This is a genomic window from Rhizobium leguminosarum bv. viciae, from assembly GCF_012276115.1.
Taxonomy (GTDB): domain Bacteria; phylum Pseudomonadota; class Alphaproteobacteria; order Rhizobiales; family Rhizobiaceae; genus Rhizobium; species Rhizobium leguminosarum_T.
Map to the genome: position 1 here is coordinate 283,452 of NZ_WIEU01000001.1, position 57,671 is coordinate 341,122.

The 57,671-nt window shown below is 60.6% G+C and carries 51 protein-coding genes and 2 pseudogenes (2 of these 53 cut by a window edge); 20 read left to right on the plus strand and 33 right to left on the minus strand.

The genetic code is table 11. The features are described from left to right. Positions 1-30: the 3' end of a DJ-1/PfpI family protein gene (locus tag GFM02_RS01330; RefSeq protein ID WP_168320527.1), read on the plus strand. The gene continues 564 nt to the left of window position 1, outside the view; the window shows 30 of its 594 coding nt (coding positions 565-594); the start codon falls outside the window, past its left edge; it ends in the stop codon at positions 28-30. A gap of 73 nt (positions 31-103) precedes the next feature. Here the strand turns inward: GFM02_RS01330 and GFM02_RS01335 are convergent, their stop codons facing one another. From GFM02_RS01335 to GFM02_RS01350, 4 genes are read right to left on the minus strand one after another with little or no spacing between them, the layout of a single operon-like run. After that, entirely contained in the window at positions 104-1,294 is a 1,191-nt protein-coding gene (locus tag GFM02_RS01335) for a M24 family metallopeptidase (protein ID WP_168320528.1), read from the minus strand. Between the two features lie 32 nt (positions 1,295-1,326). Beyond that, the gene (locus tag GFM02_RS01340; protein ID WP_025397095.1) at positions 1,327-1,740 is read right to left on the minus strand and encodes a cupin domain-containing protein; all 414 of its coding nucleotides are present in this window, start codon (positions 1,738-1,740) and stop codon (positions 1,327-1,329) included. Positions 1,741-1,765: 25 nt separating this feature from the next. Further along, the gene (locus GFM02_RS01345) at positions 1,766-2,608 is read right to left on the minus strand and encodes a phosphoenolpyruvate hydrolase family protein (RefSeq protein WP_025397094.1); all 843 of its coding nucleotides are present in this window, start codon (positions 2,606-2,608) and stop codon (positions 1,766-1,768) included. Positions 2,609-2,619: 11 nt separating this feature from the next. Then, positions 2,620-3,816 (minus strand): Tm-1-like ATP-binding domain-containing protein, encoded by a 1,197-nt coding sequence (locus GFM02_RS01350; RefSeq protein WP_168320529.1) that lies wholly within the window; start codon positions 3,814-3,816, stop codon positions 2,620-2,622. 100 nt (positions 3,817-3,916) lie between these two features. Here GFM02_RS01350 and GFM02_RS01355 point away from each other — a divergent pair, with 100 nt between their 5' ends. From GFM02_RS01355 to GFM02_RS01385, 7 genes are all read left to right on the plus strand, one after another. After that, positions 3,917-4,555 (plus strand): TetR/AcrR family transcriptional regulator, encoded by a 639-nt coding sequence (locus GFM02_RS01355; RefSeq protein WP_168320530.1) that lies wholly within the window; start codon positions 3,917-3,919, stop codon positions 4,553-4,555. Between the two features lie 355 nt (positions 4,556-4,910). Then, the gene (locus GFM02_RS01360) at positions 4,911-6,221 is read left to right on the plus strand and encodes an ABC transporter substrate-binding protein (protein WP_168320531.1); all 1,311 of its coding nucleotides are present in this window, start codon (positions 4,911-4,913) and stop codon (positions 6,219-6,221) included. Positions 6,222-6,377: 156 nt separating this feature from the next. After that, a complete protein-coding gene (locus GFM02_RS01365; RefSeq protein WP_027664632.1) occupies positions 6,378-7,283 on the plus strand; it encodes a carbohydrate ABC transporter permease in 906 nt (301 codons plus the stop codon). Position 7,284: 1 nt separating this feature from the next. Continuing rightward, complete coding sequence (locus tag GFM02_RS01370; RefSeq protein WP_017956808.1) at positions 7,285-8,244, plus strand: carbohydrate ABC transporter permease; 960 nt, start codon at positions 7,285-7,287, stop codon at positions 8,242-8,244. Beyond that, positions 8,241-8,444, plus strand: a complete 204-nt coding sequence (locus GFM02_RS01375) for a hypothetical protein (RefSeq protein ID WP_057470785.1) — start codon at positions 8,241-8,243, stop codon at positions 8,442-8,444. Before GFM02_RS01370 ends, GFM02_RS01375 begins: the two co-directional genes overlap by 4 nt. After that, entirely contained in the window at positions 8,441-9,550 is a 1,110-nt protein-coding gene (locus GFM02_RS01380) for an ABC transporter ATP-binding protein (protein ID WP_168320532.1), read from the plus strand. The genes GFM02_RS01375 and GFM02_RS01380 overlap by 4 nt, the downstream gene beginning before the upstream one ends. After that, positions 9,550-10,626 (plus strand): ABC transporter ATP-binding protein, encoded by a 1,077-nt coding sequence (locus tag GFM02_RS01385; RefSeq protein ID WP_168302755.1) that lies wholly within the window; start codon positions 9,550-9,552, stop codon positions 10,624-10,626. The genes GFM02_RS01380 and GFM02_RS01385 overlap by 1 nt, the downstream gene beginning before the upstream one ends. A gap of 79 nt (positions 10,627-10,705) precedes the next feature. Here GFM02_RS01385 and GFM02_RS01390 read toward each other — a convergent pair whose 3' ends face one another. From GFM02_RS01390 to GFM02_RS01405, 4 genes are read right to left on the minus strand one after another with little or no spacing between them, the layout of a single operon-like run. After that, entirely contained in the window at positions 10,706-11,680 is a 975-nt protein-coding gene (locus tag GFM02_RS01390) for a hydroxyacid dehydrogenase (protein WP_168320533.1), read from the minus strand. A gap of 21 nt (positions 11,681-11,701) precedes the next feature. After that, complete coding sequence (locus tag GFM02_RS01395) at positions 11,702-12,394, minus strand: FadR/GntR family transcriptional regulator (protein WP_026264551.1); 693 nt, start codon at positions 12,392-12,394, stop codon at positions 11,702-11,704. A 2-nt stretch (positions 12,395-12,396) separates the two neighbouring features. Then, positions 12,397-13,566 (minus strand): mandelate racemase/muconate lactonizing enzyme family protein, encoded by a 1,170-nt coding sequence (locus GFM02_RS01400; RefSeq protein ID WP_168320534.1) that lies wholly within the window; start codon positions 13,564-13,566, stop codon positions 12,397-12,399. A 59-nt stretch (positions 13,567-13,625) separates the two neighbouring features. Next, entirely contained in the window at positions 13,626-14,513 is an 888-nt protein-coding gene (locus GFM02_RS01405) for a sugar phosphate isomerase/epimerase family protein (protein ID WP_168320535.1), read from the minus strand. Positions 14,514-14,856: 343 nt separating this feature from the next. Here GFM02_RS01405 and GFM02_RS01410 point away from each other — a divergent pair, with 343 nt between their 5' ends. From GFM02_RS01410 to GFM02_RS01420, 3 genes are all read left to right on the plus strand, one after another. Beyond that, a complete protein-coding gene (locus GFM02_RS01410; protein WP_168320536.1) occupies positions 14,857-15,708 on the plus strand; it encodes a sugar phosphate isomerase/epimerase family protein in 852 nt (283 codons plus the stop codon). A gap of 596 nt (positions 15,709-16,304) precedes the next feature. Continuing rightward, positions 16,305-17,705 carry a selenium-binding protein SBP56-related protein gene (locus GFM02_RS01415; protein WP_163873069.1) on the plus strand — a complete coding sequence of 467 codons (1,401 nt, stop codon included), beginning with the start codon at positions 16,305-16,307 and terminating at the stop codon, positions 17,703-17,705. Positions 17,706-17,729: 24 nt separating this feature from the next. Further along, the gene (locus tag GFM02_RS01420; protein WP_168267021.1) at positions 17,730-18,398 is read left to right on the plus strand and encodes a hypothetical protein; all 669 of its coding nucleotides are present in this window, start codon (positions 17,730-17,732) and stop codon (positions 18,396-18,398) included. A gap of 492 nt (positions 18,399-18,890) precedes the next feature. On the opposite strand, the gene GFM02_RS01425 is transcribed toward GFM02_RS01420, so the two are convergent. From GFM02_RS01425 to GFM02_RS01460, 8 genes are all read right to left on the minus strand, one after another. Further along, positions 18,891-20,597, minus strand: coding sequence for an adenylate/guanylate cyclase domain-containing protein (locus tag GFM02_RS01425; protein WP_168273350.1), 1,707 nt, complete (start codon positions 20,595-20,597; stop codon positions 18,891-18,893). Positions 20,598-20,997: 400 nt separating this feature from the next. Beyond that, entirely contained in the window at positions 20,998-22,044 is a 1,047-nt protein-coding gene (locus tag GFM02_RS01430) for an ABC transporter ATP-binding protein (RefSeq protein ID WP_168273351.1), read from the minus strand. A gap of 13 nt (positions 22,045-22,057) precedes the next feature. Continuing rightward, positions 22,058-23,758 (minus strand): glycoside hydrolase family 32 protein, encoded by a 1,701-nt coding sequence (locus tag GFM02_RS01435; RefSeq protein ID WP_168273352.1) that lies wholly within the window; start codon positions 23,756-23,758, stop codon positions 22,058-22,060. A 2-nt stretch (positions 23,759-23,760) separates the two neighbouring features. Beyond that, on the minus strand, positions 23,761-24,654 hold the full coding sequence (locus tag GFM02_RS01440) for a carbohydrate ABC transporter permease (RefSeq protein WP_168273353.1): 894 nt from the start codon (positions 24,652-24,654) through the stop codon (positions 23,761-23,763). Next, on the minus strand, positions 24,647-25,579 hold the full coding sequence (locus tag GFM02_RS01445; protein ID WP_168273354.1) for a carbohydrate ABC transporter permease: 933 nt from the start codon (positions 25,577-25,579) through the stop codon (positions 24,647-24,649). Before GFM02_RS01445 ends, GFM02_RS01440 begins: the two co-directional genes overlap by 8 nt. Positions 25,580-25,651: 72 nt before the next feature. Further along, the gene (locus tag GFM02_RS01450; RefSeq protein ID WP_168273358.1) at positions 25,652-26,944 is read right to left on the minus strand and encodes an ABC transporter substrate-binding protein; all 1,293 of its coding nucleotides are present in this window, start codon (positions 26,942-26,944) and stop codon (positions 25,652-25,654) included. Positions 26,945-26,987: 43 nt separating this feature from the next. Then, complete coding sequence (locus GFM02_RS01455) at positions 26,988-27,998, minus strand: LacI family DNA-binding transcriptional regulator (protein ID WP_168273359.1); 1,011 nt, start codon at positions 27,996-27,998, stop codon at positions 26,988-26,990. 184 nt (positions 27,999-28,182) lie between these two features. After that, positions 28,183-28,356: a hypothetical protein gene (locus tag GFM02_RS01460; protein WP_168273355.1), complete on the minus strand. Its 174-nt coding sequence runs from the start codon at positions 28,354-28,356 to the stop codon at positions 28,183-28,185. 485 nt (positions 28,357-28,841) lie between these two features. Between GFM02_RS01460 and GFM02_RS01465 the strand changes: the two genes are divergently transcribed. Together GFM02_RS01465 and GFM02_RS01470 are read left to right on the plus strand one after the other, a co-directional pair. Further along, positions 28,842-29,675: a DUF5131 family protein gene (locus GFM02_RS01465; RefSeq protein ID WP_168273356.1), complete on the plus strand. Its 834-nt coding sequence runs from the start codon at positions 28,842-28,844 to the stop codon at positions 29,673-29,675. Between the two features lie 102 nt (positions 29,676-29,777). Continuing rightward, positions 29,778-30,986 (plus strand): three-Cys-motif partner protein TcmP, encoded by a 1,209-nt coding sequence (locus tag GFM02_RS01470; protein ID WP_168320537.1) that lies wholly within the window; start codon positions 29,778-29,780, stop codon positions 30,984-30,986. 273 nt (positions 30,987-31,259) lie between these two features. Here the strand turns inward: GFM02_RS01470 and GFM02_RS01475 are convergent, their stop codons facing one another. The 5 genes and pseudogenes from GFM02_RS01475 to GFM02_RS01490 form a co-directional block, all read right to left on the minus strand. Then, positions 31,260-33,518, minus strand: a complete 2,259-nt coding sequence (locus GFM02_RS01475) for an MFS transporter (protein ID WP_168272010.1) — start codon at positions 33,516-33,518, stop codon at positions 31,260-31,262. A gap of 114 nt (positions 33,519-33,632) precedes the next feature. After that, entirely contained in the window at positions 33,633-34,055 is a 423-nt protein-coding gene (locus GFM02_RS01480) for a hypothetical protein (protein WP_168272011.1), read from the minus strand. Positions 34,056-34,536: 481 nt separating this feature from the next. After that, a pseudogene (locus tag GFM02_RS35420) lies at positions 34,537-34,650 on the minus strand (RHE_PE00001 family protein); the annotation flags it as partial. A 369-nt stretch (positions 34,651-35,019) separates the two neighbouring features. Next, complete coding sequence (gene putA / locus GFM02_RS01485) at positions 35,020-38,727, minus strand: trifunctional transcriptional regulator/proline dehydrogenase/L-glutamate gamma-semialdehyde dehydrogenase (RefSeq protein ID WP_168272012.1); 3,708 nt, start codon at positions 38,725-38,727, stop codon at positions 35,020-35,022. 27 nt (positions 38,728-38,754) lie between these two features. Further along, positions 38,755-38,961, minus strand: a complete 207-nt coding sequence (locus tag GFM02_RS01490; RefSeq protein ID WP_168272013.1) for a hypothetical protein — start codon at positions 38,959-38,961, stop codon at positions 38,755-38,757. A 150-nt stretch (positions 38,962-39,111) separates the two neighbouring features. Between GFM02_RS01490 and GFM02_RS01495 the strand changes: the two genes are divergently transcribed. Then, positions 39,112-39,606: an Lrp/AsnC family transcriptional regulator gene (locus GFM02_RS01495; RefSeq protein ID WP_011649313.1), complete on the plus strand. Its 495-nt coding sequence runs from the start codon at positions 39,112-39,114 to the stop codon at positions 39,604-39,606. A 233-nt stretch (positions 39,607-39,839) separates the two neighbouring features. On the opposite strand, the gene GFM02_RS01500 is transcribed toward GFM02_RS01495, so the two are convergent. After that, positions 39,840-40,736: a LysR family transcriptional regulator gene (locus GFM02_RS01500; protein ID WP_168272014.1), complete on the minus strand. Its 897-nt coding sequence runs from the start codon at positions 40,734-40,736 to the stop codon at positions 39,840-39,842. 94 nt (positions 40,737-40,830) lie between these two features. On the opposite strand from GFM02_RS01500, the gene GFM02_RS01505 reads away from it, so the two are divergent. Genes GFM02_RS01505 through GFM02_RS01515 form a run of 3 tightly spaced genes read left to right on the plus strand, consistent with a single transcriptional unit; the run spans position 40,831 to position 43,280 of the window. Next, a complete protein-coding gene (locus tag GFM02_RS01505; RefSeq protein WP_168320538.1) occupies positions 40,831-42,018 on the plus strand; it encodes an MFS transporter in 1,188 nt (395 codons plus the stop codon). 31 nt (positions 42,019-42,049) lie between these two features. Further along, complete coding sequence (locus GFM02_RS01510; RefSeq protein WP_168320539.1) at positions 42,050-42,796, plus strand: SDR family oxidoreductase; 747 nt, start codon at positions 42,050-42,052, stop codon at positions 42,794-42,796. 13 nt (positions 42,797-42,809) lie between these two features. After that, complete coding sequence (locus GFM02_RS01515; RefSeq protein WP_168320540.1) at positions 42,810-43,280, plus strand: cyclophilin-like fold protein; 471 nt, start codon at positions 42,810-42,812, stop codon at positions 43,278-43,280. Between the two features lie 20 nt (positions 43,281-43,300). Here the strand turns inward: GFM02_RS01515 and GFM02_RS34910 are convergent. Next, positions 43,301-43,612 (minus strand): annotated as a pseudogene (locus GFM02_RS34910) (class I SAM-dependent methyltransferase); the annotation flags it as partial. A gap of 111 nt (positions 43,613-43,723) precedes the next feature. Here GFM02_RS34910 and GFM02_RS01525 point away from each other — a divergent pair. Next, entirely contained in the window at positions 43,724-45,376 is a 1,653-nt protein-coding gene (locus GFM02_RS01525; protein WP_168320541.1) for an acyltransferase, read from the plus strand. Positions 45,377-45,387: 11 nt separating this feature from the next. Here GFM02_RS01525 and GFM02_RS01530 read toward each other — a convergent pair whose 3' ends face one another. Further along, a complete protein-coding gene (locus tag GFM02_RS01530; protein WP_168320542.1) occupies positions 45,388-46,275 on the minus strand; it encodes a LysR substrate-binding domain-containing protein in 888 nt (295 codons plus the stop codon). A 110-nt stretch (positions 46,276-46,385) separates the two neighbouring features. Here GFM02_RS01530 and GFM02_RS01535 point away from each other — a divergent pair, with 110 nt between their 5' ends. Together GFM02_RS01535 and GFM02_RS01540 are read left to right on the plus strand one after the other, a co-directional pair. Next, on the plus strand, positions 46,386-47,639 hold the full coding sequence (locus GFM02_RS01535) for an aromatic ring-hydroxylating oxygenase subunit alpha (protein ID WP_168320543.1): 1,254 nt from the start codon (positions 46,386-46,388) through the stop codon (positions 47,637-47,639). Between the two features lie 10 nt (positions 47,640-47,649). Further along, on the plus strand, positions 47,650-48,720 hold the full coding sequence (locus GFM02_RS01540; RefSeq protein WP_205930126.1) for an FAD-binding oxidoreductase: 1,071 nt from the start codon (positions 47,650-47,652) through the stop codon (positions 48,718-48,720). 54 nt (positions 48,721-48,774) lie between these two features. Here the strand turns inward: GFM02_RS01540 and GFM02_RS01545 are convergent, their stop codons facing one another. The 9 genes from GFM02_RS01545 to GFM02_RS01585 all read right to left on the minus strand — a co-directional run. After that, a complete protein-coding gene (locus GFM02_RS01545) occupies positions 48,775-49,785 on the minus strand; it encodes a GlxA family transcriptional regulator (RefSeq protein ID WP_168320545.1) in 1,011 nt (336 codons plus the stop codon). A 25-nt stretch (positions 49,786-49,810) separates the two neighbouring features. Continuing rightward, positions 49,811-50,809, minus strand: a complete 999-nt coding sequence (locus GFM02_RS01550; RefSeq protein WP_168320546.1) for a 4-hydroxyproline epimerase — start codon at positions 50,807-50,809, stop codon at positions 49,811-49,813. A 16-nt stretch (positions 50,810-50,825) separates the two neighbouring features. Next, the gene (locus GFM02_RS01555; RefSeq protein WP_168320547.1) at positions 50,826-51,677 is read right to left on the minus strand and encodes an ABC transporter permease; all 852 of its coding nucleotides are present in this window, start codon (positions 51,675-51,677) and stop codon (positions 50,826-50,828) included. Beyond that, the gene (locus GFM02_RS01560) at positions 51,674-52,522 is read right to left on the minus strand and encodes an ABC transporter permease (protein ID WP_168320548.1); all 849 of its coding nucleotides are present in this window, start codon (positions 52,520-52,522) and stop codon (positions 51,674-51,676) included. Before GFM02_RS01560 ends, GFM02_RS01555 begins: the two co-directional genes overlap by 4 nt. Positions 52,523-52,543: 21 nt before the next feature. Further along, positions 52,544-53,635 carry a quaternary amine ABC transporter ATP-binding protein gene (locus GFM02_RS01565; protein ID WP_432444441.1) on the minus strand — a complete coding sequence of 364 codons (1,092 nt, stop codon included), beginning with the start codon at positions 53,633-53,635 and terminating at the stop codon, positions 52,544-52,546. 86 nt (positions 53,636-53,721) lie between these two features. After that, entirely contained in the window at positions 53,722-54,573 is an 852-nt protein-coding gene (locus GFM02_RS01570; RefSeq protein WP_168320550.1) for a glycine betaine ABC transporter substrate-binding protein, read from the minus strand. A 78-nt stretch (positions 54,574-54,651) separates the two neighbouring features. Continuing rightward, positions 54,652-55,998, minus strand: coding sequence for an NAD(P)/FAD-dependent oxidoreductase (locus GFM02_RS01575; protein ID WP_168320551.1), 1,347 nt, complete (start codon positions 55,996-55,998; stop codon positions 54,652-54,654). After that, positions 55,995-57,512, minus strand: a complete 1,518-nt coding sequence (locus GFM02_RS01580; protein ID WP_168320552.1) for an aldehyde dehydrogenase — start codon at positions 57,510-57,512, stop codon at positions 55,995-55,997. Before GFM02_RS01580 ends, GFM02_RS01575 begins: the two co-directional genes overlap by 4 nt. Further along, positions 57,505-57,671, minus strand: the 3' end of a protein-coding gene (locus GFM02_RS01585; RefSeq protein ID WP_168320553.1) for a dihydrodipicolinate synthase family protein. It continues 745 nt past the right edge of the window; 167 of the gene's 912 nt are visible here — the last part of the coding sequence; its start codon lies beyond the right edge, outside the window; it ends in the stop codon at positions 57,505-57,507. Before GFM02_RS01585 ends, GFM02_RS01580 begins: the two co-directional genes overlap by 8 nt.

The following is a 57,671-nucleotide window of genomic DNA, read 5'->3' on the forward strand; positions in this document are numbered from 1 at the left end:
GTGCTGGGAACAGAGATCCACCACAGCTGAGACGACGGCACCAAGCAACAAAAGGCCCGGCAGGTGATATCTGCCGGGCCTTTTTTTTGCAATGGGCCTGCAATCACGCTCCGCCGCGGTTCCAGCCGCGGCCACGGTCGCCGAACATTTCATAGCCGCCATCGGTGATGGCAAGCGTATCCTCCAGCTTGATGAATCCGCGCTTCGGGTGAAGCATCGTCGTCTCGACCGAGATCACACTCCCGGTTTCCAGCGGCTTGTCGGCATCGATGCCATCATAGGTGACAGGGTGGTTCGTCATGAGGAATGGCGCTTCGTGGGCGATGAGGCCCATGCCATGGCAGAAAAAGTCGGTGAAGGGCGCCGACGGCGAGGCCTTGAGCTCGGCTTCTGCCGCCACAATCATTTCACTGCCCGCAGCCCCTGCCCTGACCTTGGCGAAGGCCGCTTGCTGGATGCATTCGACTTCGGCCAGAAGGTCCTCCAGCTCCGCATCCGGCTCGCCGAGCACACCCATGCGGCAGAGGTCACCAATATATCCGTGATAGTTGCCGCCGGAATCGATCGACAGGATCTCGCCCTCGGCCCAGGCCTGCGTCGAGCCCGCGCGATTGTGGCTGGAGCCGAGCGTCAGCAGGCAATATTCGAAGTGCAGGCCGCGGTTCGTTTCCTCCCGGCGCAGTTGCTCGATGATCTCCAACTTCGTCGAGCCGGCGCGGGCCGCCGCGATCGTCGCCAGCATAGAGTCGGTGATCAGTTCGGAGGCGCGTCTCAGCTTTGCCAGTTCATCCGGCGTCTTGACGGCCCTCAGCCGCTCCAACACATGCGTGGCATCGACAAAACGAGCGCCATCCAGCCGAGAGCCAAGCAGGTCGCGGGCGTCGGATGGCAGAAAGGCCGGCTCGATGCCGATGCGCCCACCGGTCTTGCCGATTTTCTTCAGGTGTTCGACGGCGAGCCCGGCGGCATCCTGCGTGCCCCAGCTCGCCGTATGCACGGCGGGCGTCCAGAATGGATTGTTCTGGTGCTCCGCGCCCTCCATGCGGTTGCCCACATAGGCGGAGTGATCGGGCGCGCCTTTCTCATAAATCACCATCGGCAGGTAGCGGCTATGCCCGATCGCATCCATGGCGGCGAAGAAGATGAACTTATAGCCGCCCATGAGATATTGCGTGTTGTGTTTGGAGGTGGCAACGATGACGTCGATCCCGGCTTCCTCCATGAGACGGTCGAGCTTGGCCGTATCGAACGGCGTCACGGCGGTCTGCCTTGTTTGCCCTGCATTGTCGTTCATTGTCTTTCCTCCCAGAAAATGGATGCGCCGCCTCAGAAGCCCGGCGGCAGCAGGCGGAAGTCCGGCAAATCGCGTAGCGCAAGCTCCGGCCCGGCCGGTGAGTAGACCACGAAAAGGAGCATCTTCCCGCCGCCAGTGTTCTTCGTCGAATGAAAGCGACTTTCCGGAATATAGATCGTGCAGCCGGTGGCGACCTTCTGCGTGATCGGATTACCATTTTCGTCCTCGACCATCTGCTCGCCCTCGCCGGAAATCACAAAAATGATTTCCTCCGCGCCCGGGTGATTGTGGCGGGAATGGCCCTCGCCGCTTGGCAGCTCGACGACGCCGCCGGAAAAGCGGCTGGCACCGTTGATCTCGGGCGCCACAGTCAGCGACAGCTTGCCCCAGTCGAAACCGAAGGCGCTCACATCCTCAGGATAGATAAAGTACTTGTTCTTTACCATGAAACGGCCTCCTCCATGCCCTTCCTCAGACGACCGCGCCGATGGCGAGCGCCTTGAAATCTTCGGTCTGCTTGCGGATTGCCGCCTCTGCCGGCAGGCGCTCCATCGAGCTTGCGCCATAAAAGCCGTTGCAGCCAGGGCAACGCTCGAGAATGTAGCGCGCATCCGCCGGCATGGAGATCGGGCCGCCATGGCAGAGCACGATGACGTCGTCGCGCACGGAACGTGCCGCCTTGGCGATCGCGGCGATCTCCTCGACGCAGTCATCGAGGGACTTGCCGGATGTGGCGCCGATCGTGCCGCCGGTCGTCACCCCCATATGCGCCACGACGATGTCGGCGCCGGCGGTCGTCATGGCGATAGCCTCGCTCTCGTTGAAGACATAGGGCGTCGTCAGCAGGTCGAGCCCGTGGGCGGTGGCGATCATCTCGACCTCCAGATTGTAGCTCATGCCCGTTTCCTCGAAACTCTGCCGCATCCGCCCGTCGAAAAGGCCGATTGTGGGGAAGTTCTGTACGCCGGAAAAGCCCATCGCCTTGAGGTCGGCGAGGAAGCGCGGCATCAGCACGAAGGGGTCCGTGCCATTGACGCCGGCAAGAACCGGCGTCTTTTTCACGACCGGCAACACTTCAAGCGCCATGTCCTTGACGATCTCGTTGGCATTGCCATAGGCGAGCAGTCCGGCCGCCGAACCACGGCCCGCCATGCGGTAGCGCCCGGAATTGTAGATAATGATGAGGTCGATACCGCCCGCCTCCTCGGCCTTGGCGGAGATGCCGGTGCCGGCACCGCCGCCGACGATCGGCACGCCGGCTGCGATCATGCCGTGAAATTTTTCGAGGATGGTGCTGCGCGGTATGACTGGCATCGATTTGTCTCTCAGGGGTTGGCGATGTCACGATAGGCCGCGACGGCGGCCTCGGCGAAATCTGGATCGTTGATATGGAGCGGCAGGCGGATGATACGCCGTGACGCCGTCGGCTTCACCGTCGCCTCGAGCGCGGCAAAAAGCGCGGCGTCGGCTTGCGGATCGAAGAACGGACCGTCTTCGATGTCGAGGGCCGAAACGCCTTTTTCGGGAATGAGGAGGCGTACGGGGCCGTGGCAGAGATTGAGCTTGTCGCCGATCCAGCGGCCGATCTGCGCGCATTCGGCCGACGTCGTGCGCATCAAAGTGACGTTCCGGTTGTGCCGGTAAAACAGCCGGCCGGCATAGCGCTCCGGGACGGTCTCCGGCGCCCAGAAGTTCACCATATCGAGCGCACCGACCGAGCCGACATAGGGCAGGCCTTTGCGAGCAATGGCGCCGAAACGGTCCGAGGTGGCGGGCAAGACGCCGCCGAACAGCAGGTCGCAGACCTCGGTCGTCGTGATGTCGAGCACGCCAGAGATGAGCTCGCTGTCGGCAAGCTTCTCCATCGCACGCCCGCCCGTGCCTGTCGCGTGGAAGACCAGGCAGTCATAGTCCGCTCGGAGGCGCTCGACCATGGCGGATACGGCAGGTGTCGTAACGCCGAACATGGTAAGCCCGAGGGCTGGTTTGGATGCAGTCACCTCAGCCGGCCGGCGGGCCATGGCGGTGATCGCCTGGGCGGCGTTGTGAAGGATGACGCGGCTCAGCCGGTTCAGGCCCGCCATGTCCGTGACCGAGGGCATCATCAAGATGTCTGAAACATCGACAAAGGGAGCCACATCGCCGGATGCGAGCGTCGAGACCATGATCTTTGGCAGACCGAGCGGCAATTGGCGCATGCCTGCGGTAATGATCGAAGTGCCCCCGCCTCCACCGATACCGATGACGCCGGCGATGTCCTGGCGCTCCACGAGGAAGCGCGCGAAGGCAATGCCCATCGCCTCGACCGCCGTTCCGCGGTCGCCGCTGGCAAGAACGGCTCCAGCCCCGTCCGGATGGCACGCCGCCACTGCTTCGGCCCTCACATCGACGGAGGTTTGAGGCTCGCGGATGCCGACGTCGACACGGACGACAGCCCCGCCCGCCGCTTTGATGCAAGCGGCCAGATAAGCAAGCTCCTCGCCCTTCGTGTCAGCCGTGCCGACCACGTAGATCTGCTTCATTTCCCCTCCGAGACCGGTTGGGTTTCCTCCCGGCATATCCCACGTCCGGGGCAAAGCGACGGGCCCTTGCAAATTTGTGAGACGTGCGTATCATAAAGACATGGATGTCTCACGTCAACAGAACGAAACAGCCAGGACCGAGCGAGGCCCGCGTGCCCGAACGCGAAAACTGATGCTCGAAACGGCAACGCGGCTCATGCAGTCCGGCATTACTCCGTCGGTAAGTGAGGTCGCCGAGGCTGCCGAAGTCTCGCGCGCGACGGCCTACCGCTACTTTCCGAGCCAGGCCGCGCTCGTGCATGCCGTGGTGGATGAGGCTCTGGGGCCGATACTCAGCTGGTCGTCGGACAGTCCGGATGCACGCACCCGCGTTGCCGACCTCTTGGCGACCGCAATGCCCCGCATCGATGAGTTCGAAGCCACCTTCAAGGCGGCGCTGAAACTTTCGCTGGACCAGTGGGCGCAACGCCAGGCCGGCACGCTCGGCAACGAGCCGCTATTCACGCGCGGCCACCGGGTCGATCTGCTCAAGTGCGTGACGGCTCCCCTGCAGGGCACCGTGCCGCCCGAATCCCGGGAACGCCTTGCGCAGGCGCTTTCGCTTGTCTTCGGCGTCGAGGTGCTGATCGTGTTGAAGGATATCTGGGGCCTGACCGCCGAAAGCGCGCAGTCTGTTGCCGAATGGGCCGCCAGGGCGCTTGTTGATACAGCGTTACGGCAGGCGGAGAGCAAAGCATGACGTGGGGAACCTTCAAATTAATCCAACAATTGGTTGGACCAGATGAAGCAAATGTGGTCGGGATTGGCGAGCAGGAACGTGAGTTTGCCTGACAAGACCGCATGAGCGGAGCCGCAATTGTGGGAAGGTATCCAGAAGTCTGGAAGATGAACCTTTGCTAAATGCTCTCCGAGGCTCACTCTTGACGATAATGGCGTTTGGTACTACCAGATTAGGGAATAATATTCAGGCTTGAGATCTGAAACGCGCCAGGGTCGGGGAGGACCCCAGCACGAAAATCACCCAGGAGGATCGGGAAGCCGGATCGGGAGGCCCGCGATGACGCGGGAAGCGTGCATAAATGGGAGGAAATGTTATGCGCAAAACTATGGCCGGTCTCTTTGCCGGTGTCGGATTGATGTGGGCCTGCGGAACATCCGCACAGGCCCAGGAACTGACGATTTTCTGGGCCGAGTGGGACCCGGCAAATTACCTTCAGGAACTCGCCAACGAATATGAGGCTGAAACCGGCGTCAAGGTCACGGTCGAGACCACACCGTGGGCCGACTTCCAGACCAAGGCATTCACCGAGTTCAACGCCAAGGGTTCAGCCTATGACATGGTCGTCGGCGACAGTCAGTGGATCGGGGCGGCGTCAGAAGCCGGCCATTACGTCGATCTGACCGACTTCTTCACCAAGCACAATCTGACCCAGGTGATGGCTCCGGCAACGGTGAAATACTACGCCGAATATCCGTCGAACTCGAAAAAGTATTGGTCAGTTCCGGCCGAAGGCGACGCCGTCGGCTGGTCCTACCGCAAGGACTGGTTCGAAGATCCCAAGGAGATGGAGGCGTTCAAGGCCAAATACGGCTACGACCTCGCCCCGCCGAAGACATGGGCCGAGATGCGCGACATCGCCGAGTTCTTCCACCGTCCCGACCAGAAGCGCTACGGAATCGCCATCTACACCGACAATTCCTATGACGGTCTCGTCATGGGTGTCGAGAACGCGATCTTCTCCTTTGGAGGCGAACTCGGCGACTACCAGAGCTACAAGGTCGACGGCATCATCAACTCTGACAAGAACGTCAAGGCGCTCGAATTGTATCGCGAGCTCTACGGCTTTACGCCTCCGGGCTGGGCCAAGTCCTTCTTCGTCGAGAACAACCAGGCGATCACCGAGAACCTGGCGGCGATGAGCATGAACTACTTCGCCTTCTTCCCGGCCCTGGTGAACGAGGCGTCCAACCCGAACGCCAAGGTTACCGGCTTCTTTGCCAATCCGGCGGGGCCGAACGGCGAACAATTCGCAGCGCTCGGCGGCCAAGGCATATCGGTCGTCTCCTACTCAAAAAACCAGGAAGAGGCGATGAAATTCCTCGAATGGTTCATCAAGGACGAGACCCAGAAGCGCTGGGCCGAACTCGGCGGCTACACAGCAAGCGCCAAGGTGCTTGAATCGCCGGAATTTCAGAACGCGACACCCTATAACAAGGCCTTCTACGAGACCATGTTCAAGGTGAAGGACTTCTGGGCAACGCCTGAATATGCCGAACTGCTGATCCAGATGAACCAGCGCATCTACCCCTTCGTCACCGCCGGCCAAGGCACGGCGAAGGAAGTGCTCGACTCTCTGGCAGCGGACTGGAACGCGACGTTCAAGAAATACGGACGCAATAAATAGCAAACGCGATCAGCGGAGGGGCTCCGTCGCCCCTCCGTTGCATTCTGCATCTCGCGCCCAAAGGCGCGGTTCGAGAGGGCGCGGCGCCCGGAATTCACTTCGCGCATCGTGATGCCTTTTCCGGCATCCGGCGCCGACTCTCGGAGGAGGAGAGGATTGGCAACCGCAGTCATGACATCGCTGGACACGAAATCGCGTGCCGCATCCCGCGGCATGAGCGACATCCGCATTCGCAATCTCTTCATTATCCCGACGATCCTGTTTCTGATCATCTTCAACATCTTTCCGCTGATCTATTCGCTCGGCTATTCGTTCACGGATTTTCGCGCCTCGACGAACGCGCCGGCCAACTTTGTCGGCCTTCAGAACTACCGCGAATTGCTGAACGATCCTTTCATCTGGTCGAATTTCGCCATCACCGCGAAATATGTGATCGTCTCCGTGACGGGGCAGGTGATCGTCGGCTTCGGCACCGCGATGCTGCTCAACCGCGACATCCCGCTGAAGGGGCTTCTGACGACGCTGCTGCTGCTGCCGATGATGCTGTCGATGGCCGTGGTCGGCCTCTTCTGGAAGCTGCTCTACGACCCGTCCTTCGGCATCATCAACTACACGCTCGGCCTCGGCTCCTTCGAGTGGCTGTCGAATCCGGACATGGCGCTCTATGCGGTCGCAATCACGGACATCTGGATGTGGTCGCCCTTCGTGATGCTGCTGTCGCTTGCCGGCCTTTCGGCCGTGCCAAAACATCTCTACGAGGCAGCGGCGATCGACCGGGCGGGACCGTTCTATACCTTCTTCCGCATCACGCTGCCGCTGGTGGCGCCGATCCTGATGATCGCAATCATCTTCCGTACGATGGAGGCCTTCAAGACCTTCGACCTCGCCTACATCCTGACCAGCCAACCGACGACCGAGGTGATCTCCATCCGGCTCTACAAGATGGCCTTCCAGGAATGGCAGACGGGACGTTCCTGCGCACTCGCCTACATCGTGCTCATCATGGTTCTTGCGATCACCAACATCTACGTCAAGTACCTCAACAAAGTGAAGGAGCGCTGAGATGGCTGCCGTCCAAACCCGTTCCGAACGCGCGCTGAACCGGGTGGCGATCGCCGCCGTATTGATCATTACGCTGATCTTCCTGGCGCCGATCTACTGGATCACCTCGACGGCCTTCAAGCCGCGCAATCTCGCTACCACCATTCCGCCGACGGTGCTCTTCGAGCCGGAACTCTCGCCCTTCGTGAAGCTCTTCACCAAGCGCTCGCAACTGCGCGGGGCGCCGACCCCCGAAGAATATGCCGCCGCCCCCTGGTGGGAGCGGATGGTGTTCGACGGCGGCGAGAAGATCGTTCGCTCCGGCCGCGGCGAGGTACAGCCATCCGGCTATCCGAACCGCTTCATGAACTCGCTGATCGTCGCCATCACGTCCACGGTGCTGGCCGTCGGCATGGGAACCTTCACGGCCTACGGCTTCTCGCGCTTCAAAGTGAAGGGAGAGGCAGACCTTCTCTTCTTCATCCTGTCGACGCGCATGCTGCCGCCCGTCGTCGTGGCGATCCCGATGTTCCTCATGTACCGCGTCGTCGGCCTCAACGACACGCATTGGGGCCTGATCATCCTCTACACTGCCTTCAACCTTTCCTTCTCCGTTTGGCTGATGAAGGGCTTCATCGACGAGATCCCGAAGGAATACGAGGAGGCCGCACTCGTCGACGGCTACACGCGGATGGAGGCCTTTTTCAAGATCGTCATCCCGGAAGCGGCCACCGGCATCGCCGCGACTGCGGTCTTCTGCTTCATCACGGCCTGGAACGAATATGCCTTTGCGCTGATCATGACGAACCGGCGCGCGCAAACGGCTCCACCCTTCATTCCGAGCCAGGTCGGCTCAGGCCTGCCGGACTGGACGGTAATCGCCGCCGGCACGTTCCTGTTCCTGCTACCGGTCGCCATCTTCACCTTCCTGCTCAGGAACCATCTCCTGCGCGGCATGAGCTTCGGAGCGATCCGCAAATGACCTTCCGCGCCTTGAACCAGAAATATCTCGAACCCGGTTCGCAGTATCTGATGATCCTCGGCATCATCGCGCTCTGCCAGCCCTGGAACCTGTTTCTGCATCGCTATGGCATGACGATGACGCTCGTCGGACTGATCGCCTTCATGGTGACGACCAAAATCCCGCGGGACGCGCAACCAGACGAAGGCAGCCATTCATGACGCAGATCGAACTTCGCGGGATTCAGAAATATTTCGGTGCCGTCCAGGTCATCAAAGACCTTAATCTCGCCATCGCCGACAATGAATTCATCGTGCTGCTTGGACAATCGGGCTGCGGAAAGACGACGACATTGCGAGCCGTCGCGGGGCTGGAGACGATTGATGAAGGCGACATTCTGATCGACGGGCAGCCGGTGCAGCATATCAAGGCATCCGACAGGGATATCGCCATGGTATTCCAATCCTTCTCGCTCTATCCGCACATGACGGTCTACGAGAACATCGCCTTCCCGCTCCGCGCCACCCGGATGAGCCGTGCCGATGTCGATGCGTCGGTCCGCGAGATCGCCGCTGTGCTGCGCATCACCGGTTTGCTGGCCCGTAAGCCCTCGGCGCTGTCCGGCGGCGACATGCAGCGCGTCGCGATCGGCCGCGCGCTGGTGCGACGGCCAAAGGCCATGCTGATGGACGAACCGATCGGTGCGCTGGATGCGAAGCTGCGCGAGGAGATGCGGGCGGAAATCAAGCGTTTGCACATCAAGCAGGGTTCAACCACCATCTACGTGACGCATGACCAGGTGGAGGCCATGTCGCTCGCCGACCGCATCGTCATCATGCACGAGGGCATCCTCCAGCAGATCGGCACGCCGGAAGAGGTTTACGCGCAACCCGCCAACACGTTCGTCGCCCAGTTCGTCGGAAGCCCGGTCATGAACATGGCGCCGGCGATCGTCAGCGCGACGGGCAGCCATACCAGCGTGCAGGTCGGCGACGGGACGACGGGCTTCGAGTTCCCCGCCGTGCTGGCGAACCGCCTCTCCGACGCAAGGGCCGAAAACGGCAAACTGACACTCGGGGTCCGGCCTGAGGGCGTGCTTGTTTCACGGGAGGCCCGCGAGGGCTTCATGCCGGTCGAAGCGCATATCATCGAGCCTCTCGGTTCGCACGACATCGTGGACCTGAAGGTCGGTCACCAGATGATCAGGGCACGCACCAAGAGCGGTTTCGTGCCTGGTCCCGGCGAAGCCGTCTGGGCACGCATCGACCCCGCCCAGGCACATTTCTTCAACACCGCGACCGGCTCGTCGCTGGGGATCAGACTCTGATGGCGCATATCGAACTCAAGGGCATCACCAAGACCTTCGGCAGCCACACGGCGCTGAAAAACTTGAACATCGACATTGCTGACGGCGAGTTCTTCGTGCTGCTCGGGCAGACCGGCGCCGGCAAGACGACGACGCTGCGCCTGATCGCCGGTCTCGATAAGCCGACAGAAGGCCAGATCTTCATCGACGGGCGGGACGTCGCCGACTGGGGTGCCGCCGAGCGCGATGTGGCCCTGGTGCTCCAGCAATACTCGCTTTACCCGCGCTATACGGTGCGGGAGAACCTGGAATTTCCATTGAAATCCCGTATCCGTCGCGTTGAGCCCGGAGAAATCAAGGAGCGCGTCGACCGCGTTGCGAAGACCCTGCGCATCGAGCATCTGCTCGACCGCAAGACGGACCGGCTGTCGGGAGGCGAGATGCAGCGCGTATCGATCGGCCGGGCCATCGTGCGCAAGCCGCGGGTCTTCCTGATGGACGAACCGCTTTCGGCGCTCGACGCGAAGCTTCGCGAAGCACTTCGCACCGAGCTGAAAAACCTGCAGATGAACCTCGGCGCGACCTTCCTCTTCGTCACTCACGACCAGATAGAGGCCATGTCGATGGGCGACAAGATCGGCGTCCTGAACAATGGTCAACTGGTGCAGACGGGTACGCCGCAGGAGATCTACCAAAACCCGGTCAACACCTTCGTCGCGCGCGCGGTCGGCTCGCCGCCGATGAACCTGATTGCCGGCACGCTTGCCGGCGGCGAGGCAGTGGCCAGCGAGGGCTACCGGCTGCCCCTCGGCAACGGACACGGGATCGCGACAGACGGTCGCCCGCTCACCTTCGGCATCCGTCCCGAGGACATTTTTCTCGATAGTGGCGCGCCCGGCGAAGCACGGGTCCACGACGTGGAAAACCATGGTGTCGAAAAGATCGTGACGCTGCGCACCGGCGAGAAGTTCATCCACGCGACCGTGCCGACACAGACGGCGCTTCGGATCGAGGATGAGGTTCGCTTTTCGTGGAATCCGGAAAAGGTCGTGCTGTTTGACGCCGGAAGCGGTGTCAGCCTGCGGCACGCGGGCTGACCTCAACGGTCCGAAAGATGCCAGCGGTCTCGGCGGCACGACAGGGGCAGCGAGCGTTTCGAGTTGTCGCGACTTGGCGCTATGCGGGAAAACGCCGGCGGTAGTGTTCTACCACTTCGGGATTGCGCAAGTTGACGGGCAAGTCGCCCTTGATGACGCGCAGGGCTTCGCTCGCCGCGCCTGTTCCCATGCGCATCATGCTCTCTTCCGTCAGACCAGCCAGATGCGGCGTGACGATGACGTTGTCAAAGCCGAAATAGGGATGGTCGAGCGGCAGCGGCTGCGTTGCGAAGACGTCGAGCGCGGCTCCGCCGATGCGGCCGTCGCGCAGCGCCTCGATCAACGCCGCGTCATCGATCACCGGGCCGCGCGAGACGTTGACCAGAATGGCCGCGGGCTTCATACGCCCGATGCGCCCGGCATTGATCAGACCGGTCGTCTCCGGCGTCAGCGGGCAGCAGAGCACCACGATGTCGGCCGTGGCAACAAGCTCATCGATCGCCAGGAAACGCACGCCGTCCGGCACGTTTTCCGGCGACCGGCTCGTGGCGACCACCTCCAGACCGAAGCCGAACTTCGCGATCTTGAAAATCGCCTTGCCGACATTGCCCATACCAACGATGCCTATGGTGCGGCCGGCGAGGTCGACGGCCGTGTCCGATTGGGCGCGGCCCGCCACCCAGCCGCTCTGACGCAGTTCGCGGTCCATCAGCCGGAAGCGCCGAAGCAGGGCCAGTGTCACGAGGAAGACGTGCTCGGCGACAGTCGAGGCATTGGCGCCCGGGACGTTGGCGACAAGCACGCCGGCACGGGTCGCCGCATCCAACGGCACCATGTCGAGCCCGGCGCCGTGGCGGATCGCAGCGCGAAGCGCCGGCGCATCCTCGAAGAAGGCCGGCGGGATCGGCGCGCGTACGACGACGATGCCCGCGCCGCGGCCTTCTCGCAGCAACGTTTCGGGATCGGGCGCGGAAGCGACGCGCAGATCACCCGCAGCCTCAAGCATGGACTTGGCCGCGGGGTGCAGGGGATGTGTGGAAAAGATGAAGCTCATCGGCCCTCCCGCCGGTTGCGCCTATTCGGCTGCCGTCGCTGGACCACCGATGAGACCCTTCCAATAGCTTTCCGCACCTTGAAGATGCGCGCTCATCAGCGCCTGGGCGAGATTGCCGTCTCGGGCAAGCAGCGCCTCGTAGATGCGGATATGTTCTTCATGCGAGCGCCGGCTGCGGGCGGGATCGGCAAAATAGATCGGCAGGCGGTGCTCGCCCATGACGTAATAGACGCTGCACACCCGATGGAAGACGCTATTCTTGGTGGCCCGGACGATCTCCAAATGGAAATCCCGGTCCTCACGCGCCAGCCCCTCGCCCGCGGCAAGCTTCGCCTCCGACGCTGCGAGGATATCGCGCAAGTGCTGGTAATTCTCCTCCGTCGCCCGATCGCAGGCGAGCTCCGCGGCCTTGATCTCATGGATCTTGCGAAGCTCCACGGTCTCATAGATCAGGATGGGATCAAGCGGCACGCCGGCGCGGGCAAAAAGCGCCATTGCCTCCACGCTCGCCTCCGTGGTCGTCAGATAGATGCCCGACTTGGCCCGGCGCTCGACGATGCGCATTGCCTCCAGAATGGCCAGTGCCTCGCGAACCTGGCCCCGGCTGACGCCGAAATGCTCGGCAAGCTCTCGCTCCGAAGGCGTACGGCCGTTGCCGCTCGAGTTCGAGAAAAGATGGGCCGCGAGATCGGAGAGGAGGGAGTTTTCTTTCATCGTCACTGTCTTTGCGCGTGAGTCTCCAGGACCCGCTGATTGATCGTGAAGCCCAGGCCAGGCCGGTCCGGGATCTCTATCATACCGTCCTTCACCGACACAGTGTCCTCGACAAGATCATGGATCATCGGATTTGCGCCGAGGGAATATTCGATGATGAAGCTTGCCGGGGAAGCCGCGCACAAGTGCAGGCCGGAAAAGAAGCAGGGCGCACCGGCCCAAAGATGCGGCGCGAAACGGAGATTGAAGGCGCTGGCGAGCGAACTGATGCGCATCGCCTCCGTAATGCCGCCGCAGAAGGCGGGGTCCGGCTGGAATATGTCGGCGGCCCGAAGCATGGCAAGATCTCGGAAGGCAAAACGCGTCGCCTCGCTCTCGCCGGCAGCGATCGGCACGTTCCCAGCCGCGCGCACCTCCGCCATGCCAGGCTTGTCATCGGCTATCACCGGCTCCTCGAACCAGGCGAGGTCGCAATCGGCAACCATCTGGATGAAGCGCTTGGCATCGGCAACAGTATACGTCCCGTGCGCATCGACCATCAGGTCGACGTTGGGCCCGACCGCTTTGCGCGCCGCCCGCACGCGCGATGCCGAGACATGCGGCGCACGATCCATCGCGCCGACGCGCATCTTGACTGACTTGAAACCGCCGGCCGCGATATAGGACCGGAGTTGATCGCCGATCCGCTCCGCACTCTCCCAACCACCCGAGGCATAGGCGGGCAACCTGTCGGCCTTACGGCCACCCAGCAGCTTCCAGACGGGGACGCCGAGCGACTTGCCGAGAATGTCCCAGAGCGCTATGTCGACCGCGCTGATCGCCGCGACGGAAAGGCCGCGCCGCGCGATCTCGGGCATGGCGTGACCCGAACGCGCCGCCGTCTCGTGGCGTACGCCGTTGTAAAGCATCTCCCATATGGTGGATATGTCGGCAGGATCGCGGCCGATGAGCTGCGGCCCCACCTCGTGGTTGATCATGTGGACCAGCGTGCCGTAGGTGCCCGCACTGCCCGCGGCATTCTTACCCTCTCCCCAGCCCACGATGCCGTCGTCCGTTTCGATCCGCAGGATCGCGCTATCGAAGGTCGTCAGTCGGCCGAAGTCGCTGCGGTGCTGACGGCTTGCCTCGATGGGAATTTTAATCCACCAGGCCTCTACGGTCTTGATGCGCATGTCTCGGATCCCCTGCCCCTCACGGCCCGCGAGCCGCAGGGCATATGTCTTTCCGTTCGTTACTTGATCAGCGGCAGGATCGTCTCGGCAGTGATCCGCATCTGATCGTCGTAGAACTTCTCAGTGAGAAGGCTCGAGCCGTGATCCTGGATGAATTTCAGCTGCTCCGGGGGTATGTCGACAGGGTTTCTCTCGACCATGTCCGGATATTTGGCAGCCGGCGTCCGGTCGACCGGAGCGACGAATTCGTTGGTGACGGCGCCGTCGTAACCGATCTCCTTCAGCGTGCCGATGATCTTTGGCCAGTCGAGATGGCCGAGGCCGGCGGCAAAACGATTGTTATCGGCGACGTGGAAATCGAACAGGCGCTTTCCAGCGAGCCGGATCGCTTCATACATGTCCTCCTCCTCGATGTTCAGGTGGAAGGCATCCAGGCACACACCACATTCAGGGCTGACGGCATCGGCGAGCGCCAGCGCTTGGGCGGCACGGTTGAAGAAATAGGTCTCGAAACGGTTGAGCGGCTCGACGGCAATGCGCACACCCCTCTTCTGCGCATGGGCAAAACACTCCCTGGTGGCGTCCACCACCCATGTCCACTCTTCCTCCTCGGTCCCATCCGGCACCACCTTGCCGACGGTCGCCGGCACCAGGGTGACGATCTCGCCATCGAGTTCGCTGACCATGGTGATGACGCTCTTGACATAGTCCACCGACTTGGCGCGCTGGCCTTCATCCCTGGCGGCAAGATTTCGCTCGCCGAGCGTCAGCGTAACGGCGCCCCAGCAGCGGATGCCATGCTCCTTCAGCAGCACACGTGTCTCCTTGACGTCGTACTGTGCCGGTTCGCCGGATATCTCGATGCTCTCGTAGCCATATTTCTTGATGCGCTTCAGCGTGACGGCGAGCGGTTCCGCCCGCATCCAGTTGTGTGTGGAAAGATGCATGAGGTTCCTCCTAGGCTGTTGCGGCCACGCTCGACAGCCGCTTGGCATCGAAACGTCACCTTATCGCTGGCCAATCCCGTTGCTGCCGCAATCTGGTTTGGCCAATTCTTGTTGTCTGAAAGATCTAACCCAATTCCCGAGCCTCTGCAAGACGGCCTTGAAACACCGATACATCCGCCGCATTCGGTTGTTTATTGCGACATTTCACCGCTTATGCACGGAATCCTGGCTCCAAGCGGCGAGCACCGCAGCTTGACCTGATGCGCAAATTTGGTATGACCAGATCTGAGGATGTTGATCGGCTTAAGCCGCCGCACAGTGGCCGCAAGGCGAAGGGGGAGAGATGAAGATCGGGATGTGCATGTTCCTCTGGACGACAGCTGTCGGCAGCAAACACGAGGCATTGTTGCGCGATATCAAGGCCACGGGGTTTGACGGCGTCGAGATCCCGATCTTTTCGGGCGCACCCGACGACTACCGGCGGCTAGGGGCCTTGCTCGACCGGATCGGCCTGGGACGGACCGCCGTTTCCGCCATGGGCGACCCGCAGATGAATCTGATCGCCCCCGACGCCGCGACCCGCAAGCGCGGCATCGACTACGTGAAATGGGCAATCGACTGCAGCGATGCGCTTGGCGCGACGATGCTGAGCGGGCCGCTGCATTCGACGCTCGGCAAATTTTCCGGCAGCGGGCCGAGCGCGGCTGAACTCAAGCGCTCGGTTTCCTCGCAACGCGCGATCGGCGATCATGCAGCAAAGCACGGCGTAACGATCGGGCTTGAGGCGCTAAACCGCTTCGAATGTTACCTGTTCAACACGATGGACGACCTTAAGGCCCATATCGACGCGGTCGGACATCCGAATATCCGCGCCATGTACGACACCTTCCACAGCAATATTGAAGAGGCCGATCCCATCGGCGCCTTCACGCGAAACAGTGACCGCATCGTGCATGTCCACATTTCGGAGAACGACCGCGGCGTACCAGGGCGTGGCAACATTCCCTGGCCCGAGACGTTCAAGGCACTACGCGCGAGCGGCTACGACGGGTGGCTGACAATCGAGGCCTTCGGTCGGGCGCTCAAGGAGCTTGCCGCCGCGACAAAGGTCTGGCGCGACTTTTCCGAGACACCTGAAGCGGTCTATCGCGAAGGCTACCGCCATATCCGCGATGGATGGCACGCGGCGGCATGAATACCAACCGATTCTCGCCGCGGTCGATAGGGGAACCGTCGGCCTGAACGCTGCACTGGCAGGCCACGCCTTACGCCTGAGCAATCACTTCTGCCTGCTCTCATTGACCACCAGGTTCCCTTGCATATCGGAGGGATTTCCGAAGGCGTCCGCTCAGGAGACATCCCCTCAGGAGACCAGGGACATCGGCGGGCGAAGCGCCGCCGCCACATACCTCCGAGCGTCATTGACCGACAGGACCTAGCGGCCAGTCACCTCGATGATCTCGCCACCCTTTGCGCATGTTGGCAATGCTGAATTCGCCGGCCGCTCAATGTTGGGATAACAGTATCACGCGTAACGATGGCTTCGCACGGCCGCCGGGCATCGATTTTTTGAAGCCAACCAAGCTCCTCGTAGAATCTGTAGTCCATGTCATTGATTCCTCGTCCGGTGCAAATCGAGATTGTAGTTCTCTAGAATCCGTGAGATTCTTCAAAGTCGGATGAAAATAGCGTGCGAACAACAAAGCGTCTCGACGTTTTCGGCGGGCGTCCAAACGCAGGTCGTGCCCTGATTGTCTGACGGGCTGCTTAACCCGCCAAGGGAGGACGACGATGACTGTACGGCCAGACCGGACTTTCCACGCGACTGCCAAGCTCGCAATGCAGGCGCCAGTCGAAAATTTTGCGTACACTTTGATGTTGAGTCCCGACTTCTCTCGGCCTGATGGATTAGCAATAGTTGACGTAGACCCGAAGTCAAAGGACTACGGCAAGGTCATCCATAGCGTGATAATGCCAAACAAGGGCGACGAGTTCCACCACTTCGGCTGGAACGCGTGCTCTTCGGCCCTTTCGCCGCTGAACGGTCACCCGTTTCTCGAGCGCCGGTTTCTGATCATCCCCGGTATTCGATCTTCGCGCATCTACGTGATAGACACCAAGGGCGGACCGACCAAAGCCAAAATCCACAAGGTCATCGAGCCAGAAGAAGTGTTTGCCAAGACGGGCTATTCTAGGCCTCATACGATTCACTGCGGTCCGGAAGGTATTTATGTCTCGACGCTTGGGGGCGGTGGCCCTGAGGGCACCGACGGACCTCCCGGCATCTTTGTCATGGATTGCGAGACGTTCGATGTCATCGGGCGCTATGAGATCGATCGTGGGCCACAGGACAAGCAGTATGATTTCTGGTGGAACCTGCCACGCGACTACATGGTATCGAGCGAGTGGGCACTTCCGCCGCAGTTCGAGAAGGGCATCGTCCCGGAAGATCTCCTGTCGAACAAATATGGACACCGGGTGCATTTCTGGGATTTGCGCGAACGCAGGAACGTGCAGACCATTGATCTGGGAGCCAATCACCAGATGGCACTGGAAGTCCGCCCCGCCCATGACCCGGTAAAAGAATACGGTTTCCTTGGAGTGGTCGTTGACACGACAAACCTTGAGGGATCGATCTGGACATGGTGGCGCGAGGACGGCAAATTTCATTGCGAAAAGACGGCGACTATCCCGCCCGAGGCAGCCGCGAAAGATGACCTCCCCCCGCTTTTGCAGGGCTTCGAGGCGGTCCCGCCGCTGGTAACCGACATAGACCTATCGCTCGATGACCGCTTCCTCTACGTATCCTGCTGGGGGACCGGTGAGATGCGCCAATATGACGTCACCGATCCTATGAAGCCTAAGCTTGCAGGGTCCGTCCATATTGGCGGCATCACGCGCAAGACCAAGCATCCCGGCGGCGGCGACTACAGGGGCGGACCGCAGATGGTCGAGATCAGCCGCGACGGCAAACGCGTTTACTGGACCAACTCCCTGTATTCGACCTGGGATGACCAATTCTATCCCGATGGCATCCCGGCAGCCATGGTCAAGGCCAGTGTCGGCGAGAACGGTGGGATCACCCTGGACAAGGACTTTTTTGTCAAGTTCCCCGAGGGGTATCGCTCGCACCAGATTCGTTTGGAAGGCGGCGATTGCTCAACGGATTCATTTTGCTATCCATCGGTGTAACGGACTGCTCGGATCAATGAAGCGATGAGCGAGTGGACGACTGCCGGGTCTCTCTGGTTGGCCGTCATCGCCAGCGGCATTTATCATGGCGTCAACCCCGGCATGGGCTGGCCGTTGGCCGTCTCGGCCGGACTGTTGGACAGACGAGCCAGCGAATTGTTCCGGGCGCTCGGCCTTTTGGCAATGGGCCACTTTGTGGCGATGATTGGCATCCTGCTGCCCTTCGGCGCCATGCTGACGCTGATTGTCTGGGAACGACAGATCCGCATCGCAGCCGGGTTGATCGTGATCGCAGCCGGAATCTATCTCTTGATCAACCGGCGCCACCCGCGTGTTCTTGCCCGTATCCCGCCGGCGCAACTGGCGTTGTGGTCCTTCGCGGCTGCCACCGCGCATGGCGCCGGGCTGATGCTGGTGCCAATTTATCTAGGCCTGTGCTTGGCCGCGGAACCGGATGTCGGACACCGAGCGGCTGCCACGCTCATGACTGGTAATCTGATCACCGCGACCGCCGTCTCCGTGGTCCACGCGGCCGCTATGATTGTAAGTGGCGGCGTTATCGCCATTGCCGTCTATCGATGGCTCGGACCCAAGTTCATCTCACAAAGCTGGTTCAATCTCGATATCGTGTGGGCCGCGAGCCTGATCCTGGTGGGGGGAATAGGGATCGCGAGTCTCGGATTCGCTCAGTAGGCCTGGGGCCCCTCGATGGTAACGACAAGCGCATTGCTCCGCTTTTGATCGCGGTTGTCCTCGCCTTAAAAGGCGCTGATGCCAGCCCTCGTTTTCTTGGCGGCAGCTGCAGGATTAATCGTTATTTCTCGCCAGACTTATGGGGGACCGACCTTCCTTGCGGTCGCGCTCCGTATGCTGATCAATCTAGGCGAGGTGGTCTTTTCAAATGGCCAGATCACGATGATCACGGCAAAACGCAAAGCGTATGTTCAGCGGCTCCTGGACAAGAGGGCGGAGCAAACGTTTCACTGTTCGAGTTCTTTAGGCTCAGGACCTAATGATTAGCGGATGCAAGCGGTCCAGCGGAAAAGTCATGCGAGACTCGGGCTGGTTGACGCGTTTTGTGGAGCGTCTGACGAAGCTTGGCACTGCGATCCAGGCAGCCGTTCTCGCGCAGCGCATATCCGTTGATAAAGTCCTCGAACGCGTCGCGATTGTCCCCGCCCGCTGTCACATCTCCGGCAGGCCGGCCTTTCGAAAGCCGTCGACAAAGTGGTCTCGTACAGATGCATCGCGCAGCGGCTGGGAGCTGAGCCAATGGCCGATCGTGAAATGAGGGTGGGCGATCAGGAACAATTCTGCTTCTCGCCGCGCCTCCTCAAGGTGGCCCAACTGCGCAAGCGTAGCAGCCAGGAATTTGCGTGAGTTGGTACGATACGTGTCTTCCCTGCGGAGTGTCGCGGCTGCCGCCTCATAGTCACGCGCGGCGTACTGCGCCTGCCCAAGATGACAAAGATACCAGCAGGTTGGATGGGGATTGAGCCGCAGAGCTTTTTCGATTTGCGCTAGTCCGTCGGCAACCCTGCCGTCCAGCACGGACATGTCCGACATGGCGGCCCAGGTGTCGGCGTGGTTGGGGTCCAGCTCCAGGGCCTTGGCGAAGGCGGCCTCCGATTCCTCCCATCGCCGCTCATAAGCCAAAATGGTCCCCAGAACGTAACGGCAGCCAGCATCGTTGGGATCTAGGTCGACCGCCTTCTGCGCGAACGTCACCGCCATCCGACGGTTAGGATCTTCGGGCTCGCCGAAATGAGTCCAGGCAAGCCAACGGTTATAGGCGAGCAGACCGAGCGCCTCGGCATATGATGGCTCGAGCTTAACCGCGCGTTGGAGCAACATATAGGCCTCACGCTCAGTTTGCGGCGACTCTTCCGTCAGGAGGCGGGCGCGCACACACAGATCGTACGCCTCAAGGTTCTTCGGCCGATTGCGCTGCTTCGGGATGGTCAGCCGGCCGACGAGGGCTTCAACAATCTTGGCGTTAACTTCATCCTGTAATTCGAAAACATCTTCCACCGTCCTGTCAAACCGGTCGGCCCACAAGTGCTGGCCGCCAAGCGCGTCGATCAATTGGGCATTGATGCGGACACGGCCCATTGCGCGTCTGGCGCTCCCCTCCAGGACGTAGCGGACGCCGAGTTCCTGGGCGACCAGCCGCACGTCGACCGGCTTGCCCTTGTAGCAATACACGGAATTGCGCGCGATGACGAACAGGCCAGCCGTACGGGAAAGGTCGGTGATCAGGTCTTCGGTCAAGCCGTCGACGAAAGGCGCGTCCGCTTCATCCCCACTCATATTCGTGAACGGCAATACAGCGATCGAGGGACATTCGGGCAGCGGCAATGTGCTCTGCAGCGCATCCGGCCAATGCCACACGCGGACCGGGCGAGTCAGGTTCTTTAGGTAGCGTTCGCCTGCATCAAAGAACCGGTCGCCGATCTTGCCGACGATCTCGCCGTGAACTTTGGCTGAAATGCATATACCTCCCGGTGCGGCCTGCGTCTCGAGTCGCGCCGCGACATTGACGCCGTCGCCGAGGATGTCTGAACCGTCGTCAATGACATCTCCCAGATTAACGCCTATACGCAAAAGCAGGCGCCGGTCTCCGGAAGCCTCAACAGCAGTGGTGGCCCGTTGCATTTCCAACGCTGCTGCGACCGCGTCGACCGCGCTACCGAATTCGATTAAGAATCCGTCGCCCATGACCTTGAAGATGCGACCCTTGTGGCGCATCACAGCCGGCTCGATTACGCCAGAACGGAGTTCCCTGAGGTTCGCCAGCGTTGCGACTTCATCAGCCTCCATCAGGCGTGTATATCCCACCACATCGGCAACGACGATGGCGGCAAGGCGACGCTGAAGAGATTGATCCGTCATGTGAGGACAAGCCTGATGACCAAATTAGCAAGTTATTGTTCAACCGAAGGTGAGTCAACAAATCGCAAGAGGTAATGTCCACGCGATCTCCACCTCCATCGAGCCGTAATCCTTCTTTGTGACCGACGGCGTCGAGGTGGACGACACGGAAATGAGTATCCACGAAAAGCGGACGGTTCTTGAACGTCTGGTGATGGGCGGGACGGTCCGGTCGCTGCTGCCTGCACCGCCCTCGGAGCACGTTTGGCAGGCGCGTGGCAACAGGTCGCCGTGCAATTGGCTAATTCGATCAACTGAAGGGCCGAACACCCAAAACCAAGACGTCGCAAGGCTGGATGGCACCGGAACCGAACAACGCCCGTCAATTGAAGGACGCGGCTCAGCGGCAGGCGCCGGGGGATCAGTCTATCCGTCGGCCTTCGGCGGAGAAGAGGTGGATTTTCTCGGATTTGGGCGCGAGGTGGATTTGCTGCTCAGGTTTTAAATCCAGCCGCCGGTGCAGCACGATGGTTGCCGTCTGCGTGCCGATCCGCACCGAAAGATGGGTCTCCGCACCTGTCGGCTCGACAGTCAGCACGGTGGCCGGAATGCCCATCTCCGCAATGTCGAGGTCTTCCGGTCGGATGCCGTAGGTGCGCGCCGCGCTGTTGCTCAATTGCGGCGGAAGCGGCAGGGAAACACCGCCTTCGATACGGAAGCCGCCGTCGCTGACGCCACCCTCGAAGAGGTTCATCGACGGCGAGCCGATGAAGGCGGCAACGAAGGTGTTATCCGGGCGGTCGTAGAGATCGAGCGGCTTGCCGATCTGCTCGATGCGGCCGGCGCGCATGACGACGATCTTGTCGGCCATGGTCATCGCCTCGATCTGGTCATGGGTGACGTAAACGATGGTCGTGCCAAGGCGCTGATGCAGCTCCTTGATTTCACTGCGCATTGTCACCCGCAGCTTGGCGTCGAGGTTGGACAGCGGTTCGTCAAACAGGAACACTTTCGGATGGCGTACGATGGCGCGGCCCATGGCGACGCGCTGGCGCTGGCCGCCGGAAAGCTGTTTCGGCAGGCGCTCCAGCAGCGGTTCAAGTGCGAGAATACCGGCGGCTTCGCTCACCAGCTTGTTGATTGTCGCCTTATCGCGCCCCTGCAGCTTCAAGGCAAAGCCCATATTTTCGCGCACCGTCATGTGCGGATAGAGCGCGTAGGACTGGAACACCATGGCGATATCGCGCTCCTTCGGCGCGACGTCGTTCATGACGCGACCGTCGATGCGGATTTCACCGGCGCTGATATCCTCTAGCCCCGCCAGCATGCGCAGAAGCGTGGACTTGCCGCAGCCGGACGGACCGACGAGCGTGACGAACTCACCGTCCTCGATATCCGCGGAAACCCCGTGGATAACGGAGGCCGCGCCGTATTGCTTTATAACCCGGTCGATTGCTACCGATGCCATTGTCTGTCCTCCCTCAGAGTTTCAATTGCCAGACGCCGGCCTCGGTGACGGCGCCGATGAGCGTTGCCGAACGTGCGGCGGCAAAGCCCGGAATCCGTTTGGACCCCGTCCAGCGGCCGTTGTCGGCGAAGACCTCGATGGAGCCGGCATCGAGGAAGATGCGCAGGCTCGACGGTTTCGCGCCGGTGGCGACGTAACGTGGCGGCGTCATACCGGTGCGAGCGTCGAAGACAATCGCCAGACCATCGGCATCAAGTTTCACGCCTAGATCGACATCCGGATGATCGAAGGTGAGATCGAAGGCGGCGCCCGGCTCGGTGAGATCAAGTACGATCTCGACGGCGCCGGTGCCGAGCGGCACGGTCTTGCCGGCGGCAAGCGCGGTGTCGTCCAGCAACTGATGGCGCAGGCTTTCGACGGCTGCGACCGGCGGGGTCAGCACGGTGTTGCCAGCGAGGAGCATGCGGCGCGGCAGGGTCATGGCCGTCCGGAAATCGTCCTTCTTGGAAAAATCCGTCCAGTTGGCGAGCCAGGCGATGCCGACCGGCTCGTCGCCATCAACGAAGGCCTGGAAGGCATAGGCATCCGAACCGAAATCCAACTCCTGCTCGAACTCCGCCGTGAAGGTGCGGCCATCGAAACCGCCGACGGTGACGGAAGTGAGGTTGCGGCGGCCGGTGGCCGGGTCGCGGCTGGTGAGCAGACCGAAGATCAGCGCCCAGCGGGTTTCTGGGTTTTTGCCGGAAAGCGGCACCATGCAGGGGCATTCCGCCGCCGTCATGCCGAAACCGTCCTCGCGATGGAGGATGCCGAGGAAGGTCCAGCCATCGGCGCCTTGCGGGTCTCCGGTTTCATAGAGCAATACGACGCCGCCCTGCCTGTCGCGGCTGCCGAGCAGCATCTTCCAGCGGCCGTCCGGGCCTTTGAAGACATAGGGGTCGCGGAAATCGGTGGTGAGGTTCAAGCCTTCCGGGCGCAGCGGCATCACGATTTCCGATGGGCCGGCGACGATGCCGTCGCGGCTGACGGCGGAAAGCTGGATTTGCTCTTCCGGTTGCCGGTCACGAACATGCTCGGTGTAGAAGACGCGGATTTCCTCGCCTTCCGGGCCGGTGCCGGGGGTCGCCGAGCCGGAGAAGGCGCCACCGCGGCCATCGTCCTTTTCCGATAGATGCGCCGCCGGGAAGAGGAACATGGGCAGATGTGTCCAGCGGACGAAATCCTTCGAGACGGCATGGCCCCAGTGCATAGTGTTCCAGCGCGGCTCATGAGGATAATGCTGGTAGAAGAGGTGAACGTTTCCGCCGAACCGTCCAAAACCGTTCGGATCGTTCATCCAGCCGAAGGGCGGGCGGAAATGGTAGCTGTCGGGCACGTCGGGGGCGGCGGTGCGGGCATCGCTGTGCAGGACGCGGATGCCCTCCTTCATCACGGTTTCCGGCCGAAAGGCGTAAGCGACCGAGAGCGCTGTGGCTGTCGCATCATAGGACAGCGTGGCACGACCGCCCTTCGCGAGCGTCACAGCGAAGAACTCAAATTCCCCCGTGCGGCGGGTCGAGGGCTCGCCGATGTCGTTGCCATCAACGGCAACGAAGAGCTTCGCCTCGCCGCCGGCATGACGCGCCTTCAGCCAGAGATGCAGCACCGTGCCTTCGGGCAGTTCCGCTTCAATGGTTTCAGGTGCTGACGTTTCGGATTTTGCCTGCAGAGACATGATCAACCTTTCACGGCGGAGCCGACGAATGAACTGACGAACCAGCGCTGGAAAGCCAGATAGAGAATGAGGACGGGGATCATCATCAGTACCGAGGCGGCCATGGCGCGGTCCCAGTAGATGCTGTCTTGTCCGAAGAAGGTGGCGATTGCGACGGCAATCGGCCGGGCATAGTCGGTCTGGGTGACCAGCGTCGGCCAGAGATACTGGTTCCAGCTTTCGATGCCCATGAGGATCGAGACCGTGGCGAGCGCCGGCAGGCTGAGCGGCATGTAGATCGACCGGTAGATGCGGAAGGCCGATGCGCCGTCCATTTCCGCCGCTTCATAAAGTTCCTTCGGCAGCTGCGCGAAGAACTGGTAGAAGAGGAAGACATAGAGCGGGCTTGCCACCCAGGGCAGGATCTGCACCGCGAATGTATCCGTCAGCCCCGCCCGCGACATCATGACGACGAGCGGCATGATGATGCTTTCCTGCGGGATGACATAGAGGGCGACGACCAGCGCCAAGAGCGCCGCCTTGCCGCGCAGCGAGCCCCAGGCGAGAACGAAGCCCGCCATGGAATTGATGACCAGACCCGAGACGACTGTGGCGACGAGGATCACCAGCGAATTGAAGAGATATCGGCCATAGGCCAGCTCGCCGGAGAAATGGGCGATCTCCTTGTAGTTCGACAGCGTCGGGTCGCTGACCCAGAAGGCGCGGAAGCTGCCCATGTCGGCGAGGATGCGGAAGCGGTCGTCCTTCAGGCTGGCGATCAGCAGCATGAACAGCGGCGAGATTATCACCAGCGCGATGACCAGGATGCAGAGGCTCTGCACGATGCGCAGGCTTCTCTTGCCGTTGCCCCTTGCGATTGCCAGGGAGGCGGGCTGGGTCAAAGCGAGATCAGACATCGAAGCGCCTCAGGAGTTTGCGTTGTAGGAGCGCGATCAGAAGAACGATGACGAAGAGGATGACGGAAACGGCCGATGCGTAGCCGAGTTTCTGCTCCTCGAAGCCGGCGCGCACCATGTAGTGGACAACGGTTTCGGTGCTTTCGTTCGGGCCGCCCTGGGTGAGGATCGCCACCTGCGTATAAAGCTTGAAGGCCTGGATGGTCGTGATAACAAGCACGAAGACATGGGTCGGGCGAAGGCCGGGCATGGTGACGTGCCAGAAGCGGCGCAGCGCGCTTGCCCCGTCGATGCGGGCGGCATCGTATAGTTCTTCGGGAATGCCCTGCAGGCCGGCGAGATAGATGATCATCTGAAAGCCATAAGCCTGCCAGGCTGAAAGCAACACGATGGAAAACATCGCCCAGTTGGGGTCGCCGAGCCAGTCGATCGGCTGGATCGTGCCGCCGGAAACGAAACCGACGATCTGGTTGAGCGGGCCGCTCGGATACTGGAACAGCGTGCCCCAGATGACGCAGACCACCACCATGGAGGTGATCGCCGGCAGGAAGAACAGGCCGCGCAGCAGGTTTTGCATCGGCAGCTTCTGATGCAAGAGTAGCGCGGTCAGGAAGGCGAGGCCGCACTGCAGCGGCAGCACCCAGACGGTGAAGCGCGTGACGTTCCACAGCGAGGTCCAAAACAGCGGATCGGTGAAGACGCGCTCGAAATTCAGGAGGCCGACGAAGCGCACCGGCGTCGGGCGCGGCACGAGCGGCTGGTTGGTCATCGCCGTCCAGAAGGACAAGAGGAACGGCGTGATCAGGAATATCGCCAGAAGCAGAAAGGCAGGCGCGATCATCGCCATTTCCTGCCAGAACCGCTTGTTGTCGCGGCGTTTCGCCGGACGCCGCAGAGCGGGCGCGGAGGTCTGTTGCAAAGTCATTGTTTCCTCCTCATCGGTCGTCTCCCGTAATGGTCCAGGGCCGGCAGGACGCACCGGCCCCGTCGAAACCCCTTACTGCTGCTCGTCGAAGGGCGGGTAGCCGGCGTTGTCCTCGATATCCTCGTCGATCTTCTTGGCAGCGGCCGTCAGCGCTTCCTGCGCGTCACCACTGTTGAAGATCTTGTCGACCGCCTGCATGAAGGCCGAGGTGATCGTCGGATAGGCCGGGTGCGGCGGACGGGCGATCGCGGTCTTGGAAGCCTGCTCAAAGGCGACTGCGAGCGGACCGCCTTCCGCATAGAGCGGGGATTCGGCGGCGAAGCTCTTCAGGCCCGGATAGGCGGACTGGGTCTTGGCGTACTCCCGGTACTCCTTGTCCTTCAGCAGGAAGCTCAGGAACTTGCCGGCGATCTCAGGGTTTTCCGAGGTCGCGGAAACGCCCCAGATCCAGGTTCCGTTCGGGCTCACGCCCTTGTCGCCGATCTTCGGCAGCGGCATGACGACGATATTGTCCTTCATCGCTGCCGATGCCTCCGCGTAGAACCAGTGGCCACCCATGGCGAGCGCGGCCGGCTGTCCCTCGGCATAGAACTGGTTGGTGCCCGACGAAGTCGGCACGACCCAGCCCTTCTTCACCCAATCCTGCATCATCGTCAGCGCCTTGACGCAGGCCTCGCCATCGAGCGTGCCGCTGGCCTTCCAGGTCTTGCGGTCGATCAGGTCGCAGCCGGCGCTTTCGAGCAGGGGGCCGTAGGCATAGGTGATCCACTCGGTCTTGATGCCGTAACCTCGGAAGGTGTCGATCGGCCACTTCACGCCTTCGAGCTTGGAAAGCTTTTCGAGATAGCCTTCGAATTCCTCGCGGGTCCAGGCATCATCGACCGATTTCGGAATGCGGGCGCCAATCGCTTCAAGATATTTTTTGTTGCCGTAGAGCACGACCGAGGAGTCGGTGAGGCCGATCGCATAAAGGTCCTTGTCGATCGGATAGGTGCCCTGGGCGATATTCGAATCCGTCATGTCATCGAGCAGGTCCTTGTCAAGGAGCGGCTTGACGGGCTGCAGATAGCCGGACCAGACGTAATTGGCGAGGAACGGAGCATCGAGTTCCATGATATCGGGCAGCTGCTTGGCCATGACGGCAGCGCTGAACTTTTCGTTATAGGCATCGTGCGGCGCGTAGATCATCTCGATGTCGACATCGGGATTGGCGGCCTCAAAGCGGGCGGCAACGTCGCCATAGGCCTTCACCCAGCCGGGATCGCCCTGGTGCATGACGTGGATGACGGTCTTCGCCTCGGCGAGACCGGCGGTCGCGACCAGCGCGGCGGACGCTAGGAGTCCGAAAAGTAAACGATTACCCATTGACGTGCTCATGATATTCTCCTCCTGTTAGACACTCGATGTTTCAGACGGATGCCCGTTCGACCAGATGGAACGGCAGTTTCCGCAGACGCGGCGGTTCGGGCTGCTCGGCCAGGAGGATCTCCATGGCAAGGCGGCCCATGGCGCGGTGCGGCAGGGCCATCGTCGTCAATGGCGGGTCCAGCCGCGAGGCAATCTCGACCTGGTTGTCGAAGCTTGCCACCGCGATATCATCCGGAATGCGAAGGCCGGCGCGGGCAAGCGCCGCATAGACTTCCATCGCCACGCGGTCATTGCCGCAAAGGATGGCGTCCGGCCGTTGACCGGATTTCAGAAGCGCCTCCACATGAGAGGCAACAAGGCTTGGCGCGCGGTCGCTGTAGACGCTGCGGCGCACCGCCGGAAACACGCCGACGTGGTCGATGCCCGCCTCCTCAAGAGCCGCACGAAACCCCATCTCGCGTAGCATGCCGGCGAGAATGCCCGGCAGGTTGATGAAGGCGATGCGCCGCCGGCCGGCGACGAGGAGATAACGCACGATCTCCCGCGCGCCGCCCTCTTCATCCGGCACCAGCGCGGTGACGCGGCCGGCAGCCTCTCGGCAGTTGATCATGACGCCGACGGCGCCCGCCAACCTGTCCGGCAGGGCGACATCCTTGTGGTACATGGCGGCGTAAGCAACGGCGCGGGGCCGGAACTGCTGCACCTCGTCGAGCACCGAGCCGATAGACTGGCCGCTGCGGTGGTTGACAGCAAAGACCGCCATGCCGGCGCTGCGGGCCGCCCCGTCGAGGCCACGTACGATCTCGGTAGCGAAGGGCGAAGTGATGAGGCCGTCGGAGACGACGCCGACCAGCGGCAGCCAGCCCTGTCGCACGCCACGCGCCGCAAGGTTGGTCACGTAGCCGAGCTCTTCCGCAATGGCCTTGACCTTCTGGCGCGTATCGTCCGACATGCGGGCGGACCCGCCGTGCAATGCGCCGGAAACCGTCTTTACCGAGACTCCCGCACGTTCCGCGATGTCAGAAAGAGATACTGCCACGATCCGCACCATCCTCCTTGGGTGATCGATTACCCAATAGTCGCAGCAGACGCGTTTTGTCAAGCGGCTTTTACGCGCGCCGCACGCCGGAACACGCCTTTGCCCTATGAACATCCTTGGAATGGGCTTCTTATAGGCACATCGGCGCATGCAATATGCGGCCGAGGGCGCATTTTCTGCGCCCTCGTCTGGTCATTCAGCCGATGGCCATGAGGCTTGCATTGCCGCCAGCAGCCGCGGTGTTGATCGACGTCGACACCTCCTCCAGCAGCCAATTCAGGCAATAGGCTTCGGGATCGTTCGCCAATTCCTCGGTCGTCGCGGCCTGGACCAGCGGCAGCGGACCGGGCAGGTGAGCGATGAAGCTCAAACCCCTCCGCTCGGGACGCGAGCCCAAAAGTCTCTAAGACGTAGCATGAGCCTCCTCGAAATCCCTGGTCCGACCCAAAGATCTACATCCCAAGACCCAAGGTCCTGCCGCGCTTCAGTGAGCGCTTCAACTCCATCTGCTGCGTGTGTTCTGCACGATGACTGCGGTCGGCAAGGCGGACGACCTGGCGGATATGCTCGATGTCCCCAGCCTGATCGAGCCCATTCGCTTCGGGTCGCAGATGAGCGCATACAGCGGATGAATAGGCAGCGCTCAACACTCGACTTGAACATCGGCCATGCTGTTTGAGAATAGATGGCAGCATTTCCTCGTTTCACTGCTATGCGTTGCAAACTGTAGGGTCGCTGGTCAGGAAGGAAAATGAACCAACTCTTCATCAGCGAAAATTGTTGGTATTTTAATTGTTTGGTCACCATCGGAAACCAAGGTAGTTTCAACCGCCGCTTTGCATGAAGGGCCTCGCCATGGCGATGAATTCAACAATCGAATGGACTGATCACACCTTCAATCCATGGACCGGCTGCACGAATATCAGTCCGGGCTGCGATCATTGCTATGCCGAAGCGTGGTCGAAGCGGTCGGGCCAAGTCAAATGGGGCAACTCGCCGCGCAAACGAACGACCGATAGCTATTGGCGGTCGCCGCATATCTGGCAGCGCAAAGCGGCGGAGTTCACCGCCGCTCATGGTCGCAGGCAGAGAGTTTTCTGCGCATCGCTGGCAGATGTGTTCGATAATAAGGCTGATCCTGCTTGGCGTCTCGACCTCTTTAACGTCATTCGTGCCACACCCTCGCTTGATTGGCAGCTCCTGACAAAGCGTCCGCAGAATATCAAGAAAATGCTTCCGCCAGATTGGGGCACTACCGGGTATTCAAACGTCTGGCTCGGCTTTACGGCCGAAGATCAGGTTCGATTCGATCAGCGCAAACACGTCATCAACGAGGTCCCCGCCCAAGTCTGGTTTGTTTCTTATGAGCCCGCGATCGGTCCCCTTCGTATTTCAGAAGCAGATCCAAGGCCCGATTGGCTGATCAGCGGTGGCGAAAGCGGTCCTGGTGCGCGTCCAATGATGTGCAATTGGGTCAGGGACATTATCGCAGATTGCGATGCTCTCGGAATTGCTGCCTTTCACAAGCAGTGGGGCGCATCGGGCAACAATCCCCTCGTACAGGAGAAGGGCATTTTCGCCGCAGAGATCAAGGAACTTGATCCGTTCGGCAAGGGTGGTGGTCTCTTGGACGGGAGACTAATCAGACACTTTCCGGCTGGTGATAAGAAGAACGTAAACGCGGCCTGACCTTGACAGGGCTGTAACACAATCGCAACCTCCTGTTGATCGACAACAGGAGTCGCGACAATCGCTGAATTCGGCTGGAAGATAGGTTCAACGCCTCCTTCGTTGAGCGCCCACAGTGATGCAAAGCTTCGACTGATCGCGCGTTATCTGGAAAGTTACTTTCCCGCAATTCTTGTAAATCATGCCCAGGACCGACAGCGCATCACTCTCGTTGATGGCTTTTGCGGTGGCGGGAGGTTTACGGACGACGGTTCGATCGTAAACGGCACCCCATTTTTGTTTCTCGAGGCGGTCGCCAAAGCAGAACGGATAGCAAATGCCGGTCGAAACAAGCCTTTGACGATCGACGCGGAGTATCACTTCGTCGACAGCAAACGGGATCACATCGAATTTTTGCGGGCGGAGCTGATCAAAGCCGGTTACCTGGACCAGCTTGACCGATCGATCTTCCTTTACAACACCGACTTTGAAACCGTATTTCCGGATATTTGTCGTCGTATTGAAGGCCGGACCAAGCGCGGGGTTGGACGGTCGATCTTTCTGCTGGATCAGAAAGGCTACTCCGACGTTGCTTTCGAAACGGTTCGGAAGATTTTGCGCTTTAGCGCAGCAGAATGCATTCTCACCTTTGCAGTCGGTTGGCTGATCGACTACCTGACAGACAAGCCACAGACGCTGAAGCGCGTCTCGCCTATTGAAATATCGGAAGAGCAGCTTCGCGAATTTCTCCGCTTCAAGGACGAGCAAGGTGGACGATACGTCATTCAGCGTCTGCTGTTGCGGCACATCGCCGATGCTACCAAAGCCAAATTTCAAAGCCCGTTTTTTCTTCGCTCGAAGGAAGCCCGGAAGGACCTATGGCTGGTTCATCTGTCAAACCACCTCAAGGCGCGAAATGTGATGGTCGACAGCCACTGGCTGATCAATAATCAGTCCTTGCATCAAGGTCATGGCGGCTTGGAGATGTTGGGCTTCAACCCGAACATCGATCCGAACGGCGCTCCGGATTTTTGGTTCGGCGCCAAAGACGAGGAGGTTATGAAAGACCGGCTTGCTGATGACTTCATGCGCAGAATGCGGGCCGCCCATGGGAGCATTTCGGTTCCATACGGAAATTTCGTCACTTCCATCGCCAACGAAACACCTGCTCGCCTCGCCGACATCGACAAGGTGACGGCATTCCTCGTCGAGGAAAAGGAGCTAGACCTCCGAAACGAAGGCAATGGAACGAAACGTACGTCTGTGCCTGTGTATCGGGATACCATTGGTGTCGCCCAACAACCGAAGCTCTGGTCGCTCGGTAGCCGCTAGGCAGGCAGGGATGACGACGTCGCGGAAATCGTGCCTGCCGCTTTCGGCTTGGCTTGCGAATATCAGACCTCTAGGTCATCCAGTTTAGCCGCCACTAGCTTGCGGATTTTAGAGGTCAGGTTGTCGACGCTATATGGAAGCAATATCGCGTATCTGGCCGCTAACTAGGAAGCATATCGTAGGGCAATCTCATCAGTCACCGAGAATTCGTATTCGTGGCGGCCAACCCGACGTGCTTGAGGATCGAGGTAGACGATATCGGCTGAACTGAACCTAGGGGTGTCCCCACGCAGGGATCCCATAGTAGTCTTTCGTTCCGGCCGGATTAAACAGCCAAGCAAGCAACAGCATGTTGCATGCATTGCCTTCCACAGCTGTATCGACGAGCCCCGTCTCACTTTCCACGGAGCTTTCGCTGTCGCCTTTGTTTGCTTGACCGGCTTCATTCTGCTCGCCCGACCCTGTGGGCGGCGGAGACGGCGGCATCAGCTGACCGGCCGGGGCTTCGGGTTCATCAGAATCGACCTGAGCCGAACTCGCGGCTTGCTCAGCCATCAATTTATTCCACCATTTGTCGTCATCGGCTACATACATCGAATCCTCGAAAAATTCACCTCCTGGGAGAAACCCGCATTTCTCGGTTGGTGCGACTAGGTCGCGCATACGCGTCAAAGCGATCGATGAGAGCTTCCATCCGAGAGGCAGATTGAGTTCTTCGATTGGCATTGAATGCGGAAAATAGCCTCCGTGAACGTTGGTGCCCTGCACCATATCCGGATCATCCTTGATCAGAACTCTCCGCGCACGGGTCAACGCCAACTGCCCGCGCGTGGTCCTTGTCCACAACATCGTCGTCAGAGGATCTGAGAGATAGTTTTGATGCGGATTGAGTGTGGTCTCGTACGTGTATCCTGGGATGCCGTTTTCTTGGCCGATTATCGGCAGATAAGCGAAGTAGATATGCTTTTCACATCCGGTCCAACTCAGGTCTTTTACAAATGCCGTTTCAACTATGATCGGGCAGGTGCATTGCTCTTGGACCGGGCTCTGACCCCGATCCGCTGCCGTACAGGGCTTGGCAAAATTCTGGATTTCCTCGATGAGATCAATGACCGTTTCAGCACCGGAATTTTCGAAATAGCCTCCGTCGGCTAGCACCCTGTAGTCGCCTTCATGGGCAAGCAGCCTTGCCGTCGACGTGAGCCAAGGAAAGCGCGCACTGGCGACGGCGGCTTGGTTTGATGGGATGTCGTTTTCACTCAGATTACTTCCTAAAGGAAAGGTTTCTGCATTATGAGCGATGTCACCTCCAATCGCGGACATGATGAAACGGTTTCCGCGGTTCACGTCGGTCGTGACGAAAATCTCCGCCGGAAGCGAGGAGCGCGGAGACCAAGAGACACCGAGAGGCTGTGTGAGCTTGTCGCTATTCGGAAGATCAGCAGCGATGGTGTCCGCGAGAACCCTCCCTCCATCCGGCATAATCTGCACCCAAGGCACAAGAAAATCGGCAACCTGACCGACCAGCAGGTTTGCGAGCGTAGGAGACAGAAAATCCGAAGCCACCGGGGAAAGATCGATTTGTTTGGAGGGTTTGCGGCAGGCAATCAGACCTGAGGGTGCTTCGTCCTTTAAATTTGAACGAAAGATTAGATTGCCTATGCTTCCTCCGGATACACCAACGCTAGCAAAGAGATGGTGCGAAAATCCGGGGCAAATCTCCTGCAGCACGCTCAAAACCATATATGAGTGGGCAGCTGCATAAATCCCGCCGCCTTCTGCCGAACTGATGATGATCGGATAAGGCCGCTTCGCCTGCCTATAAGCCTCTAGGTCAGCCCGCGTGTTCAGCCACTCGTGTAAGCCCTCCTCCAACGGCGGCGCTTGGTTATCCGATGCCGGCACGAGCGGAATTGCTCGTTGTGGTGGCCCAAAAAGTGCCGTGATCAGACAGACCAAAAGATATGCGATGGCGACACGGGGCCAAACAAGCACTGTCGCGGCTGCGAGCCCGATCAGGCTGACGCCGATTGTGACGACGGTCAAACCCAACGCTGTGGGTAATTTGATCGGATAGAAGATTAAGACAGCGCTTGCGCTGATCCAAACCACTATCCCCAAAACTGCAATCGCGACTGCCCGATATCGTTTCGGGGAATCGGTCACGCGCCTCAGCGTCCACCAGTTTAGAGCGATCGCAAGAAGCAATGTCACGATGCTCAGATAAAGTGTCGAAGGAGAAGCACGCAACATCATCACGGAAAGGGCAGCAAGCGGAAGCGTCGCTAGGGTCAGGTCTGGCAGTGGCCTAATAACCGTCACTCCCGACAATAGTACAATGTTGGCCGCAGCCGCTAAAATCACTGGCAGGAAGAAACCTATGCGACTGAGGAAGCTACCCTCCCCCCATTCGTCGGAGATTATATTTTTGATCTGATCGGGTATCAGCACTGCAAGAAGGGCGAATACTAACGAGACAATGAGCAGCGGTGCCCTTGGCAGAAGATAATTGAAGGATCGTCTAGCCCACATTTATGCCCCCAGTGTGGTGTGCACAGGACCGTTTGCTTCGCCCCAATTATGGGGGCTTTAGGCAAATATCGTGGCGCGAATTCGAGGCCTACAAATCCTTCGTAAAGGGTGACCTCAAGCAAGGGGATCAAGTGGAAGTCCCAGAGCGTTCCAAATCTCCTCGAGCTGCTCCTTCGTTTCACGCACCCGGACGGTCGCTGCCTTCCTTCCTGCGCCGAAGCGAAGCACCGATCTTGTTCGTGGATCATCCAAAGCGCGGGAAGCATCGTCCCGGTCAGTAACGGCCTCAACATTTACGTGAAGAGGCATTTCGTTTGGTGCTGTCAATTCCGCAAACTTCACGCCATCCAGCTTTTCAAGAATCTGTGGGACCTCCAGGATAGGGTAGATTGCACCGCTCTTCGTGAAGATGATGCTTCGACTTGAAGTTTCAACGTCACCCCATTTCCGCTCAACAGCGGCGAGTTCTCGAACGACAAGCACATCGTCTCCGTTTATGTTGGCGTCGTCCCCGTTAGGCATGTCGATCTTGGCCATAGCCCTCTCCCCAAGGTAGTCCAAATGCACAAATAATGTCGCAGAAGTTGCTACATCAATAAAGCGATTATTTTCGACACAATATCCACCTTTAGGAGTATCAATGTCCGAGTTCTAAAATGACTGTTCGATACCGCCCGCACCCGCTGACCCTTCGAGTTACCGCAAACCACAACCGATCGTGGCGGCAATCAACGATTGGGAGGCTCCCATGCACCGCCGCAACAGCGCGCTCCCGCAGACCGACGCCCAATGGGCGAAAATGGAACACCATCTAACGGTATCGCGACTTGGTCAAAGCCGATGTTTTCACGAGGCTTTTTGAGGTCTGCTCAGATGAACCTGATATGGAATATGCCATGGTTGACGCCACCATCGTCAAGGTCCACCGCCACGGACAGGAGCTCAAAAAGGGGACTCAGAGCCAGGCTATAGGTCGTTCGAAGGGCGGCATGTCAGGTCAGAAGCCGCGACGCTTTTCACCAAGGCCAACCGTCGAGCGGGCGATGCGCTCGTCGAGACGCGTCAGCGCGCTGCCGGCGTCCGAGATCGGTCGCAGCAGGGCCTGGATGGGTATGGCGAGATCGTACGTCACCTGAAAGCATAAATGTGTCTTTAACTAGAAGTGATATCGCTAATGACTTCTGTCACGGCTGCGGGTTTCTACGCGGCTGCTCACCATCGATAAGTAATGCTTATCGATGGTGATTGATCTGAATACGAAAATCATCAGCCACCCCAGACCCGAGTTTGATGCCTAGATAACCCACAAATCTTCGCCAAGGCACAATCTTCGTTCCTTACGCCAGGACTACCGTGTCGCAATAAGATCGCCGCCGTCGGACGCCCTTATAGTCCAAGGCATCGAGATGGAATTGCCGGGCGAAGGCCCCATTTCCGTTTCGAGTCTCATCGGCGCATAGTGATGCCGACGAGAGCGCTTTTCTGCGCCCTCGTCTTCTACTCATCCAATGGCCATCAGGCTTGCATTGCCGCCGGCAGCCGCGGTGTTGATCGACGTCGACACCTCCTCCAGCAGCCAGTTCAGGCAATAGGCTTCGGGATCATTCGCCAATTCCTCGGTCGTCGCGGCCTGGACCAGCAGCAGCGGACCGGGCAGGTGAGCAATCTTCTGATTGACGGCGAGAACCCTGTCGCGATCCCCTTCGACGAGCGCGCCGGAGAACGGCCCGTCCTTTTCCCAATCCGAGGTCCAGGAGATCCGGCCGGCGACAGCCGCCGGAAGGTCTGCCAGGACTGACTTCGATAGGGAACCCGCGTCCACGACGATATGGTTGCCGGTCGACAGGGCCGCGGCGACCTGGCGATGAAGCCCGCCTTCCGTCTGCGGCACGACGAGAATACGGCCGCGGGGATGGAGCGCGTAGAGATTGAGTTCGCCCACCGGACCGGTGAGTTCGCGTTCGAGCCCGAGCGCCGAGCGGCTGGCATATCCACGCGCCACTTCGCCCTCGCCCGACAAGCCCTTCTTGTCGAGCCAGACGATGTAGTCACGAAGGGCAAGGTCCGTATGAACGGAATCCTGCTGCGGCGGCACGGGCGCACGCTGCACCAGCCGGCCGATATAGAGCGGACCGCCGGCCTTCGGACCCGTTCCCGACAAGCCGCGGCCGCCGAAAGGCTGCACGCCGACGACGGCACCGATGATGTTCCGGTTGACATAGAGGTTTCCGGCCTTGATGCGGCTGGTCACATGCGCGATCGTTTCGTCAAGCCGGGTGTGAAGCCCGAATGTGAGACCATAACCCGATGCGTTAATGTCGTCGATCAGACGGTCGAGCCCGTTTCGCTTGAAGCGGATGACGTGCAGGACAGGGCCGAAAATCTCCCTTGTCAGGTCTGCCAGGGATTTGATCTCAATGATCGTCGGGGGAACGAAGGTCCCCGCCGCGGCACTTTCGGGCAGCGGCAGCTGATCCACTTTGCGGCCTAAGCCGCGCATATGCTCGATATGCTGGTCGATCTCCGTCTTTGCGCTGTCGTTGATGACTGGGCCGACATCGATGTTCAGCCGATCGGTACGGCCGATCGTCAGCTCGCGGAAGGCGCCCTTCAGCATGGCGAGGGTCCTGTCGGCGACATCGTCCTGGAGGCAGAGAACCCTGAGCGCCGAGCAGCGCTGACCGGCGCTGTCGAAGGCAGAGGCAATGACGTCGGCCACGACCTGCTCGGCCAATGCCGAGGAATCGACGATCATGCCGTTCTGGCCGCCGGTTTCGGCAATCAGCGGAATCGGCTTGCCGGTCGCCGATAGCCGTTCGGCCAGCTGTGCCTGGATCATCCGGGCAACTTCGGTCGACCCGGTAAACATGACGCCCGCCGTCTCCTCCGCACCGACCATGCCGGCGCCGAGACGGCCGCTGCCGGGCACGAACTGCAGGGCACTGACAGGCACACCCGCCTCGTGAAGGATCTTGACACTCTCCGAAGCGATGATCGGCGTGACGCCGGCAGGTTTCGCAAGTACAGGATTGCCGGCCACCAAGGCTGCCGCGACCTGCCCGGTGAAAATCGCCAGCGGGAAATTCCACGGGCTGATGCAGACGATGGGGCCGAGGGGTGCATGCGACGGGCCGAGGGTCTTGCGCGCCTGCTCGGCGTAGTAGCGAAGGAAGTCGATCGCCTCACGCACTTCGCCGACGGCATTGGCCGCGGATTTGCCGGCCTCGCGCATGACGATTCCCATCAGCGCCTTGATGCGGGCCTGCATGATGTCGGCGGCCCGCTCCAGGCAGGCGGCACGCTCGGCCGGCGGTACGGCGGCCCATTGCGGCGCGTGCTCTGCCGCCATGCGAACGATGCGTGCGGCCTCCTCGACCTTCACTTCGGTTATGGTACCGACGACATCCCGGTGATCGGCAGGATTGAGAACATCGCGCGTCACCCCATCCGTAGAGCCGTCGGCAAGGAGGGGAAGCGCATGCCACGGGGCCGCAGCCGTTGAGGCGAGCGCCGCAGCCAAATCCGAAAGGGTGGCCTCGTTCGAGAGATCGAGACCATCGGAATTGGTCCGCGCGTTGCCGTAAAGAGCCTTCGGCGAGGCGATCTGCGTGTGGGGCGCGCCAACAACGGGCATGGCTGCAACGATTTCGGCGGGATCAGCGATCAGCGCCTCGACCGAGACATTCGGATCGGAAATGCGGTGCACGAAGGAGGAATTGGCGCCATTTTCCAGAAGGCGTCGAACCAGATAGGCGAGCAGCGTCTCATGTGTTCCCACAGGCGCATAAATGCGGCAGGGCCGGTCGAGTTTTTCCTTTCCGACGACCTCGTCGTAGAGCGGTTCGCCCATGCCATGCAGGCATTGGAACTCGTATTTGCCGACGGTGAAATCAGGACCCGCCAGTCGATAGATCGTGGCGAGCGTCTGGGCATTATGGGTGGCAAATTGCGGGAAGACCGCATCCGGAGCATCGAGCAGCTTGCGCGCGCAGGCGATGTAGGCGACGTCGGTATAGATCTTGCGGGTATAGACCGGATAGTCGGCGAGACCGTCCAGCTGGGCGCGCTTGATCTCGGCATCCCAGTAAGCGCCCTTGACGAGACGAACCATCATCCGGCGCCCGGAGCGGCGTGCGAGATCAATGATATAGTCGAGGACGAAGGGGCAGCGCTTGCCATAGGCCTGCACGACGAAGCCGAGCCCATTCCATCCGGCAAGCTCAGGGGCGAAGCAGAGTTCTTCAAGGAGATCGAGCGAAAGCTCCAGCCGATCGGCCTCCTCGGCGTCGATATTGAGGCCGATATCATAGGTCTTGGCGAGAACAGCCAGCGCCTTGACCTTCGGCAGCAGCTCGCTCATTACCCGTCCGGCCTGCGACCTCACGTAACGGGGATGCAGGGCCGAAAGCTTGATCGAAATGCCCGGGCCGTCATAGATGCCGCGCCCGTCCGACGCCTTGCCGATGGCGTGGATCGCCTTTTCATAGTCCTTGAAATAACGCTCGGCGTCGACCGCGGTCGACGCGGCCTCGCCCAGCATGTCGTAGGAATAACGGAAGCCACGTGCTTCCAGTGGCCGGGCGCGCTTCAGCGCCTCTGCGATCGTTTCGCCGGTGACGAACTGCTCGCCCATCATGCGCATCGCCATGTCGACGCCGCGACGGATGACCGGCTCACCGGCGCGCGCGATCAGCCGCGTCAGCGCTGCCGACAGGCTCCGGTCGTTGACCGTCGACGTCAGCTTGCCGGTGACGACGAGACCCCAGGTTGCGGCATTGACGAACATGGATTTTCCGCCGCCGATGTGGGAGGTCCAGTTCCCCTCGGCAATCTTGTCGCGGATCAGCGCGTCCCGGGTTTCGGTATCGGGAATGCGCAGCAGCGCTTCGGCGAGGCACATCAGCGCCACGCCTTCCTGGCTGGAAAGCGAATACTCCTGCACCAGCCCTTCGACACCGGTCCCCTTGTGCTTGGCGCGCAATGCTTCGATCAGGCTGCGGGCCGTGCTGCGAATGTCATAGCGTTTTGCCTCGGAGACGCGCGCTGCTGCAACGAGCGGCGGCAGGCATTCGGTTTCCGGCCGGCGATAGGCTGCCGTGATGGCCTGGCGAAGTTCAGATTGCGGTCGGATCGGTGGGGCAAAGGCCGAGAATGGCGCGCCGTCGGCCGGATCATTGGAGGGGGCGGGGTCGATCGCTGCGTTCAACATGAAAGTACCTATCAATCGGTGTCTGGTTTAACGGATGAACGAGATGCCGGGTTCGTCGTCCCACTGTGCATCGTCGGTGAAGGCGGGGCCGGAATATTCCGTCTCTCGCAGCGGGCGCGCTTCCGGCCTATCGCGCTTGAGGGTGAGCGCCGCAGCCACGGCCCTGATCGCCAGCGGCCGGTAGTGAGCGAGCAGGTCCCGCGTCCGATCGTCATCCGCTTCTTTGTTATGCATGTATGATCCCCGTGTTGAGCGCGGCGCCGATACCGATTTCAGCGCTCTTCTGCTCGGCAGATAATCTATCATATTCGCAAATCGCAATCTCACTTGATTTCAACAGTTTCCAGGCTGTATGAACTTATTAATCAGTCCGCGAGAGTTCAAATGGCTACTGAAACCGACATCTTTAGTGAATTGGACCAGTTCGACAGAAAGATCCTCACAGCACTCACCGAGGACGGAAGGCTGTCGATCACGGATCTCGCCGCGCGTGTCGGATTGTCGAAGACGCCGTGCCAGATCCGCTTCAAAAGGCTGATCAGCGAAGGATATATCGAAGGCTTCAAGGCCGTCCTCAATCCGTCGAAAATGCAGCTCGACCATATCGCTTTCGTCGAGGTGAAGCTTTCCGATACCCGCGAGGACGCGCTGAAAAGCTTCAACGATGCCATCAAGAAGATCAGCGAAGTCGAAGAGTGCCACATGATCGCCGGCAGGTTCGACTATCTCCTGAAGATCCGCACCCGCGATATCGGCCGCTACCGTCGCGTTCTCGGCGAGCGTATCTCGACACTGCCTCACGTTGCCAGCACATCGACGAATGTCGCGATGGAAACGGTCAAGGAAGGCTGGGACAAGTCCGGTTCGAGTTTTTCGTGAACTTGTTGTCGGCGATCGGCCCAAAGCAGCTGCCCACACCTCTCGACATCATGCTCTCGCTTTCCGGCCGCGTGCGTGCGGTTTCACCGGCACGCTTTTGCCGTACTCTTTCCACCACGCCGGCGGCGCAATCATCGACAGCGCGCGGTAAAGCACTCGGCAACCTTCGATGAGCAAGGAGCGCAGCGTGTTGCGCCCCGTTGTCCGGCAGAGCCTATCGACAAGAGTGTTGGTTACCGATGCCGGTAGCGAAAGGCTTCGACGAAGGCGGAGAAAGCAGGGGATGGATGGCGCCGGCTGGGGTAATAGAGATGATACCCTTGGAATGTTGGCGTCCAGTCGACCAGCACTTCGTCCAGTTGACCGCTGTCACAATATTGCCTGATCAGGTCCCTCGGCACATAAGACAGCCCCACCCCATCGAGAGCGGCATTGATAGCCGGCCCTATGTTGCTCATCACGAGCTGGCCTTCCACACGGACGCTGAACTCGCGGCCATCCTTTGCAAACTCCCAGGCATAGAGAGCGCCTGACGTCGGAAGACGCAGGTTGACGCAATTGTGGTCCGTCAAGTCATGCGGGGTCGAAGGCACAGTGCGGGCCGCAAAATATTCGGGTGATCCGACCACCGCGTAAGAGATATCGGGCCCAATGCGAACGGCCACCATGTCGCGCGCAATCGCTTCGCCGAGCCGCACGCCAGCATCGAATTGGCGCTCCACGATATTTGTGAAACCGTTGTCGACGATGAGTTCCACGGTGATATCGGGGTAATCCCGTAGAAATGCCGGCAGCCTCGAACGGAAAACCAGCTCCACGGCATCATCGGGACATACGAGGCGGACTTGGCCTGAGGGCTTGTCGCGCAGCGCGCCGAGAGCACTGATCCCGGCGGCGATGCTCTCGAAATGCGGCTGGATACTTTCCACGAGCCGGGCACCGGCCGCCGTGGGAGCCACGTCACGCGTCGTGCGGGAGAGAAGCCGGACGCCGAGCCGGGCTTCGAGCGCGCTGATCGTATGGCTCAGCGCCGAGCGCGTGACTCCCAGCTTTGATGCAGCGCGCGTGAAACTCCGCTCCTGAGCCACCTCGATAAACGCACGCATTTCCGTGAACTCGTCGCGCCGCATTGTTGAATCTCCTTCATCACGACGTTCATATTATAGCTTCTAGTCGCGCGAAACCAGTCCGGCTATCTATCCGGCAACGGACAGGAGAACGTGAATGACCGTCGAGTTGACATTGAATGAGACCTCACTGACGGACGACACGGCGACCTCATGGTCTGCTGTGACCTGTCTCTCGCTTCTCACTTTCCTTCTGGTGGGTTTGGAATTTCTCCCTGTGAGCCTTCTGACCCCGATCGCCAGGGACCTCTCGGTGTCAGAGGGGCAAGCCGGATTGGCGATCACCGTGTCGGGTGTCTTCGCGGTTATCACCAGTCTTTTCGGCAATGCATTCCTGGCGAGGATCGACCGGAAGTCTGTCGTCCTGCTTTATACGGCGGTTCTTGTTGCATCGAGCTTGGCAGTTGCCCTCGCACCCAACTTCCTTGTCTTTCTCGTCGGACGGTGCCTGGTCGGCGTTTCGATCGGCGGCTTCTGGTCGCTGTCGACGGCTATTCTGGCACGCTTGGCTTCGGACCGTGATCTGCCCAAGGCCATTGCGCTTCTACAAGGTGGCACCGCATTCGCGCTCGTCCTTGCCGCGCCACTCGGCAGTTTTCTTGGCGGTTTCATCGGATGGCGCGGAACCTTCTTCATTACCGTGCCGATCGGAATTGCCGCACTCGTTTGGCAACTGATCGTTCTGCCGAGGATGCCGGCGACATCAACCGTCTCGGTGGCTAGAATATTCGGGCTGCTGCGCAAGCGCACATTCGCGATTGGAATGGCGGCGACCTGTCTCGCCTTCATCGGCCAGAACGCATTGTCTATTTATCTTCGCCCGTTCCTCGAAGGTGTCACGGGACTGGATTTGAATGTCCTGTCGATGGTGCTTCTCGGCCTTGGCGTCGGCGGACTGGCTGGAACCTCCGTCATTGGCTTTGTCGCCCGGCGGCACCTCCGCCTCGTTCTCGTAGGCATGCCGGCTGCTCTTGCGCTCCTTGCCCTGCTGCTGATCGCTTTCGGGCCGTTCGCGGCGGTTACGGCATCCCTGCTCGTCATGTGGGGATTTTTCTCGACCCCGATTCCGGTCGCCTGGAACACCTGGATGGCCGCTATCGTCCCCGGCGAATTGGAAGCGGCAGGTGGACTGCAGGTGGCGCTGATCCAACTTGCCATTGCAGGCGGCGCTTTTGCTGGCGGCATGCTGTTCGACACCGCGGGATGGTGGAGCACCTTCCTTCTGGCCGCCTGCCTTCTCGCCGGTTCGGCTGTCCTCGCCGCGCTCGCCGGCCGCCGTTCCTGAACCTTCAGAAACCTCACAACAGGAGATCATCATGTCCCAAGGAATTGAAAACAAAGTGGTCGTCATTACCGGGGCAAGCAGCGGGCTTGGCGAAGCCACCGCCCGTCACCTTGCTGAGCGCGGCGCTTCCGTCGTCCTCGGCGCGCGGCGTAGCGACCGCATCGCTAAGCTGGCCGAGGAACTGGCCGCCAAGGGCTATGGAGCCAAGGCAGTCCAGACCGACGTCACGGATCAACATCAAGTCAAAAAGCTCGTCGACACGGCCGTCAACGCGTTCGGTCGCATCGACGTGATGCTGAACAATGCCGGCCTGATGCCACTTGCGCCCCTCGAACGGCTCAAAGTTGACGAGTGGGATCGCATGATCGACGTGAACATCAAAGGGGTGCTTCACGGCATCGCAGCAGCGCTTCCGCACATGAAAGCGCAGAAGTCGGGGCACATCATCAACGTGTCCTCCGTCTACGGTCATGTTGTCGATCCGGGTGCCACCGTCTACTGCGCCACGAAATTCGCCGTGCGCGCCCTCTCGGAAGGGCTGCGGAAGGAAGTGAAGCCATACAACATCCGCACCACGATCATTTCACCCGGCGCGGTGAGCACCGAACTGCTCGAGCACATCAGCGAAAAGGACATCCAGGCAGGCACCAAGGAGTTCGTCAACAAGATCGCCGTCAGCGCGGACACGTTCGCCCGAACGGTCGCCTTCGCGGTGAACGAGCCGGACGATGTCGACATCAACGAAATCCTGTTCCGGCCGACGGCTCAACCTGTCTGACGCGAGGCGCGCTATGTCGATGACATCCAAGTTCATGAGCCGTCGCGCGGTGCTGGGCGGAACCTTGGCCGCCGCCGCTCTCCCTCTCGTGGCGCACGGGCAGGACGAGCACAGCTCGAAGAGTCACGGGGCGACAGACCTCAGGATCAGGATTGGCTTCAACAATCTAACCCTGACCGCGACACTCTTCGACAATCCGACGGCGCGCGATCTCATTTCCATGCTGCCCCTGAACCTCAAGATCGAGGACTACGGCAGGAACGAAAAGATCGTCCATCTGCCGCGCAAGCTGACCGAAGAAGGCAGCGGCGCCTTCGGAAACGAACAGCCGGGCGACCTTTGCTACTTCAAACCCTGGGGTAACCTGGCCCTGTTCTACGGGGATTACCGCTGGGACGGTCTGATCCGTCTCGGCCGCTTCGACAATGGCTTCGAGCCGTTGCTGGTGCGCGGCGAGTATCCGGTCCGCATAGAACGTATCTGACAAGGGTTCCATCGGCCTACTGCGGCATAAACGAAATCGAACATTCCCAGCGCATACCTCCCGCCGAGCAGGGATTTGACCGACCCGTTCACCGCCTCGACGGACGTGCCGGCGGAATCGCGGGCGACAGTTCCAACGCTCATCGGGTCTTGATCCAAAGCTACGCAGCGTCTGATCGCGCCGGCGCTCAGAGCGCGCGACAACGGCCCCTCACAAAGATGCCCGGCGGCAATGGCGAGGACTTCGGTGGAACCAGGCCGGGCCGAAGCGATTTTGTCAACGCGGCGAGCCAGAATGTCTCGACGCTCCCTTACCGCGACGGATGACGAAGCACATTGTCGGAAGTCTTGCTTTTGGACGGATCAGGCCGTCTGATGCAGCGAGGCAACGGTTCGCTGAATCAGATGAATATTCGGCGGTTGAACCTGAGAATGAGGAGCAGGATGGATCACGCCAACAGCCAGCAAACACCGGCAAGCGAAGAGAAGGAAGCGCGCAGGATTCAATACCTGACCTGGGAACACATTGCGTCGGACCTTGATCATCCCGCTCACCTCGCCCGCAAGGCGGAACTCCGGCGATCATGCGGTGCGGAGCTGGCCGAGACGTCCTACATCGCCGAGGGCGCCGCAATCTTCACCGAAAACCTGACGATGGGCGAACGATCCTGGATCGCCGGGCACGCGCTCGTCCGCGGCGATATAATCCTCGGCGACGATTGCACCATCAATCCCTATGCCTGTGTTTCCGGCAAGGTGACGTGCGGCAATGGCGTGCGGATTGCTTCGCATGCCTCGATCGTCGGCTTCAATCATGGCTTCGACGATCCGACCATTCCTATACACCGCCAGGGTGTCGGCAGCATCGGCATCGTGATCGGCGACGATGTCTGGATCGGCGCCAATTGCGTAATCCTCGATGGCGCCACGATTGGAAATGGTGCGGTGATCGCCGCCGGAGCGGTGGTCACGGGGGACATTCCGGCCATGGCGGTTGCCGGTGGCGTGCCCGCCCGGGTGCTGCGGAGCCGAGGCTCGGCGCCCCGGAAAACCGGCACTGGCGACATCGAAGATCAATTGGCCAGGCTGGGTCAGAAAGCGCAAGACCAGTGGCCTGATATTCTTGCGCGCTGGAAACCGGACGGAGCCTATGAATCGCTGGAGGCCGACGGCGTCAGCAGACCGGCGATCCGGCATCTCTGCGATGCAATCGAGATCGCTGCCGGCTTCGGCCGGTTGCCGCCTGACCTCGATCCGGCGGAGACCGTCGAGCATCTCCAAGGTCTCCAGGACCAAAAGACCGGTCTTTTCCCGGAAGAGCATTCGCGGATGCACGGCAAGGTCCTCAGGGATGACTCAAAGGCGCTCTACAATGTCCTCGCGGTTGGCTATGCGCTTGAACTGCTTGGTTCCGGTCCACGCCAACCTGTTCATGCGGTCGAGTTCGGCGCCGGCGAGTTGGATGAATGGCTAAGCGCCCTGCCCTGGTCGACCCGGGCGTGGCACGCCGGAAGCGTGGTCGATGCGATCGGAACCGCCATGTACTTCAATGCGAAGTATTTTGGCATCAGGCATCCACGGCAGGCGCTTTTCGAATGGCTGGGCCGGAATGCCAACAGCGTTTCGGGACTATGGGGTGAACCGACCGCCGCGGAAGGATGGCTTCAACCGGTGAACGGCTTTTATCGCCTGACGCGCGGCACCTACGCCCAGTTCGGCGTGGCACTTCCCCACCCGCACGCCTCACTCGAAACGGTTCACCTCAACTATCGCAACCACAAGGGCTTCGTTGCTGCAAAATACAATGCGTGCAACCTGCTCGATACAATTCATCCGCTGTTGCTGATTGCCCGGCAGACCGACTACAGGCGGGCCGACGGCGAGGCGATCGCCCGCAAGGTCATATCGAGGGCGCTGGATAGATGGCGAGATGGCGAGGGATTCCCGTTTGCCGACGGTGATGAACCGAGCCTGCAGGGAACGGAAATGTGGCTTTCCGTCATTCACCTGACGGCCGATTTTCTGGGCCTGGCAGATCGCTTCGCATTCGTCCCGAAAGGCGTTCACCGGACTGCAGCCGTGGGGCTGGGTTTGTGACTACGCTTCGATCACCCGTGCAGTGATGCCGTCAGCCAGGCGGCGGCAAGGTCCCGCGCGTTGCTTCGCTTGGCTTTGACGGGCACGATCACGTTGTAACGATCTTCCGCCCCAAGCTCACCGCCGTCGACCTGCACCAGGGTTCCATCCTCCAGAAAGGTGCCCACCAGCATACGCCATCCCAAGGCAATCCCTTGGCCTGCGCGCGCGGCTGCGATGGTTTCGGTATAGTGGTTGAACCGAAGCGACGGCTTTACCTCGAGGTTGGCGCCGGTCAGCGAAAACCACTGCGCCCAGCTATACCAGGACCGATCGAGAACGTCCGTCTCGATGAATTCGTCGGCGGAGCCGAGCGGGCCATCTCCGCGACGCTTGAGATAGTCGGGAGAGCAGACGGGGCAGATGACGTCGCCATGTGAGGCGATGACGGTGCCATCGCTGAAGGGAGGCACACCATATCGAATTGCCACATCGACTTCTCCGTCATCGAGAGCGATCGGGCTGTCCTGGGATATCACCCGCACCAGGATGCCGGGGTTTGCACGGCGAAACTCGGCCAGACGCGGCAGCAGCCAGAAAGAGGAGAATGCAACGGTCGCCCCTATCGTCAACACGTCCTGGCTGCGCGACTGGAGCGCTTCCACGCTCTCGGCAATATCGGCAAAGCTCTTGGCCAGCGTTGCTCCGAGGTTGATGCATGCCGCCGTCGGCTCGATCGCCCGATGCTTGCGCACGAATAGAGGCTGGCCGAATTCCTCCTCCAGCAATGCAATCTGTCTGCTGACCGCCGCCTGGGTGACACCCAATTCGGTTGCAGCCGTGGTGAAGCTCTTCTTTCTGAGCACCGCCTCCAGGGTCACCAGTGCCGTCAGCGACGGGATCCGTCTTCTAAAGTGCATCACAGAACCCTCATCGCATGATAAAAACTTATGCGAACCTAATTTTTTATGCCGTTGAAACAACGGAACTGCAAGGGCAATCTGGGGAAACTCTCGCATAAGAGGTCCTGATGCTAAACAAGCTCCCATCGTCCATTTCCGCCCTTCTCGACGCTCGTGCCAACGGTCACTCTCTGCCGGCCGGCCTTTACGTCAGGGAAGATGTGTTCGAAGCAGACATCGACGTCTTCTTCCACAATCACTGGATCTGTGTCGGTCTCGATTGCGATGTTGCTGAACCCGGTGACGCCACGGTCATCGATATCGGCAAGACGAGCCTGATCCTTCTGCGTGACGACGACGGAGAAATTCGCGTCCTGCACAATGTCTGCCGCCATCGCGGCTCCCGCCTTCTCGATCCGGGCAAGACGATCGTTTCAAAGCTCGTCTGTCCCTACCACACCTGGACATACGAACTGACGGGTGAGCTCAGCTACGCGCCTCACATGGGCAAGGACTTCGACAAGGAGTGTCGGAACCTCAAGCCCGTCACTTTCAAGTCGATCGGCGGACTGATTTATGTCTGCCTCTCCGACAACCCACCCGAGGACATTGCTATCCTCGAACAGGCCATGACCGAGCGTCTCGCCCCCTACGACATCCGAAACGCAAAGGTTGCCTTCCAAACGGATGTCATCGAGGATGGCAACTGGAAGCTCACGATGGAAAACAATCGTGAATGCTACCATTGCTCCGCGAACCATCCGGAGCTCTGCGTCTCCTTCGTCGATCTCGACTTCGGCTTCGATCCCGAGACGCTGAGTCCGGAGGATCGCGAACAGGCCGAGGAGCATTTCAGGCTGTATGAAGAGCGGACGAAGGCGTGGGAGTCTGACGGCTTTCCCTCGGCCGCCCTCGAGCAGCTCGCCGACTGCGCCACCAACTTCCGCACCCAGAGGCTGATCATCGCAGGTGCCGGCGAATCCCAGACCCACGACGCCACCGCCGCATCCTCCAAGCTTCTTGGGCATATGACCCGCAAGGATCTCGGCGACACGCATCTTTGGGGCCACAACAGCTGGAACCACTTCATGGGCGACCATGCCGTAGTGGCAACCGTCATCCCGCTCTCGGCGGGCAAGACGCTGGTCAGAACCAAGTGGCTGGTCCACAAGGACGCCGTCGAAGGCGTGGATTACGATCTCGACAAGCTGACGGATGTCTGGGTCGCGACGACGGACCAGGACGCCGATCTCGTCGCGCGCTCCCATGCAGGCACTCTCGACCCGGCATATCAGCCTGGCCCCTACTCCCGGTTTTCCGAGACGAACCTCGACAAGTTCGCCAGCTGGTACATCGATCGGATGCGCGCCCATGGATACTAGGAGCCCGCATATGCCCGTAGCCAGGGCCGCCCTTCACGACGTCTGGAACCCGGAAGAAGACGACGCGCTCGTCTGCCTCGACGTCCAGCAGGAAACCCACGACGTCAAGACCTTCACCTTCGCGTCGCGCGAGGGCAAGCGGTTCGCGTTCAAGGCAGGGCAGTATTTTCTGTTCGACGTGGAACATAATGGAGACGCTGAAAACAGGTGCTACAGCATCTCCTCCTCGCCGCATCGGACGAACGCCTTCTCCGTGACGGTGAAGCGCGTCCCCGGTGGAAAGATCTCCAACTGGCTTCATGACACCCTGGTTCCCGGCACGACCGTCAAGGCGAATGGCCCGCTCGGCCACTTCGTCAGGCCCGAGACGTCGGGACGCAAGCTTCTGCTTTTGTCCGGCGGCTCCGGCATCACCCCCGTCATGTCCATTCTGCGCGAGATCGCCGACAGTTGCGAACCTGCCGACGTCGTCTTCATGCACGCAGGACGGACGCCGCAGGACCTGATCTTTCGCGACGAACTGGCCTGCATCGCCCGCAGGCTGAAAGGCCTTCGCCTGCAATTCCTCCCGGAGACCGTGGCCGGCGAGCCGTCCTGGCCCGGTCTGACCGGCCGTATTTCGAAAGACTACATGCGCCTTGCGGTTCCCGATATCGCCGAGCGAACCGTAATGTGCTGCGGCCCCGCCCCGTTCATGGCCGCCGCGCGCGGCATTGCCGCCGAACTCGGCGTGCCCGGCTCGAACTACCGGGAGGAAAGCTTCGACGCCGCGGTCATCGACGAACCCGAAATCCCTGCGGTTCAGGAGGCATCTGCCAAGGTCTTTCAGGTCACCTTCTCGAAGCAGGCCCGCAGCATCGACGTATCCGGCGACCAGAGCGTGCTCTCTTGTGCGAAGAAGTCAGGCGTCAGGATCCCGTCGTCCTGCGCGAATGGCGTCTGCGGCACCTGCAAGTCGAAGCTTATGTCAGGCACGGTCGACATGAACCACAATGGCGGAATTCGTCAGCGGGAAATCGACGCCGGCTTCTTCCTGCCCTGCTGCTCGAAGCCGCTCAGCGATCTAGTCATCGAACGCTGAGCGCTGGGTACGCACCACCCGAGGAGTTTACTTAGCTGATGCGGGATTGCGCATTCAGTGCGCTCTCGAAGCAGCACGATGCTGCGATGGCGTTTGCCCGAATGTGCGCTTGAACGTTCGCGTGAACTGCGAGGCGTTTTCAAAGCCGACATCCAGCGCTATCTCGATCAGAGGCGCCTTCGACTGGGCAAGGATCGATTTCGCCCGCTCCATGCGAACACGATTATAGGCCTTGGCGGGAGACATCCCCGTCTTGTCGATGAAGATTCTCTCCAGCTGTCGTCTTGAGAGCCCAACCGTGGAGGCAAGCTTCTCGATCGACATGCTGCCGTCGACGAACTGTTCCATCGTGATCATCGCCGCCTTGACGCGGGCATCGTCATAATCGTCATAGAGCGGACGCCGGGGCTGGACATCCGCGGCTGCGCGGGCTCTCTCGATCTGCAGCACCTCAAGTGCGTTTCGTTCGGCGTCGCGGCTGATGTATTTCCTCACCAACAGCGCGGCCATGTCGGCTGAACTGCTGCCGCCGGCGCAGGACCCACGCTGGCGATCGAGATTGAAGAGCCGATCGGAGCGAACGTTGAGATCGGGGAAGCGCTCCCGGAATTCCTTGTAATGCAGCCAGCTTACACAGGAGTCGTGCCGCTTCATCAGGCCTGCCGCAGCAAGGATGAACGACCCCGTGCACACGCCGATCAGCGGCACTTTCTTGGCGTCCGCCTGCTTGAGAAAAGCGATAGTCTCCTGGTCGACGGGGTTTTCCACTGTCAGCAGGCCACCGACGACGACGATGTAATCGAAGCGCGACGGGTCGACGAAATCCGACGTCGGCGCGACTTGGACACCACAGCTCGCGGTGATCAGATGACGCGTGCTGCCAATCACCTGCCAGTCGGCGAGGACCCTGCCGGAACGATCCTGCTCGTCGCTGGCGAGCCGCAGCGTGTCCACGAAGAGGGCGAAGGCGGACAGCGTGAACGATCGCGCCAGAACGAACCCGACCTTGAGCCGGCTGGCCGACTTCGCAGCGTCATCTGCCTGGCGATGCTGATCGGGTCGCATAGTCATCTTCCTGTCGAAAACGCGCTCATCGGATCTGAAACCCATGCGCCAGCGGATCACGATCGTCAACGAAAATGGTGTTGTGCCCGATGACGCGCGCCCAGCCCCCGATACTTGGAAGAATACCGCTATAGGGCCCAATGCGTGCTTCGGCTTCGACCCGGCCCTCGAAGACGGTTCCGATCAGGCTTTCATGGCGGTATCTCGACGCGACGGTAAGCCGTCCCTTCCCGTAGAGCTGGGCCATGCGGGCGGAGGTGCCGGTGCCGCCTGGCGAGCGATCGATGGCCTTCTCCCCGTAGAAGACGGCGCCGCGCCCGTCCGTGGTGTCATTGACGGGGCGGTCGCACCAGATGGCATGATGCACGCCTCTGATCCTGGGATCGTCGGGATGAACGGGATCGCAGACGTGGGCAAGTGCTGACCTGAGCTTCTGGCTGCAGCCGACGATATCGGATGCTGTCATGCCGTCGAGGCCGTTCCAGTTATCCTGTGGTTCGATGACGGCATAATAGTTGCCGCCGTAGGATATATCGACGCGCAGACGGCCCATTCCCGGCACGTCGACCTCGACATCCGCCTCATGGAGATAACTCGCAACATTGTGGAGACGAACGGATTCGACATATCCGTCCTTCTCCTCATAAGTGACGTCGACCCTTCCTGCAGGCGTTTCGATGGCAACCCTTCCAGGCTCGCGCGGCTTGACCAGCCCTTCCTCGATCGCGGCGGTCACGGTGCCGATGATGCCGGCGCCGCACATCGGCAGGCAGCCGCTCACTTCGATGAAAAGAACGGCAAAATCGCAATCCTCTCGATAGGCCGGATAGATGATCGCCCCCGACATGATGTCATGCCCCCTTGGCTCGAACATCAGCGCCTTGCGCACCCAGTCGTGGTCCCGGACGAAGATTTCCCGTCGCTCGCTGATTGGCGCATGAGGAAGCAGCGGACCGCCCCCGGCGACGAGGCGGACGGGATTGCCGCAGGTGTGCGCATCGATGCAGAAGAAGCTGTTTCTCATCTTTCCACGTCCTTGCTCATCCCGCCTTCCGTGGCCTGTCGCGATCGAGCAGGCTACGGGACAGCCGGTCGAGCAGAAGGGCGACCGCGACGATCGCCAAGCCCGCCCGCAGGCCAAGCCCCATCTCCATGCGCGTCAGGCCGCGCGTCACCTCGGCGCCGAGACCGCCTGCGCCGACGAGGCCGGCCAATACGGCCATCGCCAGCGACAGAAGGATGCATTGGTTGAGGCCGACCAGGAGCGTCTGCCTGGCCAAGGGAATCTCGATCTTCCAAAGCACCGAACGAGGCGGCGCGCCGATGGCGCTGCCGAGTTCCACAAATTCTCTCGGCACCTGGTTGAACGCCAGCGTGGTCAGGCGGAGCATCGGCGGAATGCCGTAGACGATGGTGGCGATGATTGCCGGCACGCGTCCAAGGCTGAAGATCATCACCGCAGGAATGAGGTAGACCCATGGCGGTACGGTCTGCATCACGTCGAGAACCGGGCGAACCAACGCCTCCAATGTCTTGTGGCGCGAGCACAGGACGCCAATCGGGAAGGCGATAAGCACGGAGATCAGGACAGCGACTGTGACCAGAGAAAGGGTCTGCATCGATGCCGTCCACAGCCCCATAAGAAGACAGAACCCCAGGCATAGACCCGCAAGGATTGCCGCGCGCAGACCGACGGCGACGAATGCCAGGACGACGACGATCGTGATAAGCCCATAGGGCGGCAAGAAGAGGAGCGCCGCTTCGAATCCGGAAAGGACCGCTTCGACCAGATAGCTGATCGCCGCAAACAGCGGATGAAGATTGGTGTTGAGCCAATCGACCGACGGCGCCAGGAAAGCGCCGGGCGAAAATTGCAGGATGGACGGATTCATGACTTCCTCCCCGTTCCGAGCCGAGCGGCGCTCTGGGTTATCCGGTCAAGCACCATGGTCAGAACCACGATGGCGATCGCTCCATTGATCGAGGTCGCGATGTCGAGCGTCCTGATTGCGCCATAGATCGTCTCTCCGAGCCCGCCGGAGCCGACGATGCCGGCGATGACGACCATGCCGAAGGCCATCATCAGGCTCTGGTTTATGCCTGCCATGATGCTCGGCAGGGCAAAGGGAAGGCGGATCTTGAAGAACATCCTCGCCGGCGTCATACCGAGCGCCTCTCCGAGCTCGATGAACTCCTTGGGCGTCATCCGGATACCGAGAGAGGTCAGGCGGATCGCCGGCGGCACGGCGACGATCACCGTCGCAATCAGTGCGGTGGCCGGTCCATAGCCGAGCAGGGCGATCGCCGGCAGCAGGTAGATGTATGGTGGAAGCGTCTGGATCAGATCGAGGCCCGGCTCCATGAAACGGTCGAGGCTCGTGAAGAAGCCGGCGGCGATGCCGATCGGGATGCCGATCACCAGGGCGAGCGCCGTTGCGGTCAAGACCAGCGCCAGCGTGCTCATCGTCTCCGGCCAGAGCCCCATGGAAAAACATAGCGCCAGTGCTGCGCCGCTCAGCATGGCGAACCAGACATTGACCAGCCGCCAGCCGACGAGCGCCACGATCAGTGCGACCAGGTAGAATGGCGGAAGCTCGAGGAGCCACAGGATCCCGTCATAGAGCCCTTCGAGAACCTGCCTGATGGAGTCGAAGAGAAACTCGCCGTTGTCGCTCACCCACTCGAGCGCAGAGTCCGTCCATTCGTCGAAAACGTCGGTGAAGCCTGAAGTATCCATCTCAATCAGCTCCAGTTGGGCTCACGCTACCGTCAGGTCGTGGGCAGAGGTGCCCTTGACGCCCATCAGCAGGCTGCGCGGGGTGACCACGCCGACGACCTGATCGTTGTCGACGACGGCGATGGCGTCGCGCTCCGACTGCATCGTCAGTGTGATGAGTTCGTCGATATCGGCGTCCGGTGTCGTGCGCGCCAGCGACGAGACGTCCAGGCTCGGCTGGCTGCGCTGGAATTCGGCAACGCTGCGCATGACGGAATGCGCCTTGATCAGATGGAGGCGGGATATGCCCGCAACGAATTCGGCGACATAGGCGTCTGCAGGGTTCAGGATGATTTCCTCGGCCGTGCCAGTCTGGATGATGACGCCGTCCTTCATGATCGCAATGCGATCGCCGATTCGGATCGCCTCGTCGAGATCATGCGTGATGAAGACTGCGGACTTGCCCAAGGCCTTCGTCAGCTGCCGGAATTCGTCCTGTAGCTGACGCCGGATGAGCGGATCGAGAGCGCTGAACGGCTCGTCCATCAGAATGATTTCGGGGTCGGAAGCGAGCGCGCGGGCAAGGCCGACGCGTTGCTGCATGCCGCCGGAAAGCTCGTTGGGATATCGGCTCACCCAGTCGGCGAGGCCGACCTTCTCCAGCGCCGCAACGGCTGTCTTGTTTCGCTCCGGCTTGGTTATGCCCTGAACCTCGAGGCCGAAGGCCGCATTTTCCAGGACTGTCCGATGCGGCAATAGAGCGACGCTTTGAAACACCATGCCGATGTTCTTGGCGCGCATCTGCCTGAGATCGACCGGCGACAGGGCGGCGAGGTCGCGTCCCTTGACGAAGACTTTCCCGGAGCTCGGCGTGATCAGCTTGTTGAGAAGGCGGATGAGCGTCGATTTTCCGCTTCCCGACAGTCCCATGATGCAGAAGATTTCGCCGCGCCGGACCTCAATGCTCGCGTCGGATACGCCGACGACGCAGTTGAATTCCGTCAGGACCTCTTTTTTGCCAAGGCCGCGCTCCTTGATCGACTTCATTGCCGCAGCGGATTTGCCTCCGAAGACTTTCCAGAGGGATTGGCAGTCGATCAGGACATCATTGATATCGGCACTTACGGTTTTCATAGCGATCCCCTTTGAGCCATTCAGCGCTGGCTTCTTCATTAGGTTTCAGGGTGGCCGCCCGATGGATCGGACGGCCACGACGCGTTTTAGTTCTTCTTGATGTTTTCCCAGCGCTTGATCAGGTCGGCATGCGCACCGATCCAATCCTGCACGGCCTGGTCCATGGTCTTGCCTTCGTTGACGGCGCCGTTGATGGCGGTGATGTCGGCGATCGGCACGTAAACGCTGGCCATCACTTCACGCGCATGGGGGTTCTCTTCGGAGAAACCCTTGTGGCCGATCCAGTAGTAGCTCTGCGGCGGCGGGAACACGCCCTTCGGATCCTTGAGGTATTTGACCTCGTATTTCTGAACCAGCCAGGACGGCTCCCAGATCGTCACCGCAATCCACTCCTTGCGATCATAGGCCGACTTCAGCGCCGCCGTCATCGCGGCGGTGCTGCCCTCGACGAGTTGGAGCTTGAGGTCGTAGTCCTTGACCGCATTCGACGTATCTCGCATCAGGCCGGCGCCAGGCTCGATACCGATGATCTTGCCGCCGAACTTATCGGCATTTTCGTTGAGCTGTTCCAGCGAGTCGATCGGCACATATTTAGGAACGGCAACCCCCTGGTAGAGGCCGTGCGAAACCGGTGAGATCTTCTCGAGCCGGTTCTTGTTCTTGTCCCAATAGTCTTGAGCGACGTAGTCCGTCTGCGACGTGAGAACCTGGATGTCGCCCTTGGCGAGAGCGGCATAGGCGATGCCCCATTCGGAGAACTCGGTCACCTTGACGGTGTAGCCGGCGTCTTCGAGAACCTTCTTGGTAACGCCGGTGATTGGCGTCAGGTCCTCCCACGACATCGTGCCCATGGTGATCGTCTTTTCTTCCGCGCGAGCGGGAAGGATGCTCACCCCGATCATTGCAGCGGCGCAGAGCGCCTTCCACAAAGTCTTCATTGTTCTTACTCCTGTTTTACGTTCCCATTCTCATTGAAGTCTGCGAGCGGGCAGCTTCACATTGCCTGGGCCGAGGGATCATCCCTCGCGGCCTGCACGCAATTCCTGCAAGCGGATGACCGAATTGACGCCGAGCCACGCGATAGGCTCGGGCGGCAATCTCACCGGTTCCGGCTGGTTCTTGTATTTGTCGAGTTCGGGGCTTGCGGTTCCTGTCGCAAGATCGGCCGCCATCATTCCCGCAAGCGTGCTCTTGACCGTGCCGAGACCATTCTCGCAGCAGGCGGAAAAAAGCCCCTCTTCGACCTCGCCGAATGCCGGCACATGGTTTCGGCTGAGGCACAGAGCGCCCGCCCAGCTATATTCCATCGGCAGGCTTTCCAGTCCGGGGAAGCGCACGTCGAAGGACCGGCGCTGCTCGGCCGCCACGCCGGCGACGCGCTTCTCCGACACTTGAAGGCTCGGGTCGTAGGTGAACCTGCTTCTGATGACGATCCGCGAACGACCATCGGTGGTGATCTTTCTGACCGTCGCTCCCATCGGGTCGGCCGGCAGCAGCGCCCAACGATCTGCGCCTGTGACATCGCCGCCGAATTCGTTCTGCGAAAAGGCCGACGTCATCGACGCATAGGTGAAGATGTGCATCAGCCGCCCGCGAAAATAGCCGAAGCTCTGGATATGGCCGTTCACGCCCAGAATGACCTTCGGCGCGGAAACGGATCCACGGCCGGACTTTGCCTTCCAGGACCGGCCTTGGCGCGAAAGCTCCAGCACCGGCGAGTGCTCGTGGATGGCGACCTTCGAGGAAAGTCCGTGCGCCAGGCCGCGGATATAATTGGCGGGCTGGATCATCACGGCGCCTGGCGTATAGAGCCCTCCGCGATAATAGCCCGAGCCGGTCATCTCCCGCATCTGATCGGCATCGAGAACGCGATGCTCCTCGCCGATCTTTTCGAGCGACTTCCTGTAGTTGTCGTTGAGCCCGAGCCCCCGCTCGGAGGCGGCCGCATTCACCTTGCCCGACGGGTCGAAGGTTTCCCTGGACAGGCTGTATTCCGCCGCGACATCGGCTGCGAAGGAAATCGCCAGACGGTTCTGCCTGATCTCGTCCTTGGTCGCCTCTTCGTCGGCCACCGAATACTCGCCCGAGGACAGATTGTGCGGCACGTCGATCATGAAGCCGGAATTCCTACCGGCCGGTCCCTTGGCGATTTCGCGGGCCTCGAGGACGACGATCTTGTCTTCGGGGCGCAACTGCGAGAGGCGGCGTGCCGCGGACAGGCCGGCAAATCCGCCGCCGACGATCAGCCAGTCCGCAGTAATGTCGTGCTCAAGCGCCGTTGCGGGAAAGGCGCGTTCGCTGATCGCCTCCCATCCCGAAACGCCGGTGTCGATCGGCAGACGCTTGATGACATGGCGGGTCATCGGATCGTCTCGTCGACCGAACGTTCCGAGACATCGATCCAGATGGTCTTGAGTTCGCAATAATTGTCGTGGGCGAAGACCGACTTGTCGCGGCCACCGAAGCCGGACTCCTTGTAGCCGCCGAACGGCGTGGTGGCGTCTCCTTCGCCGAAGCAATTGACCGTGACAACGCCGGCACGGATCTCGCGCGAGAGCTTGATCGCGTTTCTCAGGCTGCCGGTATAGACCGATGCCGTCAGGCCGTAATTCGTGTCATTGGCAAGAGCGATCGCCTCGGCAAGCGAATTGAAGGTGGTCACCGAAAGCACCGGTCCGAAGATCTCTTCCTGGAAGAGGCGGCTGGCAGGCGTCACGCCATCGACCACCGTCGGCTCGATGAAGATGCCGTTATAGGTTTCCCCGCCATGGGCGACCGACAGCTTCTCCGTCTTGGCGTCGTCGAGGAAGGATTTTACCTTCTCGAAATGAGCTTTGCTGACGAGCGCACCGATGCGGTTTTCAGGATCGAGCGGATCGCCGGTCTTCCATTCGCGCATATAGGCGCCGATGCGCTTCAGCAGCTCGTCCTTGACCTTGGAATGAACGATGAGACGCGACGTGGCCGAGCAGTTTTCGCCCATGTTCCAGAAGGCGCCGTTGACGACCTGCTCGGCAACGAGGTCCAGGTCTTCGGCATCGTCGAGAACGACCGCGGGATTCTTGCCGCCGCATTCGAGCACGACTTTCTTGAGGTTCGAGTCCGCGGCGTAACGCAGGAAGCGGCGGCCAGTCGGCGTCGATCCGGTGAAGGCCACCATATCGACATCCATGTGCAGGCCGATCGGTTCGCCGACATCCTTGCCGCTGCCGGTGACGACATTGAAGACGCCTGCCGGAATGCCTGCTTCATGGGCAAGCTCGGCGACGCGTAGCGTGGTAAGCGTCGTTTCCTGCGCCGGCTTGACGATGACCGAGCAGCCGGCCGCAAGCGCAGGGCCGATCTTCCAGGCCAGCATCAGAAGCGGGAAATTCCACGGAAGCACGCATCCGACGACACCGATGGGCTCGCGCACGATCATCGTCAGCGCGTTGGCGCCGACCGGAGCGGTGTTGTCATAGAGCTTGTCGATCAGTTCGGCATGCCAACGCAGCGTATGAATGGTATCGGGAACGTCGACCGTCTGGCATTCGCGCACCGGCTTGCCGCTGTCGACGCTTTCCATGACGGCGAGCTCGTGCCTGTTCTGCTCCATGAGCTTGGCGAGCTTGAGAAGCACTGCCTTGCGCTCGCCCGGCGAGCGCAGCCGCCAGCGTCCATCGTCGAACGCGTCCTTCGCCTTCTTTACGGCGAAATCGACGTCGCTGGCATCGCAGGCGGCGATTTCAGCAAGGACCTCGCCCGTCGCAGGGTTCATGGAGGTGAAAGTCTTGCCGGAATTTGCCGGACGAAATGCGCCATCGATGAAGGCATTCGTCGGAAACTGAAGCTCGGCGGCGATCGCCTTGTATTCGGCGACGGTCAAGGGTTCATGCATGATTGGCTCCCGACGTGATCTGGGCGACCGTGCGCTTCAATGTGGCGACGACGGTCTGAAGGGTTCGCTTTTCTTCGGAGTTGAGCGGGCGCAGCGGCGCGCGGACCGATCCGACATTCAGCCCGATCAACTCGCATCCGTGCTTGATCGATTGGACGA

Bases quoted from the DNA above. Each gene is read 5' to 3' on its own strand.
- GFM02_RS01565 (WP_432444441.1), bottom strand. From the start codon at position 53,635: ATGAAAACCGTAAGTGCCGATATCAATGATGTCCTGATCGACTGCCAA.
- GFM02_RS01355 (WP_168320530.1), top strand. From the start codon at position 3,917: ATGGATGTCTCACGTCAACAGAACGAAACAGCCAGGACCGAGCGAGGC.
- GFM02_RS01415 (WP_163873069.1), top strand. From the start codon at position 16,305: ATGACTGTACGGCCAGACCGGACTTTCCACGCGACTGCCAAGCTCGCA.
- GFM02_RS01345 (WP_025397094.1), bottom strand. From the start codon at position 2,608: ATGCCAGTCATACCGCGCAGCACCATCCTCGAAAAATTTCACGGCATG.
- GFM02_RS01450 (WP_168273358.1), bottom strand. From the start codon at position 26,944: ATGGGTAATCGTTTACTTTTCGGACTCCTAGCGTCCGCCGCGCTGGTC.
- GFM02_RS01495 (WP_011649313.1), top strand. From the start codon at position 39,112: ATGGCTACTGAAACCGACATCTTTAGTGAATTGGACCAGTTCGACAGA.
- GFM02_RS01405 (WP_168320535.1), bottom strand. From the start codon at position 14,513: ATGCATCTTTCCACACACAACTGGATGCGGGCGGAACCGCTCGCCGTC.
- GFM02_RS01535 (WP_168320543.1), top strand. From the start codon at position 46,386: ATGCTAAACAAGCTCCCATCGTCCATTTCCGCCCTTCTCGACGCTCGT.
- GFM02_RS01580 (WP_168320552.1), bottom strand. From the start codon at position 57,512: ATGCATGAACCCTTGACCGTCGCCGAATACAAGGCGATCGCCGCCGAG.
- GFM02_RS01505 (WP_168320538.1), top strand. From the start codon at position 40,831: ATGACCGTCGAGTTGACATTGAATGAGACCTCACTGACGGACGACACG.
- GFM02_RS01530 (WP_168320542.1), bottom strand. From the start codon at position 46,275: ATGCACTTTAGAAGACGGATCCCGTCGCTGACGGCACTGGTGACCCTG.
- GFM02_RS01475 (WP_168272010.1), bottom strand. From the start codon at position 33,518: ATGTGGGCTAGACGATCCTTCAATTATCTTCTGCCAAGGGCACCGCTG.
- GFM02_RS01350 (WP_168320529.1), bottom strand. From the start codon at position 3,816: ATGAAGCAGATCTACGTGGTCGGCACGGCTGACACGAAGGGCGAGGAG.
- GFM02_RS01455 (WP_168273359.1), bottom strand. From the start codon at position 27,998: ATGGTGCGGATCGTGGCAGTATCTCTTTCTGACATCGCGGAACGTGCG.
- GFM02_RS01435 (WP_168273352.1), bottom strand. From the start codon at position 23,758: ATGTCTCTGCAGGCAAAATCCGAAACGTCAGCACCTGAAACCATTGAA.
- GFM02_RS01575 (WP_168320551.1), bottom strand. From the start codon at position 55,998: ATGACCCGCCATGTCATCAAGCGTCTGCCGATCGACACCGGCGTTTCG.
- GFM02_RS01500 (WP_168272014.1), bottom strand. From the start codon at position 40,736: ATGCGGCGCGACGAGTTCACGGAAATGCGTGCGTTTATCGAGGTGGCT.
- GFM02_RS01390 (WP_168320533.1), bottom strand. From the start codon at position 11,680: ATGAGCTTCATCTTTTCCACACATCCCCTGCACCCCGCGGCCAAGTCC.
- GFM02_RS01375 (WP_057470785.1), top strand. From the start codon at position 8,241: ATGACCTTCCGCGCCTTGAACCAGAAATATCTCGAACCCGGTTCGCAG.
- GFM02_RS01335 (WP_168320528.1), bottom strand. From the start codon at position 1,294: ATGAACGACAATGCAGGGCAAACAAGGCAGACCGCCGTGACGCCGTTC.
- GFM02_RS01430 (WP_168273351.1), bottom strand. From the start codon at position 22,044: ATGGCATCGGTAGCAATCGACCGGGTTATAAAGCAATACGGCGCGGCC.
- GFM02_RS01560 (WP_168320548.1), bottom strand. From the start codon at position 52,522: ATGGATACTTCAGGCTTCACCGACGTTTTCGACGAATGGACGGACTCT.
- GFM02_RS01400 (WP_168320534.1), bottom strand. From the start codon at position 13,566: ATGCGCATCAAGACCGTAGAGGCCTGGTGGATTAAAATTCCCATCGAG.
- GFM02_RS01340 (WP_025397095.1), bottom strand. From the start codon at position 1,740: ATGGTAAAGAACAAGTACTTTATCTATCCTGAGGATGTGAGCGCCTTC.
- GFM02_RS01410 (WP_168320536.1), top strand. From the start codon at position 14,857: ATGAAGATCGGGATGTGCATGTTCCTCTGGACGACAGCTGTCGGCAGC.
- GFM02_RS01570 (WP_168320550.1), bottom strand. From the start codon at position 54,573: ATGAAGACTTTGTGGAAGGCGCTCTGCGCCGCTGCAATGATCGGGGTG.
- GFM02_RS01545 (WP_168320545.1), bottom strand. From the start codon at position 49,785: ATGCGACCCGATCAGCATCGCCAGGCAGATGACGCTGCGAAGTCGGCC.
- GFM02_RS01480 (WP_168272011.1), bottom strand. From the start codon at position 34,055: ATGGCCAAGATCGACATGCCTAACGGGGACGACGCCAACATAAACGGA.
- GFM02_RS01515 (WP_168320540.1), top strand. From the start codon at position 42,810: ATGTCGATGACATCCAAGTTCATGAGCCGTCGCGCGGTGCTGGGCGGA.
- GFM02_RS01420 (WP_168267021.1), top strand. From the start codon at position 17,730: ATGAGCGAGTGGACGACTGCCGGGTCTCTCTGGTTGGCCGTCATCGCC.
- GFM02_RS01550 (WP_168320546.1), bottom strand. From the start codon at position 50,809: ATGAGAAACAGCTTCTTCTGCATCGATGCGCACACCTGCGGCAATCCC.
- GFM02_RS01555 (WP_168320547.1), bottom strand. From the start codon at position 51,677: ATGAATCCGTCCATCCTGCAATTTTCGCCCGGCGCTTTCCTGGCGCCG.
- GFM02_RS01360 (WP_168320531.1), top strand. From the start codon at position 4,911: ATGCGCAAAACTATGGCCGGTCTCTTTGCCGGTGTCGGATTGATGTGG.
- GFM02_RS01385 (WP_168302755.1), top strand. From the start codon at position 9,550: ATGGCGCATATCGAACTCAAGGGCATCACCAAGACCTTCGGCAGCCAC.
- GFM02_RS01370 (WP_017956808.1), top strand. From the start codon at position 7,285: ATGGCTGCCGTCCAAACCCGTTCCGAACGCGCGCTGAACCGGGTGGCG.
- GFM02_RS01490 (WP_168272013.1), bottom strand. From the start codon at position 38,961: ATGCATAACAAAGAAGCGGATGACGATCGGACGCGGGACCTGCTCGCT.
- GFM02_RS01525 (WP_168320541.1), top strand. From the start codon at position 43,724: ATGGATCACGCCAACAGCCAGCAAACACCGGCAAGCGAAGAGAAGGAA.
- GFM02_RS01425 (WP_168273350.1), bottom strand. From the start codon at position 20,597: ATGACGGATCAATCTCTTCAGCGTCGCCTTGCCGCCATCGTCGTTGCC.
- GFM02_RS01440 (WP_168273353.1), bottom strand. From the start codon at position 24,654: ATGTCTGATCTCGCTTTGACCCAGCCCGCCTCCCTGGCAATCGCAAGG.
- GFM02_RS01465 (WP_168273356.1), top strand. From the start codon at position 28,842: ATGGCGATGAATTCAACAATCGAATGGACTGATCACACCTTCAATCCA.
- GFM02_RS01445 (WP_168273354.1), bottom strand. From the start codon at position 25,579: ATGACTTTGCAACAGACCTCCGCGCCCGCTCTGCGGCGTCCGGCGAAA.
- putA (WP_168272012.1), bottom strand. From the start codon at position 38,727: ATGTTGAACGCAGCGATCGACCCCGCCCCCTCCAATGATCCGGCCGAC.
- GFM02_RS01540 (WP_205930126.1), top strand. From the start codon at position 47,650: ATGCCCGTAGCCAGGGCCGCCCTTCACGACGTCTGGAACCCGGAAGAA.
- GFM02_RS01395 (WP_026264551.1), bottom strand. From the start codon at position 12,394: ATGAAAGAAAACTCCCTCCTCTCCGATCTCGCGGCCCATCTTTTCTCG.
- GFM02_RS01380 (WP_168320532.1), top strand. From the start codon at position 8,441: ATGACGCAGATCGAACTTCGCGGGATTCAGAAATATTTCGGTGCCGTC.
- GFM02_RS01510 (WP_168320539.1), top strand. From the start codon at position 42,050: ATGTCCCAAGGAATTGAAAACAAAGTGGTCGTCATTACCGGGGCAAGC.